The sequence below is a fragment of the Brotocaccenecus cirricatena genome (genome assembly GCF_020687045.1).
GTDB lineage: Bacteria > Bacillota > Clostridia > Oscillospirales > Oscillospiraceae > Vescimonas > Vescimonas cirricatena.
Genome location: NZ_JAJEPW010000009.1, coordinates 1 through 57,671, shown reverse-complemented (window position 1 = coordinate 57,671; position 57,671 = coordinate 1). Strand labels below are relative to the sequence as shown.

The 57,671-nt window shown below is 53.1% G+C and carries 52 protein-coding genes and 1 pseudogene (1 of these 53 running past the window's edge); 44 read left to right on the top strand and 9 right to left on the bottom strand.

The genetic code is table 11. The annotated features are described in order from the left end of the window. From LKD37_RS04790 to LKD37_RS04765, 6 genes are all read left to right on the top strand, one after another. Window positions 1-169, top strand: partial view of a hypothetical protein gene (locus LKD37_RS04790; protein ID WP_302928140.1) — the 3' end only. The gene continues 389 nt to the left of window position 1, outside the view; 169 of the gene's 558 nt are visible here — the last part of the coding sequence; the start codon falls outside the window, past its left edge; the stop codon is at window positions 167-169. Window positions 170-202: 33 nt separating this feature from the next. Next, window positions 203-619, top strand: coding sequence for a hypothetical protein (locus tag LKD37_RS04785; protein ID WP_302928139.1), 417 nt, complete (start codon window positions 203-205; stop codon window positions 617-619). 2 nt (window positions 620-621) lie between these two features. Continuing rightward, entirely contained in the window at window positions 622-1,122 is a 501-nt protein-coding gene (locus LKD37_RS04780; RefSeq protein ID WP_306414394.1) for a helix-turn-helix domain-containing protein, read from the top strand. Window positions 1,123-1,684: 562 nt separating this feature from the next. After that, window positions 1,685-2,092 carry a hypothetical protein gene (locus tag LKD37_RS04775; protein ID WP_302928138.1) on the top strand — a complete coding sequence of 136 codons (408 nt, stop codon included), beginning with the start codon at window positions 1,685-1,687 and terminating at the stop codon, window positions 2,090-2,092. A gap of 3 nt (window positions 2,093-2,095) precedes the next feature. Beyond that, window positions 2,096-3,502: a MobP3 family relaxase gene (gene mobP3, locus LKD37_RS04770; protein WP_302928137.1), complete on the top strand. Its 1,407-nt coding sequence runs from the start codon at window positions 2,096-2,098 to the stop codon at window positions 3,500-3,502. 17 nt (window positions 3,503-3,519) lie between these two features. Then, entirely contained in the window at window positions 3,520-4,431 is a 912-nt protein-coding gene (locus LKD37_RS04765) for a DUF3991 and toprim domain-containing protein (RefSeq protein WP_302928136.1), read from the top strand. A gap of 16 nt (window positions 4,432-4,447) precedes the next feature. On the opposite strand, the gene dinD is transcribed toward LKD37_RS04765, so the two are convergent. Continuing rightward, window positions 4,448-5,308 carry a DNA damage-inducible protein D gene (gene dinD, locus LKD37_RS04760; RefSeq protein ID WP_302928135.1) on the bottom strand — a complete coding sequence of 287 codons (861 nt, stop codon included), beginning with the start codon at window positions 5,306-5,308 and terminating at the stop codon, window positions 4,448-4,450. A gap of 112 nt (window positions 5,309-5,420) precedes the next feature. On the opposite strand from dinD, the gene LKD37_RS04755 reads away from it, so the two are divergent. The 11 genes from LKD37_RS04755 (at window position 5,421) to LKD37_RS04705 (ending at window position 13,972) form a co-directional block, all read left to right on the top strand. After that, entirely contained in the window at window positions 5,421-7,154 is a 1,734-nt protein-coding gene (locus LKD37_RS04755) for a type IV secretory system conjugative DNA transfer family protein (protein ID WP_302928164.1), read from the top strand. Next, window positions 7,151-7,408, top strand: a complete 258-nt coding sequence (locus tag LKD37_RS04750; protein ID WP_302928134.1) for a helix-turn-helix domain-containing protein — start codon at window positions 7,151-7,153, stop codon at window positions 7,406-7,408. Before LKD37_RS04755 ends, LKD37_RS04750 begins: the two co-directional genes overlap by 4 nt. Window positions 7,409-7,920: 512 nt before the next feature. After that, a complete protein-coding gene (locus LKD37_RS04745; RefSeq protein WP_177305684.1) occupies window positions 7,921-8,433 on the top strand; it encodes an RNA polymerase sigma factor in 513 nt (170 codons plus the stop codon). A gap of 1 nt (window position 8,434) precedes the next feature. Then, a complete protein-coding gene (locus tag LKD37_RS04740; protein ID WP_302928133.1) occupies window positions 8,435-9,136 on the top strand; it encodes a DUF4367 domain-containing protein in 702 nt (233 codons plus the stop codon). A gap of 83 nt (window positions 9,137-9,219) precedes the next feature. Beyond that, window positions 9,220-9,570 (top strand): hypothetical protein, encoded by a 351-nt coding sequence (locus LKD37_RS04735; protein WP_212822178.1) that lies wholly within the window; start codon window positions 9,220-9,222, stop codon window positions 9,568-9,570. A 146-nt stretch (window positions 9,571-9,716) separates the two neighbouring features. After that, the gene (locus LKD37_RS04730; RefSeq protein ID WP_177305681.1) at window positions 9,717-10,160 is read left to right on the top strand and encodes a DUF2712 domain-containing protein; all 444 of its coding nucleotides are present in this window, start codon (window positions 9,717-9,719) and stop codon (window positions 10,158-10,160) included. Window positions 10,161-10,255: 95 nt separating this feature from the next. Next, the gene (locus LKD37_RS04725) at window positions 10,256-11,074 is read left to right on the top strand and encodes a hypothetical protein (RefSeq protein ID WP_302928132.1); all 819 of its coding nucleotides are present in this window, start codon (window positions 10,256-10,258) and stop codon (window positions 11,072-11,074) included. Between the two features lie 4 nt (window positions 11,075-11,078). Continuing rightward, window positions 11,079-11,909: a hypothetical protein gene (locus tag LKD37_RS04720; protein ID WP_302928131.1), complete on the top strand. Its 831-nt coding sequence runs from the start codon at window positions 11,079-11,081 to the stop codon at window positions 11,907-11,909. A gap of 12 nt (window positions 11,910-11,921) precedes the next feature. Continuing rightward, window positions 11,922-12,563 carry an ATP-binding cassette domain-containing protein gene (locus LKD37_RS04715; RefSeq protein WP_177305678.1) on the top strand — a complete coding sequence of 214 codons (642 nt, stop codon included), beginning with the start codon at window positions 11,922-11,924 and terminating at the stop codon, window positions 12,561-12,563. After that, window positions 12,560-13,174: a DUF5028 domain-containing protein gene (locus LKD37_RS04710; RefSeq protein WP_302928130.1), complete on the top strand. Its 615-nt coding sequence runs from the start codon at window positions 12,560-12,562 to the stop codon at window positions 13,172-13,174. The genes LKD37_RS04715 and LKD37_RS04710 overlap by 4 nt, the downstream gene beginning before the upstream one ends. A gap of 390 nt (window positions 13,175-13,564) precedes the next feature. Beyond that, the gene (locus LKD37_RS04705) at window positions 13,565-13,972 is read left to right on the top strand and encodes a S26 family signal peptidase (RefSeq protein WP_302928129.1); all 408 of its coding nucleotides are present in this window, start codon (window positions 13,565-13,567) and stop codon (window positions 13,970-13,972) included. Window positions 13,973-13,991: 19 nt separating this feature from the next. Here the strand turns inward: LKD37_RS04705 and LKD37_RS04700 are convergent, their stop codons facing one another. Further along, window positions 13,992-14,183, bottom strand: coding sequence for a hypothetical protein (locus LKD37_RS04700; protein ID WP_302928128.1), 192 nt, complete (start codon window positions 14,181-14,183; stop codon window positions 13,992-13,994). Window positions 14,184-14,404: 221 nt separating this feature from the next. After that, window positions 14,405-15,601, bottom strand: coding sequence for a tyrosine-type recombinase/integrase (locus LKD37_RS04695; protein ID WP_302928127.1), 1,197 nt, complete (start codon window positions 15,599-15,601; stop codon window positions 14,405-14,407). Between the two features lie 645 nt (window positions 15,602-16,246). Between LKD37_RS04695 and LKD37_RS04690 the strand changes: the two genes are divergently transcribed. From LKD37_RS04690 to LKD37_RS17720, 15 genes are all read left to right on the top strand, one after another. After that, on the top strand, window positions 16,247-16,714 hold the full coding sequence (locus LKD37_RS04690) for a homing endonuclease associated repeat-containing protein (protein WP_212822193.1): 468 nt from the start codon (window positions 16,247-16,249) through the stop codon (window positions 16,712-16,714). A 286-nt stretch (window positions 16,715-17,000) separates the two neighbouring features. Next, window positions 17,001-21,986, top strand: coding sequence for a dockerin type I repeat-containing protein (locus LKD37_RS04685; RefSeq protein ID WP_302928126.1), 4,986 nt, complete (start codon window positions 17,001-17,003; stop codon window positions 21,984-21,986). A gap of 666 nt (window positions 21,987-22,652) precedes the next feature. Further along, the gene (locus LKD37_RS04680) at window positions 22,653-24,323 is read left to right on the top strand and encodes a hypothetical protein (protein WP_302928125.1); all 1,671 of its coding nucleotides are present in this window, start codon (window positions 22,653-22,655) and stop codon (window positions 24,321-24,323) included. 116 nt (window positions 24,324-24,439) lie between these two features. Then, the gene (locus LKD37_RS04675) at window positions 24,440-25,486 is read left to right on the top strand and encodes an InlB B-repeat-containing protein (RefSeq protein ID WP_302928124.1); all 1,047 of its coding nucleotides are present in this window, start codon (window positions 24,440-24,442) and stop codon (window positions 25,484-25,486) included. Between the two features lie 26 nt (window positions 25,487-25,512). Further along, complete coding sequence (locus tag LKD37_RS04670; protein ID WP_302928123.1) at window positions 25,513-27,513, top strand: dockerin type I domain-containing protein; 2,001 nt, start codon at window positions 25,513-25,515, stop codon at window positions 27,511-27,513. 25 nt (window positions 27,514-27,538) lie between these two features. Continuing rightward, window positions 27,539-29,605 (top strand): cohesin domain-containing protein, encoded by a 2,067-nt coding sequence (locus LKD37_RS04665; RefSeq protein WP_302928122.1) that lies wholly within the window; start codon window positions 27,539-27,541, stop codon window positions 29,603-29,605. A 133-nt stretch (window positions 29,606-29,738) separates the two neighbouring features. Then, complete coding sequence (locus LKD37_RS04660) at window positions 29,739-31,652, top strand: DUF4430 domain-containing protein (protein ID WP_302928121.1); 1,914 nt, start codon at window positions 29,739-29,741, stop codon at window positions 31,650-31,652. A 125-nt stretch (window positions 31,653-31,777) separates the two neighbouring features. Next, window positions 31,778-32,815, top strand: a complete 1,038-nt coding sequence (locus LKD37_RS04655; RefSeq protein ID WP_302928120.1) for a prenyltransferase/squalene oxidase repeat-containing protein — start codon at window positions 31,778-31,780, stop codon at window positions 32,813-32,815. Next, window positions 32,812-33,759, top strand: a complete 948-nt coding sequence (locus tag LKD37_RS04650) for an AAA family ATPase (protein ID WP_302928119.1) — start codon at window positions 32,812-32,814, stop codon at window positions 33,757-33,759. The genes LKD37_RS04655 and LKD37_RS04650 overlap by 4 nt, the downstream gene beginning before the upstream one ends. Next, on the top strand, window positions 33,756-34,853 hold the full coding sequence (locus LKD37_RS04645; RefSeq protein WP_302928118.1) for a DUF58 domain-containing protein: 1,098 nt from the start codon (window positions 33,756-33,758) through the stop codon (window positions 34,851-34,853). The genes LKD37_RS04650 and LKD37_RS04645 overlap by 4 nt, the downstream gene beginning before the upstream one ends. 6 nt (window positions 34,854-34,859) lie before the next feature. Continuing rightward, window positions 34,860-37,043 carry a transglutaminase-like domain-containing protein gene (locus LKD37_RS04640; protein ID WP_302928117.1) on the top strand — a complete coding sequence of 728 codons (2,184 nt, stop codon included), beginning with the start codon at window positions 34,860-34,862 and terminating at the stop codon, window positions 37,041-37,043. A gap of 18 nt (window positions 37,044-37,061) precedes the next feature. Continuing rightward, window positions 37,062-41,468 carry a dockerin type I domain-containing protein gene (locus LKD37_RS04635; protein ID WP_302928116.1) on the top strand — a complete coding sequence of 1,469 codons (4,407 nt, stop codon included), beginning with the start codon at window positions 37,062-37,064 and terminating at the stop codon, window positions 41,466-41,468. A gap of 125 nt (window positions 41,469-41,593) precedes the next feature. Further along, window positions 41,594-42,529 (top strand): hypothetical protein, encoded by a 936-nt coding sequence (locus tag LKD37_RS04630; RefSeq protein ID WP_302928115.1) that lies wholly within the window; start codon window positions 41,594-41,596, stop codon window positions 42,527-42,529. Between the two features lie 175 nt (window positions 42,530-42,704). Further along, window positions 42,705-42,944: a hypothetical protein gene (locus LKD37_RS17725; RefSeq protein ID WP_349048766.1), complete on the top strand. Its 240-nt coding sequence runs from the start codon at window positions 42,705-42,707 to the stop codon at window positions 42,942-42,944. Beyond that, window positions 42,945-43,073: a DUF4430 domain-containing protein gene (locus tag LKD37_RS17720; RefSeq protein ID WP_349048765.1), complete on the top strand. Its 129-nt coding sequence runs from the start codon at window positions 42,945-42,947 to the stop codon at window positions 43,071-43,073. Window positions 43,074-43,386: 313 nt separating this feature from the next. On the opposite strand, the gene LKD37_RS04620 is transcribed toward LKD37_RS17720, so the two are convergent. From LKD37_RS04620 to LKD37_RS04595, 6 genes are all read right to left on the bottom strand, one after another. After that, window positions 43,387-44,577 (bottom strand): IS256 family transposase, encoded by a 1,191-nt coding sequence (locus tag LKD37_RS04620; protein WP_431833246.1) that lies wholly within the window; start codon window positions 44,575-44,577, stop codon window positions 43,387-43,389. 597 nt (window positions 44,578-45,174) lie between these two features. After that, window positions 45,175-45,849, bottom strand: coding sequence for a DUF3592 domain-containing protein (locus LKD37_RS04615; RefSeq protein WP_302928114.1), 675 nt, complete (start codon window positions 45,847-45,849; stop codon window positions 45,175-45,177). After that, window positions 45,839-46,744 carry a hypothetical protein gene (locus LKD37_RS04610; RefSeq protein WP_302928113.1) on the bottom strand — a complete coding sequence of 302 codons (906 nt, stop codon included), beginning with the start codon at window positions 46,742-46,744 and terminating at the stop codon, window positions 45,839-45,841. Before LKD37_RS04610 ends, LKD37_RS04615 begins: the two co-directional genes overlap by 11 nt. A 76-nt stretch (window positions 46,745-46,820) precedes the next feature. Continuing rightward, the gene (locus tag LKD37_RS04605; protein ID WP_302928112.1) at window positions 46,821-47,084 is read right to left on the bottom strand and encodes a hypothetical protein; all 264 of its coding nucleotides are present in this window, start codon (window positions 47,082-47,084) and stop codon (window positions 46,821-46,823) included. 28 nt (window positions 47,085-47,112) lie between these two features. After that, window positions 47,113-48,144 carry a DUF3592 domain-containing protein gene (locus LKD37_RS04600; RefSeq protein WP_302928111.1) on the bottom strand — a complete coding sequence of 344 codons (1,032 nt, stop codon included), beginning with the start codon at window positions 48,142-48,144 and terminating at the stop codon, window positions 47,113-47,115. Then, a complete protein-coding gene (locus LKD37_RS04595; RefSeq protein WP_302928110.1) occupies window positions 48,141-49,283 on the bottom strand; it encodes a hypothetical protein in 1,143 nt (380 codons plus the stop codon). The genes LKD37_RS04600 and LKD37_RS04595 overlap by 4 nt, the downstream gene beginning before the upstream one ends. 750 nt (window positions 49,284-50,033) lie before the next feature. Here LKD37_RS04595 and LKD37_RS04590 point away from each other — a divergent pair. The 12 genes and pseudogenes from LKD37_RS04590 to LKD37_RS04535 all read left to right on the top strand — a co-directional run. Beyond that, window positions 50,034-50,750 (top strand): ImmA/IrrE family metallo-endopeptidase, encoded by a 717-nt coding sequence (locus LKD37_RS04590; RefSeq protein WP_302928109.1) that lies wholly within the window; start codon window positions 50,034-50,036, stop codon window positions 50,748-50,750. A gap of 17 nt (window positions 50,751-50,767) precedes the next feature. Continuing rightward, window positions 50,768-51,007 (top strand): hypothetical protein, encoded by a 240-nt coding sequence (locus tag LKD37_RS04585; RefSeq protein WP_302928108.1) that lies wholly within the window; start codon window positions 50,768-50,770, stop codon window positions 51,005-51,007. A gap of 314 nt (window positions 51,008-51,321) precedes the next feature. Then, window positions 51,322-51,783, top strand: a complete 462-nt coding sequence (locus LKD37_RS04580) for an RNA polymerase sigma factor (protein ID WP_302928107.1) — start codon at window positions 51,322-51,324, stop codon at window positions 51,781-51,783. Window positions 51,784-52,274: 491 nt separating this feature from the next. Then, window positions 52,275-52,559, top strand: a complete 285-nt coding sequence (locus LKD37_RS04575) for a hypothetical protein (protein ID WP_302928106.1) — start codon at window positions 52,275-52,277, stop codon at window positions 52,557-52,559. 75 nt (window positions 52,560-52,634) lie between these two features. Next, window positions 52,635-52,934, top strand: coding sequence for a recombinase family protein (locus LKD37_RS04570; RefSeq protein ID WP_302928105.1), 300 nt, complete (start codon window positions 52,635-52,637; stop codon window positions 52,932-52,934). 208 nt (window positions 52,935-53,142) lie between these two features. Beyond that, window positions 53,143-53,382 (top strand): hypothetical protein, encoded by a 240-nt coding sequence (locus tag LKD37_RS04565; RefSeq protein WP_302928104.1) that lies wholly within the window; start codon window positions 53,143-53,145, stop codon window positions 53,380-53,382. Further along, window positions 53,379-54,258, top strand: a pseudogene (locus tag LKD37_RS04560) (DUF6017 domain-containing protein). Before LKD37_RS04565 ends, LKD37_RS04560 begins: the two are co-directional and overlap by 4 nt. Before the next feature lie 53 nt (window positions 54,259-54,311). Continuing rightward, the gene (locus tag LKD37_RS04555) at window positions 54,312-55,199 is read left to right on the top strand and encodes a ParB/RepB/Spo0J family partition protein (protein WP_302928103.1); all 888 of its coding nucleotides are present in this window, start codon (window positions 54,312-54,314) and stop codon (window positions 55,197-55,199) included. A 52-nt stretch (window positions 55,200-55,251) separates the two neighbouring features. Then, on the top strand, window positions 55,252-55,560 hold the full coding sequence (locus LKD37_RS04550) for a helix-turn-helix domain-containing protein (RefSeq protein WP_302928102.1): 309 nt from the start codon (window positions 55,252-55,254) through the stop codon (window positions 55,558-55,560). Between the two features lie 60 nt (window positions 55,561-55,620). Then, a complete protein-coding gene (locus tag LKD37_RS04545) occupies window positions 55,621-56,091 on the top strand; it encodes a hypothetical protein (protein WP_302928101.1) in 471 nt (156 codons plus the stop codon). A gap of 50 nt (window positions 56,092-56,141) precedes the next feature. Beyond that, complete coding sequence (locus LKD37_RS04540; protein WP_302928100.1) at window positions 56,142-56,630, top strand: PcfB family protein; 489 nt, start codon at window positions 56,142-56,144, stop codon at window positions 56,628-56,630. Further along, window positions 56,627-57,671, top strand: a 1,045-nt coding sequence (locus tag LKD37_RS04535; protein WP_302928099.1) for a type IV secretory system conjugative DNA transfer family protein, incomplete at its 3' end; no start/stop codon positions are given. The genes LKD37_RS04540 and LKD37_RS04535, both read left to right, overlap by 4 nt.

Genomic DNA, 57,671 nt, shown 5'->3' with positions numbered 1-57,671 from the left:
GTTTGATGCCCTGACAGCCCCTCGCATGGAGAACACCGGAAAGGTGCGCGGCGTGTTCGATGTGAACTTCGACAAGCGGGAGTTCTCCGCTGTTCACATTATAGATGGTTGGCAGACCTGGGCAATGCGTGATGTATCGGTGGCGGTCTATCACGCCACCCGGTCGTAATTCGCATCTGGCGATGATAAGTGGCGCAAACTGTTGGATCATCTGAATGGCAAAGAGATCACCTCGGCGGGACATCTCTCTGCACGGAATTTTTCTTTCGGTGAGGAGATCATCGAATCGGATGGCAAGCTCAGCTTTTATCTGCAGGCGGACTTCGATGTGGATGCCGCCTTCGGTACATTCGTCTGCACCGATCAGAACGATGACTGGCTCAACATCTATGCCAACTACGACATCGAGAAAGACCGTCTCTGTGATACACTGGAGCTGAATCTCTGCAAAGGAGATGGCACAGAAGAGAACTGGAGCTATCACCTCAACGCCGCTGAGCAGGAGGTGTTGGCACGCAAGATGGAGGCGTTCTACCAGCAGCAGACCGGCACGAGCCTGCACGAGTACGCCCGGCAGCTTCGGGAGAGTGGATCACAGACTCCTGAAATGCAGATGTAAGCATGGCAGGCAGAGGTTTACAAGGTTTTCTCTTGACTGATTATCGGCGCACCGATATAATAAGAGCGGTGATGTATATGACGATCCAACAGATACTGCGGGAAAAGAACCTCTCCCGCTACCAGCTCTCCAAGAAAAGCGGTGTGCCTTGGGCAACGCTGGCGGACATCTGCTCCGGCAAGACAACGCTCTCCCGATGCAGTGCCGGTACACTCATGAAGCTATCCTCCACACTGGATATCCCGATGGAACAGCTCATTACGCTGACCGTGGAGAAACCACAAATGCATGGCGGCAAGCCGACTGACCGAACCTATTTGGAAAAGAATCTGCCTGCCAGTCTGGATAAAGCGCTTCGTGAGTACATTCAGGGCGAAAAGGACAAGGTGTCTTATATGGACTGTCTGTGGGGAGAATTGTATAGTGCGATTAACTCCAATCAGTGGAGCAATGCCATCACGCAGGAGCAGGCTGATTATCTTCGCGCAAAATATCTATTTTGAAAATGTCCCGGAACTACTGCCGATCCAGCGTGAATTCTACCTGACCATGCTGACCGAGCGCAAGGAGAAGATTTTGGATTACAGCTTGGAACTTCTGATGGAGCAGGAGCAGCACACTTCGCCAGTGCTGGAGATGTGAAACCGAATATTCTATTTGGAGAGTCGTGCCAATTGGTGCGGCTCTCTTTTTTCGCCTCCGATATATGTCGGCTGAGATGCCGAGCAGGAGATGCCCCGTGTCCACCCCTGTGGGCCGCTGTGTGGCCTCGTGGGAGCGCGGGAGGGTAAGGATAGCGCCCTGGCAGGTTGAGCGAGGTTTTGGGCCGATTTTCGGTGCGCCGAAATCGGGGCAGGAGAAAGCCTTTGGCGCTTTATTGCGCCATTGGCCCTTACGGCAGCCCGCAGTGCGGACTGCCACGGAGGTTTGTGCCACTTTGAAATTGACGCTGATCATGCGGAGACGAATATGCTTTGGCGCTATTTCTTGTAAAAATGCCTGTTTGCCCCGTGTTTGCAGGGCCTTTGGGAGGCTCTGACTCTCAATGGAAGGAGGTGCAGTTCAATGGATAAAAACGGAAAAAGCCGACACTCTGTCTGGCTGTCAGACGAGGTGTGGCAAGAGGTGGACGCATTCTATAAGCTGGATAACTGCCCTACTCGCAACGAGTTTGTGGAGAAGGCGCTGCGGCAGTATTGCGGTCGTCTGCACGCCGAGCGGACAAGTGCGTATCTGCCCCGTGCGCTACAGGAGATGCTGGAGGGCACACTGGGTGTGTTCGGCGACAGGCTGGGCAAGCTGCTGTTCAAGCTGGTGGTGGAGCACAACATGACCAACCATCTGCTGGGCGGCGACATAGACATGACCCGGGACGAGTACAACAAAATGCGCGGTAACAGTGTCCGGGAGGTGGCGGGTACGCATGGAAACATCTCTTTTAGGGATGTGCTTCTGTTCCACCGGGAGGAGTAACCGATGGCACGGCTGATACAGAAAAGCGGGTACATCCAAGGAGGTCGTGCGGCAAGATACATGGAGTATGTTGCCAAGCGAGACGGCGTGGAGGTCCTTCAAAGCACCGAACCGGTGACTAAAAAACAGATGCAGTTCCTCACAAAACTGCTGAAGGACTTCCCGGACGCAAAGGAGCTCTTCGAGTACGCCGACTACCTGCAGACACCCAACCGGGGTACGGCGTCTGCGTTTATTGTTGCAGCGCTGGACACGCATCTGCATGAATTGGAATCCGAGAGCGGCTATATGGCCTACATCGCCAACCGACCCCGGGCGGAAAAGCGCGGCGGTCACGGGCTATTCAGTGCAGAAGATGTCACGGATCTTAAGGCGGCAAAAAGCGAACTGGAGACTCACGCCGGAAAAGTGTGGACCTTCATTTTCTCCCTGCGGCGGGAGGATGCGGAGCGCCTGGGATACAGCAAAGCAGCCGCATGGCAGAACCTATTGAAGCAGGAGAGCCACTCCATTGCGGAGGCCATGCGTATTCCACCGGAGAAGTTTCGTTGGTATGCGGCATATCACGACGAGGGACACCATCCGCACATACACATGATGGCGTGGTCGGACGATCCCAAGGTGGGGTTTCTAACGCAGAAGGGGATCGCATCGATTCGGTCCAAGATGACGAACGAAATTTTTCGGGACGAGATGACGGAGCTTTACATTCGGAAGGATGCCGCCTACAAGGAGAGTATACAAACCGCCAAGGCATTGTTACTAGAGCGCATTCGGGCGTTGGAAACCGGTGCCGCCGATGACCCCGGGCTTGCGAAAGAGCTGCAAGAACTCTCCCAGGCACTGGCGCAGGTCGGCGGCAAACATGTCTATTCCTATCTGCCAAAATCGGTCAAGGCACAGGTGGATGCCATTGTGGAGCGGCTGGCGCAGCTCCCGGAGGTGGCGGCTTGCTACGACCAATGGTGGCAGCTGAAAGACGAGATTGCGGGCTACTATGGGCAGAACACGCCACCCCGCCAGCCGCTAACGCAGCGGAAGGAGTTTCGCTCTCTTAAAAACTGGATCATCCGAGAGGCAGAGGATATCTCGTTTTCCCCGTCTGCTGACAGTGTGGAGCCGGGGGAAAAGCAATCGACAGAGAAAACGCCGCCCATCCGTGGCTCTGCTGATGTGCAGCCAGTGGGAGAAGCTGTGTCTGCAAGGCATATTCCGGCAAATGCGGTCATGCGGCTGCTGCATCATATGGGGCAGATATTTAGGACGAGTATGCCGGTCATCCCACCTGCGCTGCGTATTGACTCCAAGCGCCGCAGGCGGTTACAGGAGAAGCGCATGGCCATGGGCCACAAGCGGAACGATCATGAGGACGAGCAGCTCCACCATGTCAACGACAACACCATGCGATAATGCAAGGAGGGAAATGCATGGGCAAATTTGTATATTTCACATCCGCAGAGAAACGGCAGGCCAACGAGGTTGACCTGCCGTCTTTTCTGTTGGATCGAGGCGAGAAACTCATTATGGCCGGACGGGAGTACCGGCTGGTCAGCGACCACAGCATCACCGTGCGCGGACCGATGTGGTATGACCATGCCGCACGGAAAGGCGGACGCGCCATCAGCTTCGTGCAGCAATTCTACGACAAGACCTATCCCGAAGCGGTGTCCATACTGCTGGGCCGGGACGGACAGGGCATTATTCCCATCGCAAAGCAGGAACCGGAGCCGCAGGAGCCAAAGCCCTTTGCCCTGCCGAAGCCTTACTTGACTATGCGCAGGATGTATGCCTATCTCACCAAGCACAGGTGCATTGACCGGGATGTGGTCACGGCGTTTGTGCAGGAGAAGATGCTCTATGAGGACGACCCACACCACAACTGCGTGTTTGTCGGTCTGGATGAAAACGGAGAAGCCCGGCATGCACATCTGCGCAGCACCGGCTCCCAAGGCAAAGTATTCCGCATCAATGTGGAGAGCAGCGACATAAAACACAGCTTCCACAAAAACGGGACGGACCGTTCCCTCTATGTCTTTGAAGCACCCATTGATCTACTGTCTCACATTACCCTCTACCCGGCAGGTTGGCTGGAGCACAGCTATGTGGCCTGCTGCGGCACCTCCATCCAGCCCGTACTGGAGCGCCTGCGGCAGAACCCGAAGCTGGACACGGTGTACCTCTGTTTGGATAATGACGAGGCGGGTGAGGATGCTTGCGACGGTATGCTGGATACCCTGGAGGATATGGGCTACGATGTGGAGCGTCTGCGCCCGGAGGGGAAGGACTGGAACGATGACCTGCGGGCAAAGCGGGGCAAAGCGAAAACCCCGACAGCATAAGGCTGTCGGGGTAAATTCATTCATCCAACATCAATTGCCCATCCAGCGCCTGCTGTTTTAGTCGCTGGAGCTGTTCTTTTTCTAGCTGGGCAATGCTCTTTTCGGGTGTAGGCAGATCTTCCGGCATTGTGCCGCCGATTTTTTCGATAGCCTCGCGGACCTCACTGCCGACTTTGTAATGCACGGCAGTGGCGGTATCAGCGCTATCCACGCCATCCTTCCGAAGCTTTTCCTCTGTTTGGGAAATACGGAACAGATTTGCGATCAGTTCCGTGCTGCCCATATAGTCAAGGATCTTCTGCCCTACTTCCAAATTTTTCTTCCGATGTATGTCGTCCACGGTCATGCCGCCGTACAATCCCATGTACCCGGCGTTTTGGAATACGGCAAACTCATCCGCTGTGATCACGCCGGCATTCCGTGCGGCCTCGGCCAACAGCTGATTCCACTGTTTTATATCGCCGCGAACGACCAACCGACGGCTGTCTTCGTCCAACTGATTAAATCGGTCCGCAACCTCCTGCCGATAAGTTTGGATAGCAAAGTAGGTTTGCCCCAAAGCAATGACCTCTTTGCGCGGATCGCCGTTCTGCACGATCAGATAACAGGCATAGCGGGACAATTCATAGTCGACAATGCTTTTTGTCGTTGCGCCGGCTTTAACGATTTTCCTAACCTCAGGAAAATCGGCAGCTGTGTCGTGGCCGCTGTTTTCACAGGCGATCATAGCGCGTTTGATGACCTTGGCAAAATTTTCCCATTTTGCATAATCCAAAACCGGGGCCAATTCTCTGGCACACCAGTATTCAGACCCGTCGGGACGGGTCCTGCGTATATCCTCAAAACATTTATATTCAGAGGCAACGAGATGACTCATGTACTGTCCCTCCCTTAGTTTTACACGATAATAGTAACATAGATCCATAAAAAAGGAAAGGAGAAAACTCGTGACAGATGCTCTATGGATCCTCCTTGCAGCGGGCGGCGTCATGGCGGCGGTCATAGGCTGCCTGACGCTGCTGAACAATCGCTACACCCTCAACAACATTAAATCCAAAACCGTAGGCGACGGCCAGCATGGCACGGCCCGCTGGGCCACTGACGCAGAGATCCGCAAGACCTATGCCCTCGTGCCGTTCCAAGCGGCAAGTTGGCGCAAAGGGCTGCACCGCCCGGAAGTGCAGGGGCTGGTGCTGGGCAGCATCAGCCATAAGCACGGCATCACCGCACTGGTGGATAAGGACGATGTGCATTGCCTTATGATCGGCGCATCCGGCGTGGGCAAAACGGCCTACTTTCTATATCCCAATTTGGAATACGCCTGTGCCAGCGGCATGAGCTTTCTGGCATTGGATACCAAGGGTGACTTAGCTCGCAACTACGGCGCCATTGCGGAAAAATACTACGGCTACCATGTATCCGTGGTGGATCTGCGAAATCCTACCCGCTCAGATGGCTACAACCTCATGACGCTCATCAACCACTACATGGATGCGGCGCAGGCCACCGGCAGTCTTGCCGCCCGTGCCAAGGCGGAGAAGTACGCCAAGATCCTGGCCAAGACCATCGTGTCACCGAATGGGGATGCAGACTACGGCCAGAACGCCTATTTCTACGATGCCGCAGAGGGACTATTGACTTCCGTGGTGCTCTTGCTGGCAGAATTTCTGCCGCCGGAAAGAAAACAGGAGCGGCGGCACATCGTGTCCGTGTTCAAGCTGGTGCAGGAACTGCTGGCTCCCTCGGGGGTACGGGGCAAAAACTGGTTTACCATCCTCATGGAAAAGCTGCCCCCGGAGCACAAGGCACGGTGGTTTGCCGGGGCGGCGCTGAACACATCCGACCAGGCTATGGCCTCGGTCATGAGCACGGTATTGTCTCGCCTCAACGCCTTTCTGGACTCCGAGCTGGAGCAGGTGCTGTGTTTTGACAGCACCATGAACGCCGAGCGGTTTGCGTCGGAGAAGTCCGCTATCTTCCTGATCTTGCCGGAGGAGGATCAGACCAAAAATTTCATGGCAGGCTTGATGATCCAGACGCTGGCACGGGAGCTGTTTGCCGTGGCGGATGAAAACGGCGGGCGGCTGCCTGGTCGTGTTGTGTTCTTCTGCGACGAGCTGGGGACCATGCCCGCCTTTGACATCCTGCCGCTGTTCAGCGCAGGACGCTCCCGTGGGCTGACCATGGTGCCTATCATCCAGGCGCTGGCGCAGCTGGAGAAAAACTATGGGCGAGAGGGGGCAGAGATATTGACCGATAACTGCCAGGATACCATCTTCGGCGGCTTCGCCCCCAACAGCCAGACGGCGGAGCAGCTCTCCAAGGCACTGGGCAGCCGCACGGTATTGTCCGGCTCGGTCAGCAGAAGCAAGAATGATCCAAGCCAGAGCTTGCAGATGATGGAGCGGCCCCTCATGACGCCGGACGAACTGAAATCCATCCCCAAGGGCAGCTTTGTGGTCATGAAAACGGGGACGCATCCTATGCAGACAAAGCTGCGCCTGTTTCTGGACTGGGGCATTACCTTCGGTGCGCCATATATTACCCCGGAGCATGCCTCTCGACCTGTAACCTACGCCAGTCGACAGGAGCTATTCCTCCGCATCGACCGGGCCTACGGAAAGAAGGGCACCCAACCTACGCAGGTGCAGCAAGCACCTGTTGCCGAGAGGAGAAGCCCCTATTCGGCAATGGGACTTTACAATGAGGACACAAAGACATGAGTTACTTTGGAAGCATCTATGCGGATCAGGAACTATCCCATCGGGCCAAGACGGTCTATATGTACCTCAAGGACCGCTCCAACGCCGACGGCACCTGCTGGCCCAGCGTCCGCAGGATCGCGGAGGACTTGAAGCTGTCCCGCCGCACTGTGCAGCGGGCATTAAGTGACTTGGAACATCATGGTTTTCTGGAACGCACCCACCGCCGTCGTCCCAATGGCAGCCTGACCAGCAGCCTGTATCGCATCAAATGAACGCAGACAGAGCGCACCTCCCACCAAGGGAAAGGTGCGCTCTCGAGTTGTCACGAGGGTAGCGTCACCATGGCGCATCCAGAAGGACTCACTCTATCGGAGGGTATTAAGACAGAGAAAGAACAAACAATAGCTCCTATGATCAGAATCTTCCGCCCTGGAGAAGCATGATGAGCACCCCGAAAAGCACAAATGCAAGTATCGGGAAAAGAGCTCGGAGGGTATTGCCTATCCTCACTTTTCTCTCGTATGCCGCATCCTCGGCGGACATGCCGTCTTTCGCTTCCTTCTCGTCGGAACGATACTTTAGCCTTTATTAGCTACTGTAATTTGTAACTGTCATCCAGTACCAGTTACTGACTCCTGAGCAATGTGTCAATCTCAGCAATGCGATTCTTCGCCTTGCTCAGCTCCCGGTGCCTGTCAGCAAGCTGCTTAACCTTGTATTCTACATCGTGTGATGATATAATTAACGACATATAATGACATCATTATTGTAGGAGGGAATTTCGTTGATTATCTACTTACAGATGATAGAAAGCGACGAAGATAAATCCAAGTTTGAACAGCTTTACATAATGTACAAGGGCTTGATGTTCCATGTTGCCATGAAAATTCTGAAGAATGAATTTGATGCCGAGGATGCAGTACATCAGGCGTTTCTATCCCTTATTGAGAATCTGAAAAAAATATCGGATGTCAAATGTCCAAAAACTAGAGCTTATATCGTTATTATTACAGAACGGAAAGCAATAGATATCATTCGCAGCCGATCAAAACTGGTAGATATGGAATTTTGGGAGAGTACCTATGGCATCGAAATCCCATTGCCTGGTGATCATGGTTTGGCCGATGCTATGGCACGATTACCGGCTGCCTATCGTGATATCCTATTGCTGCGCTATTATAATGGATACTCTGTACGAGAAATATCATCTATGCTGCATATAAAAAAGGATACCGCACAAAAGCAGCTTTGGAGAGCCAAGGCCGCTTTGCAAAAACATTTGAAAGGAGATGCGTAAAATGTCAAACATTGCATGGTCAGAACAGGAACTGGCCAACGCGGCAAAGCGTGTAGCAGAGTCCATGCTTACTTCATTCCCGTCTCCCAGTGAATGCGAACATGTATTTTCCGATGATTTTGAACATAGCATGGAGATATTACGAAAAAAAAGCAAGCGTAGGGTTGTTGCGCATAAAATATGGCAGCGGGCTGCGGTAATATTAATTGTGACGATTCTGTCTGTCAGCACATGGCTGACAGTTGATATACAGGCAAGAGAGCGCGCCTTCCAATGGATAAAAGAAATCTACGAGAGCATAACGATCTATCTTTTCAATAGCGAAGATAATGAAATAGATCACATCTGTTATGAGCCGTCGTGGATACCGGACGGATTTTCGCTGGTAGATAACTATCAAGATAGCGATTATTGTCTTCGCGTATATGCCAACGATACCGGAGAAAAAATGTTTTCTGTTGAATATACCTTGATGCAGCATACCAGCATGAGCACAACAGCACAGGAGTATAGCGAAGTAGTCAAAGTCGATATCAACGGAATTCCAGCGGATTTATACATTGGCAATGAAACTTCACCAGAAAAAGCTTTAATATGGGTGGACGAAGCGAATCAGGTTGTGTTTAATATACAGGGAAATATCAGCAACGAGGACATAGTGCACATAGCGCAATCCCTTATTTTGTCGATTCCTACAAAATAATAAAATCATGTAATTATGGTGTCCAAAAAGCACCCCCTTTCTCCGTTCCAATGCTTAGAAGAATAGAGAAAGGGGGTGTATTTATGAAAAAAAAGACGATTTCTCTCATCCTTGCATTGATCCTGTTGTTATCCTGCTCCGCGACAGCGCAAGCTACATCCGTACAAGCAGCTACGCCGTCGGCTTCAATCACCATCAATGGAACAACAGCTACATGCAGAGTGTCTATCGCCAAGCCTGGAAAAACCATCCATGCAACACTTCAATTATGGCAAGGCCGTACGATGATCGACTCCTGGAGCGGTAACGGGACATCGTATCTGCTTATCACAGGCTCTCATGAGGTAACAAAAGGGAAAACATATACAGTAAAAGTAGTATGCACAGTTGATGGGCAAAGCTTTTATGTGAATCCCGCTACTGCAACAGCATAATAGGTAACTTGTAATATAGATGAATATTCTATATTACAGTCCATGTATACAGCGGTTGACAGAATGAGGGTGATTCCAATGATTGAATCATATTAATTACATAAGTACATAAGAAACCCAAACATGTACAAAGAAAGGAAATAAAAATGAAGAAGATTATTACCTTGATTATGGCGTTTCTCGTATGCGCAGCAATGGCTGTTCCTGCGTTTGCATCTACAGCCGACACAACAATCACTGGTTTTAGTGTAAATGTGTATTCCTACCATCGTCTTACACCCAGAACAAAAGATGATTCATCAGCTGTGTATTTTTATTATCGTGACGGAAAGCGCGATCACATCAGAGCAAGAGCCCTTGGTGGATCCGCACAAAACGGATCGATGAATAACTGTACTGTATCTGGCGGAACTCGCGTGAATTATGTGACATGTCACAACGGGAATAAGTACAGTATCCATTCCTTCATTAATGAGGACGGCTATCGCTGGGCAACGCTCTCCTTCTCGTGCCCCAATCTTTTTGGTGAAACCATGTCCGGTGAATGGAGCCCTGATAGCGCAAACTCGTATAAGGATGCAACGCCCTGACAGTAAATCAAATACAAAGCGTTCAAAACAAGCCGAGATGGAGCAGTAAACATTAGCGGAGGAATAACATAATGGGGAACTGTATTAGAACCGAAATGTGGAAAGCATTTCACAACAAAATGATGCGCAGTGCATTGCTGATCGGTTTTATTCTTGTCATAGCTGATTTGGTTCAAACTGCAATTACCGTCAGTGACTTAGGCGCATCCTATGCACATTCCCCGGGCGGATATGATGGGTGCAGCTTATTTGTCAATTGGATCGGCGTCAACGGAGTCACCGTCGGGGCTGTAGTCTTCTATGCCGTTTGGCCATTTTTGGCTGCTATGCCTTATGGGTGGTCATTGTATGAGGACAACAGGTCTCATATGACAAATAATATTCTTACCAGAGTTCCGTATTCTCAATACCTAACAGCCAAAATGGCGGCTGTATTTGTTAGTGGCGGCATTGCTATTGCATTGCCGGTAACTACGGATCTGTTTGCATCCGCGATGGTATGTCCCGCCTGTATTCCTCGGGTTGCACTGCCTATTACAGGATTCTGTTCAGGCACAGCCTTTTTGGCGAAGCTATACTATACCCACCCTTGGCTGCATGCAATCATCTGGTGCGTTATTGAGTTTTTCTGGGGCGGCGTTGCGGCCAGTCTGTGCATTATCGTCGGGCATAAGGTAAAACACCGATTCTTTGTGACAGCAACTCCACTTCTGCTGTTCCTATTACTTGATTTCATTACCCCCATGCTTGCCGACGCAATGAACTGGTATATAGAGCTCTCGCCTTTAAGGCTGTGCAATTTGGCAAGTACAAATCCCAGTCCCACATGGATCATACTTGCGGAACTTATTCTTTTGACATTCGTATCTGTTCTTACGGGGATATATAGGAAATACAGACATGAGGTTTTATAGGCTGTTGCGCTATGATCTGCGGCAGGGATTGCAAAGGAGAAACTATCTGATTGCCACTCTCCTCTTTTCCATGCGCTTATTCGCAGTATATCGCTCTGTGCAATTCTATTGCAATGTGGAATCCATTTCAAGCCGGGGTTCAATTGGCGACTATATGCTGTGTCTATTTCGCGGCATGGCAATCATACAACACGGCTCTATGGAAGAAAAGGTGTCGGTCCCCATCGAATGGCTGATTGTGTGCGGCTTTTGCCTGTATATAACAGCAGCATATCCTGCGCAAGGTATCAGTGTACAAGGTCAGCAAGTTTTCCTACGCACATCGCGTGGGAAATGGTGGCTGTCTAAGTGTATATGGTGCATAGCAAGCTGTACTTTATACTTTGCCTGTGAAATGATTGCCATAATAGGCACAGCGATTCTGACACCCGTTACCTTCGGCCTAAACAACACGCCCGAAATCACCGCATTCTTGTTTTCGGAGGTCTTGTGTGGAGAGACAATTTCACTCACGCCGGCAAGTGTTATCCTATACGCTTTGCTCCTTCCGTTTGTGACGCTTACGGCCGTATGTATGCTGCAAACACTCTTAAACCTTGTGGCCCGTCCGGCCATCAGCTTTCTAATATGCTTTGTCACATATATTGCTGCCGCATATTTCCCCATTGAATGGTTGGTCGGCAACGGAGCGATGGTGATGCGATACCAGCTTTTTGATGCAAATGGATTGAGTTATCGTAAAGAACTGGTGTTTACACTGCTACTGTTGCTCTTATCAATAGGCGCAGGATATTTACTGATACAAAGAAAAGACCTCATATCTCTTGAAAAATAGGACGGTGATACGATGAATATTGTGGTGGATCATGTCACAAAAACCATTCACAGAGCGGTCGTGCTGCAAGACATCAGTTTGAATTTTGAAAGCGGAAAAGTCTACGGATTGCAAGGGGAAAATGGATCGGGTAAAACGATGCTTTTACGTCTGATGTGTGGGTTGATCTATGCGACAGAGGGCAGTGTTTCAGTAAATGATCGTCGCCTGGGGAAGGATCTGGATTTCCCTGAATCTGTGGGCGTGATGATCGAGAGTCCCGCATTTATTGACGAGTATACCGGGCAAAAAAACCTGGAGTTGCTTGCCGGTCTAAAACAGCTGATCTCGGTCTCCGACATCCATAACACCCTGCAGGCGGTTGGCCTGGACCCGAATGATAAACGGACTTTCAAAAAATATTCATTAGGCATGAAACAACGTCTGGGTATTGCTGCGGCCTTGATGGAAAAGCCCGATCTGCTGATTTTGGATGAACCCACAAATGCACTGGATGAGCAGGGCGTTGCTATGATCGCACAGTTGATCCGTAAAGAATGTCAGCGCAGTGCATTAGTAGTCGTTGCGTGCCATGATGCTGACTTTGTGCAGAGCGTATCGGATGTTGTTATTCAAATGCAAGCGGGAAGGGTAACATCGGTGATAGGCAAATGAAAGACAAAAAGAAATTCTGGCTGATTTTCTCCGTTGCGGCAGTAGTGCTCTTTGTTTGGATGATCCGCTATAAAGCAATTAATCAGGATTATCGTCAACGATGGTCTGCCAATACAGAGAAGACATACTCCGTTGGAGAAATCGTTCCTATTGCGCCGGATTTTGTCGGGTATAATTTGGCGGCTGAAGGCTATATGCTTCGGGTCAACCGTTTTGAAATTGTAGATTATCGTGCCTATACTTCAGCTTTGCAGTATGACGGGGCCGATCGAAGTCGGATCCCCGATAAGGTCGCATTGGTCAGCGTTACTGTTTCGCAGCAGAATAGTCCCGCAGAAGGATTCCCTTTAACGGAACTATCATTATACACCACGGATATGCTCATGAATATGGATTGGGATCTCTTGGGTGTGGTCAATCCTATATTGGACGGTGCCACCGGGATTCGGTTACAGGATGGCGCCTCATGTGATATTTTGCTGCCATTTGATCTGTATAGATATCGCTTCACATCCGCTGAATGGAATCGTTTAGAGCAAAGCAATATCTGGCTGCAAGTGACAAATTATCCTACCAGAAAAATCGTTCGAGTGAATATAGGTGAGGAGTAACTGTAGTTCCGGATTTTCGTATTACTAAATAGATGTTGCCATCCCTTATCTGTGCATTAGTAGAACATACACCATCCCGCAAGGGTAGTGTATGTTCTACTTTTAGAATATTGACAACTTGGGCTGCTGTTTTACAGGCTGAGTCATAAAGCATTCTTCCAGGGCTCTCGTGAAAAGCCGCTTTTCAGCCCTTGCTTCATCAGTTCCACTCAGAACCAGTACTTCTTGTAGAACTCGCAGCAAATACCGCGGTATTGGTTCACAATAATTATTCTTTGATTTGTCCTATCAATTCAATCATTCCGACGGATTCTAAAAGTCGAAAGACTTGCTACTTTCTCATGCGGTCTCCCTTCCGTTGTCCTGTTTTCTTATTTAGAGGTATCCAAAATGAGGAAAAAGAAGTTATGTCTAAGCCGTTTGCTGCCTGTTATAGCGGCGCTGCTTGTACTCGTTATGTTTCGCACGGTTTTTATCCTGGGCTATGTGCCTACTAACTCTATGAAACCGACGCTCGAAGCTGGTAGCTTGATCCTCGGTGTACGAATCAAAGGCAGCTTTGAAGTCGGAGACGTTGTTATCTTTTGCCATGGCGGGAATCTTTTTGTCAAGCGTATTGCAGCGGTTGGTGGGAATGTGGTCATGCATAACGGAATCAACATGTCTGTACCCGAAGGCTCCTACTACATGCTGGGAGACAATGCGGATGACTCCTATGATTCCCGTTACTGGGACGAACCATTTGTACCAGTAACAACAGTCGTTGCTAAAGTATGGCTCCCGATAGGAAGTCGATAATAGAGGGGCAATCGCACGATTAGGTTGGCCGTGTGATGATGGATGCCAGTTTTTCCAAACCGTGCCGTTCAACAAAACGATAGGCATCAAAAAGATCGGAGAATTCCAGTGCTTCACTATAATATTCAGTGTAGCCCTGCGCTGACCTCATCAATGGATGTTGGCCGTTTACATTGATGGAAATATAGTATCTCAGCTCTGCCTGTTTCATTTTGTTTCGATTATCCTTTCTCACAGCATAGCTCTCATTATACGCCAGGGAATAGCCTTAATAAAGTTTTTTTGATAATTCCGCATCTTTTTCGACAAAAAAAGCCCGTCACTCAGAGGTAAACTCTCAGTGATGGGTCTTTATGAGTTTGTATGAGGAATAACAAGCCGAACTCGGCACAGCTGCCCTTGGCAAAAAAACAAGGCGGAGCTTTCGTAAATCTATACAATTTGCGAAAGGTTCGGAAAAACCCGTTGTCGCAGCGCCGTTTCCGGCCCGTGTGACGGAAATGTTGACGGCGCAAAGTCCGCCGCCGGGGCAAGAGAAAGGAAGCATATGCTTTGAACCACCCGCATCTTGTGCTCCAGGGAGGAATGGACATAGACCTGGAGCGTAGTCCGGACATCGGCATGGCCCAGCATCTCGCTCAAGCTCTTGATGTCCACACCCTGCTCCACGCAGCGCGACGCATAGGTGTGCCGCAGCACATGGAAATTTCGATAAGGGATCCCCGCCGCCTTCAGCAATGCGCGGTACTGGTATTGCAGTGTCCGCGGTTCCAGCGGAGCAGACTTACCGGACAGAAAATAGTTCTCCTCATTCCTGGCCGGGCAAACCGTTTGCCTTAAAAGGGCCAGCATATCCTCTGGCAGCGGGATCGTGCGCCGGGCGTTGTCGGTTTTCGGCGGTTGCACCACCAGGTGGGTGTGCATGCCCTTTTTCATTCGCTGGGCCGTCTTGGTGACATGGATCACCCCATTACATAAATCAATATCCTTATACTGGAGCGCACATAGCTCCCCCAAGCGCAGACCGGCATTCAGCGCAAGCAGGACCCCAACGCCCGCCATGCTGGGCGCTTCCAGGACCTTTTTTGCCAACCGCCCAATCTCGTCTGCGAAAAATACCTCGATCTTTTTTCGGTGATAGACGGGCAGTTCGGCATTCACACCGGGACAGCTGCAGTCCAGCTTTTTGGCTGTATACTTCAGAATTGACTTTAGTAATACGCCGATATCCCTGGCGCTTTTGCCGGATAGTCCGCTTCGCTGCAAGCGGCGCAGGAAATCAGAAATCTGATCCGCCGTCAGCTGACAGATAGGGGCCGTTCCCAAAGCAGGCAAGATATAATGCTGCGTCAGATAGGAATACCGATTCCAGGATGATGCTTTCAGAACATGGCTTTTCTCGCTTAAAAACAGTTCTGCGGCCTGGGCCAAGGTCGCAGCAGATGCTTGCACGGCAGGCTTCTCTGGCAGCGTCTCAATGCATTGCTGCCGCTTGGCCCGGCACGCCTTATAGCTGTCGGCGTAAACATACCCATACTCAGCCTGCCCGGAAGCTGTGCGGCCGTGAATATATCGCCCCTCCCAGCGCCCGTCTTTCCGCTTGTAAATATTTTCTCCTCTTTTAGGCATGACCAACGCTCCTCCTTGACGATGTTTTTGACGGCGTAAACGATTTTGTGATTGGGAATATTTGTAAAATAGGCCCTTGAGTAGCAAGTGATTCTATGCGGCATTTATAATTTGTACCTACTTTTCGCTAAATTTCCGCAATTTAGGTATTGACTTCCCTCAAAAAAGACGATACAATGTGGATACATATGTGGATTCTACTTTCGCAAATTGTATAGATTTACGAAAGAAAACTTCACCTCTACACCAACCAAAATCATTATCCCCCTAAAAGGATAAATGATACCGTAAAATTTCATAAGAAGTCCGAGGATGCTGCACGGCTGTTGCCCGAGCTGTAAAAGGCCAGGCGACCGCCTAAAAGGAAAGGGGTGCAATTCCCCATGCGGTCGGCACTGTAAGCGCAAGGATATGATCGAGGCGGGAAACCACTGGGACGAAAGTCCGTCATTGCGAGAAAATCGTGAGAAGACAGATCATAAACGCAGAGAGTATCTCATGGCGCAAGTCAGTAGAATTGTGTAGTTAGGACTCAAAGGCAGCGGGCGCTCTCTCCGTGGTGCTGATATGGCAGAAGTGTACGCTGATGACCCGGTATGGGTTTATCAGCGCTTTTTTGTCATGAATCATTAAGGAGGTGTGCCCATGGGTAAAGTAGCAGGTGCGCAAAATTTTGACGGAGCGAATTGGTACGAGCAGCACATTGCCAAAAGAACACGGGATGCATTGGCTGAGCAGGACCGCGCTTTTGCGGAAAAACACGCAGGCGACAGCCTGGATCAGCTGGCGGCCTATCTCCGGCGCTGCGCCGGACATTGGGGAAAGTCCCCTGCCCCCATCGAGATCGTCGGTGGCAGTTACATCGCAGAGCGCTTTGGCGATTGGAAAGATGCGCTGAGAGCCGCCCACTTGAATCCTATATACAAAAAACCCCGCAATAGAGATTGCGGGCGCTATCAAAACGAAAAGAAAATCCAAATTCAGATGCATCGGAGCGAGCGTGACGCTAAACGGGCAGCACGGGTTGAGCGAGTCAAGCAACGCCAAAGCAAATGCGCTGTTCACGAAGCCACAGAGGAAACCTTCGTTGCAACAGATGTAATGCTTGAGTAAGGTTTGCCAAGTCGAGGGCGGAGATCCGCCAGCTTTTCCATATGGGCAGAAGGGGCTTAGCCAGCCCCTTCCGCCCAACCTCTTAACGAAAGCACCTTTCGCCTTGGACAGATCGGAACGCGACACCAATTATAATAGGGTGTCGCGCCCCTATATAACCTTGTTATTTTCTTATTGGATGCGAAAATGTGCTCGCAGCTAAGGTAATAATGCCGGCAGGCCTTATTATAAAAAAAATTCTGAGAGGAGATTGGAAATGCAAAAGACAGCGAAAAAGTTCCTTTCAATGCTGCTTGCGCTCATGATGGTTCTATCCATCCTTCCCACGGCAGTCTTTGCAACGGAACAAGGCACAGTAGCTGCGCCGCTGGATAGTATTGTTCCCTATGGTGCGAATGACCAGACCACAGGAACGGCAACTATCAGTGTGCAGAACTCTGTGACCTTTACCGGCTACTCTGCTTTCGAGAATGTGCCCTACTACTTGGTCACCGTTCCCGCAGGCACGACCTATGTAAAGGCCACATACAAAGACGCTGCCATACTGACCAATGCCACAAGCGGTGTTGCATCCGGCTACTACGCCGATGTGCCGCAGTGGACTGGCGGCGGTGTAGAAATGGCCTATACGGAGAGCGGTGGGGATATCACAATTACAATTCCCTTGAACTACTCCCGTACCGCCGAGGATGGGACTACGGTCCAAAAGAGCTTTGTGCTGGGTGCAGATGGTAGCGGAACTGCCTATGCGCCGGAGTATGACGGCAGCGCCAGCTATGCGCCCGTCCATTTCCTCGCCTTCACCTATGAAGGCAAGTCGGCACCTACGGTCGCTCCCGGTGCAATTGCCACAGCTAATGTAACACTCGGTAATGCCTGGACGCTGGATGTGGCTGAAATGTTTACGGATGCCGATGGCGATGCGCTGACCTATACGGCAACCGTCAACGGCGCTACGCAAACGCTGAACGGCTCTACCTTGAGCTATACCCCTACTGCGGCTGGTGAGTATACGATCGTGCTTACCGCTACCGACGACAGCGGCACGGCCACCCACACCATTGTTCTGACCGCTGCGGAGGGCACACAGGTCCCGCGGCTGAAGAGCGGCGTCCCGGTCACCGCAAGTGCAACCGTTTCGGTAGGATACGCCTATAACCTGTCCGATCTGCAGGCTGGCAACATCTTCGAGAATCCGGACGGTTCTTCCTTGAGCTACACCGACTACTATTATTATAGAACAGCCGGGACTGGCGAAAGGAAGGGGCCTTACTACTTCTCCACGGCTCTGTTCGGTGCTACCACGATCCAAATCACGGAGAACACCGCCGATACATATGTCTATGAGTTCCATGCCATGAACTCTGCCGGTCTGTCCACGGACACCTGGACGCTGACACTGACCGTAAGTGACTCGATCGAGCAGCACTATACTTTCCATGTTGGTCAGGATATGAACTATTCCACCAATGGCAGCCAGTATCCGCTGATCAAGCTCTACAAGACGGCTGGTCTTGACGATAAGGGCGCTGACTACCTGGCTTCCTATGAAGTTGATGGCAAGACCCAGTACATCTATGAGGACCATGACCAGTCCATCGCCGTGGTTAACGGCAAATACATGATCACTGTCAAGGGGCAGGATTATGAGCTGAAAGGTTACAGCCCTCTGACCTTTAAGGCCAGTGATTTTACCACGGCTGACCCCAATTCCACCGGCACGCTGGCAGATAACTACAACAATTTCTATGCCAGCCTGGCCGCCGGCAGATATTCCTTCCGCGCCTATGGCTACAAAGCTTCGGAAACCAGCGCAAATGTTTACCTGGGCGGCCACAGCTTGACCCTGCCCACAGAGACCAATGTGGACGGCGGCACCGGCGGCGGCGCGGATATTTATCTGCGCCTGCACTCCATCTATACCACGAGCAAAAAGAACAGCAGCGACTATTTTACTGCTGATGACTATACGGCTCGTGTGGTCATGCCCAGCATGGGCGGCGATGTGCAGCATGGTACGCCCTATCCTTCCGGCAATTATACTTACTACCCCTTCATGCTGTACTCTGCCGGAAACGCAGCCCTTTGGAATGCCTATGTGGAACCCATCGGCACCTGTGCCGAGGACTACATCTTCACTCAGGCGATCAACAACACGACTGCCGCCGGATACACGGTTGTTACAAAGAGCCTGGCGCTTTCCCAGGCCATCAACCTGACGGTGACGGTTCCTGCCTATGCGGACTTCAACCTGTTTTTCCAGCATAATAATTTCAACACACAGATTATTGAGCCGAAGACGGGCAGCACCAGTGGCGATGCAAGCGCATCCGCTGACGCTACCAGAACGCTGACCTACAAAATCAGCAAGAGCAATTCCAACTACACCTGGCGCTTGAAGGACATCCGCAGCGGCACCACTTATGTGACCAAGGCCGGATGGCTCCAGAGCAGCACCACCAGTTTTGCGAAGGAATTCACCTTCAATGCTGGAGACTCCACGGATCAGTATTCCCACAGCTTCTCTAATCTTGGCACGATGGCCAAGACCCGTGACGAAGCGGAGATTCAGACCTTCTTGTCCCCCAGCGGCTACAAGTACACGAGCGGGACAGAGCGTATCCGTTCTTACCGCCTGTGGCAGATCATCAACTCTGACGCGGCAAATATCATGATTGAGCCTGAATTTGAGGTTCATACGCTGGCTGGTTCGCCCACCCTGCGGAAGTCCAACGGAGGCAACGCCGAGAACAACTGGCTCGATGTGAAACCGAACGGAACGACCATCCTTGCCGTGAATTACAAAGCACTGGATGTATATGCGGCAAACGACACACATGGCACCCACGGCGGCTTCTATCCGGCCACGAATCCGGAGCGTACCAGTGTTTTTGTGCTCAGCAGCGAGGAAAACGGTACCGCAACGGCCAATATCGCCTATAATTCCAACGGCTTGAGTTCTTCTCGCCCGTCGGCGTGGGATTATAACTACGACAACTGGTTCTATCTGAGCAACGACACCGCCCCCACCCTGGACTTCACGGTGGCAAGCAATAGCGAAGACTATGGTGTGTCCAATGTTCAGTACGCCATTGTCACCACCAACAAGACCACCATGGAGAGCGCTCTCTCCGGCTGGACCACCTTGACGGCGGATTCCAACGGCAAGTACCATGCAAGTCTCCTGGGCTTCCGCAATGCGGGGCTGGCCGGTGGTACTGTTGTCATCAAGATGACAGCTAACAACAAGGTGTCCTACAGTCTGGCTCGTGTGGCCGAAGTGACCGCCACGGTCACCAACGCCTCCAATCCCCAGGAGACGGAGATCATGCCCGGCGATAAGGTGTCTCTCACCTTCGAGGGCAGCTACCGTGGCATCTACAAGTACAGTGGTATCTTCAACCCCACTACCTACAACCTGTTCTATTCCATCGGCGATACGGCCTATAAGACCAATGTCGCCCAGTATCAGCAGATGGATCAGGCCAAGCTGGAGCTGACAATCCCGACGAATGTGGACTTTGGCTCCGGCAGCACCGCCAATGTTCAGCTCACCAACGGTTATACCTACGGCTCCATGTACTCGGCGGCGAACCCGTTTGCCACCCTGTATAACATGTCGAATACCGGCGTGGGCACGAACTTCAATGCGGTCACGGTGAACTTCTGCTTGAACCGTTTCCCCAATGTGAATGTGGAGGTCACTCCGCGCTATAACTTCAAGCTGAAGCTGAATATTACCAATCCCACCACCGCCACGCCCACTGTGACGCTGACGGATGCCGCAGGCAATGTTCATACCGCCAACAGCAATGGCGAGTATGAGAACCTGCCTTACGGCACTTACACCTATGCGGTGCTCTGCGCCGGCTGCGACTATGTCTACGGCAGCTTCTACCTGGGCAGTGCAGACAAGGCCAATGTGTCCGGCGGTGTGCTGACCAAGACCATTCCGCTGACGGCCTCTGCTGCCGGCGCATGGGACGGCACCACCAAGACGCAGCCCACTCTGGCCGATGGCGTGTATCAGATTGGTAACGCAGCGGAGCTGGCTTGGTTTGCGGCGCAAGTCAACGGCGGGAGCTATGCCATCAACGGTGCGCTGACGGGTGATATTGACCTGGCCGGCTACAACTGGACGCCCATCGGCGGCACTACCGCCAGCACGGCCTTCAAGGGCAGCTTTAACGGTAATAATCACACCGTGAAGAACATGGGCATCTACTATAGTGCCACCACTACCTCGGCTCCGTATAAGGGACTGTTCGGCTATGTGAACGGCACCAGCAGCAGCTACGCCACCATTCAGAATCTGAAGGTGACCGGCAAGATGTACCTGACCTCCACGGGCAGCGTTGCCAACGCCTATTCCGGCGGCGTGGTGGCCTACGCCAACTATACCAACATCTCCGGCGTTGTCTCCGATGTTGACATCACCGTTACCCGTGTGAATGGCAACTGGAGCAGCGTGGGCGGCGTTGCAGGCCGTCTGGTGAATTCCAACGCCACCAACTGCGGCAACGAAGGCACCATCCATGCCTATCAGTATGTGGGCGGCATCACCGGCTACGCTACCGGTACCATTACCGGCTGCTACAACGGCGGTGCGATCACCGGCAACGGCTATGTGGCAGGCATCGTGGGTCAGACCACCAAGGGCGTCACCGCTTGCTACAACACCGGCAGCATCACCGGTGCCGGCAACTATGTGGCGGGTATCGTGGCCTTTGCCTCCGGCGCGTCCGCTTCTGTCAAGAACTGCTACAACCGGGCCTATGTGGAGAGCACCGGCAGCAATGTGGGCGCTGTGGTCGGCATGACCAACAACGCCTCCGCAGCGATGTCCAACCTGTATTATCTGGACTTCACCTGCAGTCAGGGCATTGGCAGTGCCAAGAGCACCTCTCAGACGGCCACTGCTAAGACCAGAGCAGAAATGGATTCCGCAGACTTCGTGACCAGCATGAACACGGGTCTGACCACCGCAGCCTTCGGCTCCAGCCGGTACAGCCCCGCTCTGACCTGGCAGACCGACTTGATTGGCCTGACGACCCCGACTGTGGGCAATGTGAACCTGGATCCCTTCGGATATGTGGATGAGGAGGATCTGGCATTGCTTACGGAGTGGAAAGATGCAGGCAAGACAAAAAAAGACTTGACTGCGGAGCAGTGGGCACAAGCTGACCTCAATGATGATGGTAAGTTGAACGACGAGGATGTGGAGATTCTCGCTGCATATTTGGAAGATCCTCGCCTCAATGACTTGTCTTAAATTGAAGGACCAGTAAGGATTATAGCACGTCTGCGATGCGATCTAACGGATATACTGTATCAAGTAGTATGGTGAGCCTGATGGCATTGCACTTGTAAAACGCAGGTCTGGGGAATCCGCTTGCGGATTCCCCGGACCTCATACTTTTATTTGGAGAATAGTATGAAAAAACGAATTCTTTCCCTGATACTGACCTGCGTTATGCTTTTAAGCATTACCCCTGTTGTGTATGCAGCGTCGCAAATTGATGATGTTTTTAGTGTCACTTTTGATAATACGGCCCCTAATCCCGGCGAGACAATAACCGCTGTCATGTCATTGGATAGAAGTACAGCGGATGTATATAGACTTTGGAGTTCAATATATTATAACAAAGATGTCCTCTCCTGTGAAAAAGTTGAATTTTACGGGACTGAGATTGCATACGAAATTACAGAAGACACCGCTGGCGAATATGATAGCGAAGTCCGGTTTGACGAGAACGGTCGATCTGATGACTCTGTTGCTCAAAAAATTCAGGCATTGCCGCAGGGGCCTTTTGCAAAGATTACCTTCAAAGTGTCCTCAACTTGCGATATAGGGCAAGCAATTAACTACCGTGTGAAAGGCGGTGTATATGCCAAGACCGGAAGACTTCCAACTAAAAAATGGGAAAATGATTTTACAATGACAGTCGGTACGGACTCTGATCCGAGAACCGAGACCGGCTACACTGTTTCTATGGGCGCTGACCAGCAGGTTGCTGCGGGCCAGCAAGTGCGTATCCCTGTGACCGTCGCCTCCGGGGAAAAGGGCATCACCGGCTTCAACGCCTATGACATGACCTTTACCTATGACCCGGCAGCCTTGACCCTGAACACCAAGACCGGTGACGCCGCCAATCTGACGGTGGAGGACAACAACGGTACCGTTCGGGTCCGCCGCTACGGCGCTACTCAAGCTTTGGGCGAGGCCCTGGCTCTGGACTTCACCGCCAAGGCGACTGCCACCTCGACCGTGAAACTGACCAACGCCAAATTTGATCTGGATGCCAACTCCATCAACTTTGACGCCCCGGATGCCACCATTTCCGACGCCGACACCGTGGTCAACGCCAATAACTTCACCGTGACCCTGCCGGATGCGTTCACCTCTGACGAGACCCGCCTGGTCCCCAACGGCGGCAGCTTCACCTTCAAGCCCGTGGACAGCCACTATACCTACACCTTCACCGTGAAGATGGGCGACACCGTCACCGAGGGCTTGACCTTCGGCGCAAATGACACCTACACCATCGAGAATATCTCCGGCAATGTGGAGGTCACCTACACCGGCAAGACCCCCAAGCAGTACGATGTGAAATACAAGATTGACGAAGATGTGGAGCAGGATGTGACCAAGGGCCCGGAGACAGTCACCTATCTGAATGACTACTCCTTCGTCGTCACCCCGAGGGCCGGCTACTCCTACCGTGTAATTTACAGTGTAGACAACGGGGATCCCTTTGTCCATACAGTCATAGCGGTCCCCACTGCCAATGACGATGGCACCCTCACCTACACGATCCCTGGAAAAGAAATCGTTGGAGGTGTGGAAATATGGATCGACCCCAACACAGAATCTGGTATTCCGGTCGTGTTCACCGGCAACGGCGTTGAGGACGCAGCCTCCGGGAATGCAAGCTCTATGGGCAAGAATATGCCCTACTACTTCACGCTGAACCAGCGCGAGAGCTGCGACTACACCGTCACGGCTTACTATCAGCCCCTCAGCACTCCCACAGCTTCTAAGAGGCCCGCCACCGTGCGCAGCCTTGGCAATGGGAAATATGTGGTCGAGGCCGTGAATTATAACGACTATCTGTATGGATACGCCAGAAGCTGGAACCTGGTCGTGAAGGTGGAAAAGGTCTCCCACAGCGCGGAGGAAGTGACCGTGTCCAAATATCTGGAGCTGAACGACAAGACCATGATGCTGGTCACGGTCAAGGGCACCCCCGAGGGCGGCAGTGCCTTCACCTATGACGGCAACACCATGTATAAGGTCGAGGGCTACGGCACGGACCGGTATGCATGGCTGGTGATCGTGGACAAGGGTCAGACCCTGACCCAGGAGGAGGCCGCCGCCAAGGTCGCCATCTCTGCCGCAGACAATGTGGTCACCATCACCCTGGGCTTCGATGTGAACATGACCGGGAAGGTGGATGTTAACGATGCGCAGCTGGTCTACGATATGTATAACGGCACATACAGTGACTTCACCAAGGTTTCCGTGGAGAAGTTCCTGCGGGCCGATGTAAACGCCACTAAGGTGGTGGATCACACCGACGCTGTGGCCATCGTGAATCAGTTTAAGTAAGGTCCTGCCAGCCTCCCTTCCCCGGCGGGAGGGGAAGCTATCCCCCGTTGGGGGCTTCGCACCGGCCAGGCCGGGCAAAAAACGGCCCAACCGGTCGGAGAGAGAAGGAGATCAGCATGAGAAAACGCATTTTTACACTATTGGCAGCCCTGTGTCTGCTGCTGTGTCTGCTGCCCACCGCAGCCTTTGCCTCGCAGACGGGCGGCAAAACGGACGAGAGCCGCAGCTACAATTTTGACCTGTCCGTAGGCGGTGCATACGAGGTGCGGGCCACCACCGGCGAGACCATCACCGTGACCCTGGTGCTCAAGCGCACCGATGCCCAGGAAAGCGCCGATATGTACGGTATGCAGACGGAAATCGAGTACGACGACACCTTCCTCCAGCTGGTGGACGGCAGCGTCATGACCGCCCCCGGCATCCGCTGGAGCGACTTAGGCCGCCGCACCGGCGGGCGGGCCTTCTATCTGAACTTCGTGTCCTTTAAGGGCGGCGAGGCGTGGGAGCCGGAGGTGGTAGTGGGCAGCTTTCAGATGAAGGTCATCGGCACGAAGGGTGTGTCGCAGCTTATCCCCACCAACACCCTGGTTTCCACTCAGGACGGCATGGCCGGATACACCGTGAAGGATAATAGCGTGTCCGTCATCGTCACCACGGACTGCACCGTTACCTTTGAGAGCAACGGCGGCACGGAGGTCCCCTCCCAGACCGTCCAGTACGGTGAAAAGGTGAAAAAGCCCGAGGACCCCATCCGGGAGGGCTACCACCTGGAGGGGTGGTACAGAGACCTGGACCGCACCCAAAAGTGGGACTTCCACAAGGACACCGTTAAGGGCAACATGACCCTCTACGCCAACTGGGCCGAGGGTGCCGCCGCAGGAAGCGTCACCTGGTGGATCATCGGTGGCGTGGGCCTGCTGGCCCTGCTGCTGATTCTGCTGGCTCTGCTGGGCAAGAAGAAGGTTCGCTTTGAGACCAGCGGCGGCACAGAGCTGGAGGCCGTTTCCGTGAAGCGGGGCAGCGTCATTGGCGAAGTCATGACGCCCACGAAGCCCGGCGCAGTGTTCGGCGGCTGGTATGCAGATCAGGCGCTCACCAAGCCCTGGGATACACAGAAAGACCCGGTGCGCAGCAACATGACGCTCTACGCACGCTGGATGTAATCTACGCATAGATGAGGTAAACAAATATGAGAAAACGCATACTATCTCTGCTGCTGGCACTGACTTTGGCTCTGTCGGCAGGCGTATTCGGCGTCATACCGGCGCTGGCTGCGGATTCCTGCGTTTCCGTGAAGGCGGATGCCGTCACCACCGGCGAGGTTGTGGCCGGCAGCTTGCTGGAGATCAAGCTTTCAGATGTCTTTGAAGATACGGACGGCCATACGCTGACCTACACGCTGACCAACGCAGCGCAGTTCAGCGTCCAAACCAAGGTCAAGGACGGCTCACTCTATGTATCAGAGAAAGACCCCGGCACCTATGAGCCAAAGGTCAAGGCGACCTGCTCGGACGGCAAAGAGCTTACAGCGACCTTTACCATCACGGTCAAGGAAGCTCCCCACGGATTGGACGCACAGTATAACTACGATGAGACCCCCGCCAAGAAAGTCACGGTGTATGTGACCATCTCCAACGACGGCGTGCCCATCCGAGGCCGCGACGGCACGGTGCTGTGCCACAAGGCCATCACCGTCCCCTACTTTGACTTGGGCCGGTACAACTTGAGCGAATACTACCGCTATCACACGGAAAACGGAGAAGGCAAATACATCGACGAGAACATCGTGGAGCGGCCCACCGGCCTGCACCTGTATCTCTATCTGCTGGAGCGCTACTTCATCGGCCTGCCGGAGGAGCAATGCTGCAAGGGTGCCTATCCTCGTGACGCGCTGGCGAGCTTTAAGCTGGGTGAAGATGTTTGTTACATGGATGAAACACCGGCCTATACGGCAGACAGCTTTGCCGCTCTGACTATCACCGGCTCGCCCACCAGCCTGTATATGGCCAACTTCTGGGGTCATGATGAGAACCTGATGTACTACCGCAACCACTGCTTTCCCTACATGAGTCCCGGCTGGGGCTCCACCTCCGACTACATCGTGCTGTCGGACGGCGATACGTGGGATGTGGCCATGTTCACCAACTGGAGCTTCTGGTCCAGCGGCGGTGCATTTACCTGCTTTGACAAGGACGCGTACAATGCCCGCCCCGGCATGGAGATGACGATCTCCTCTCAGGCTTACGGCACGACCTTTGAGGGCAGCGACTTCTATCCCTTCTCGAACCTGGATGTGTTCCTGTATAACGACAAGTGGGAGCAAATCGAGCAGTACAAGGAAGCGGCTGACGGAAAGAGCACTTTCTCCTTCACCGCCCCCACAGAGGAGGGCACCTACTACCTCGTGGGCATGGACCCCAACCGGACGATCCCCAAGGACGACAGCGGCGGCACGAACTATGCCAAGATCGCACCGGCCACAGCCATCTTGAATGTGGCGGCGGACGCCGAGCTGGAGCGCCCCTTCCAGTCCATCTCTGTCAACGGCACGAAGCTGAATGCAAAGAACATTTCCTATGAGGGCATCGTTACCCTGGGCAGCGAGGACAACGAGGAGTTCAAAAATGTCTACGAGGAGATTCCCAAGTACCATGTGATCGTTCCGGAAGGAACAGAGAGCGTTGACATTACCTACAACGAGGGCGTGGATATTTACCACGCAGACGCTACTGCATACGGCTACGAGACGGACCTTGCTGTAGATGTGGTGTCCTCGGCAACTATCCGCTCTGTTACCTTGAAAAACAGCTACAAGGCCAACAGTGACGGCACCCAGACTGTCACCACCCCCGTCACCCGTTATATCCGCAATGCGGACGGAACAGCGATGGCGGTCACACTGGAATCCAGCAGCACTAATAATTTTAGGCCCGTCGCCCTGTTCACCTTTGAGTATGCAAAGGCAGACACGAAGCCGGATGTGATATATGGGGATGTGAACGGAGATGGCATCATAAATTCCACGGATGCAGCAATCGTCTATCGCTCGGTTAATGGAAGATACACACTGACAGATTCTCAGAAGTTGTCGGCAGATGTTAACGGCGATGGTGCTGTAAACTCCACAGATGCTGCGTTGATCTATCGTTATACAAACGGGAAAATGAGTAAATTCCCCGCAGAATCCTAAATACCATAAGGAGGTTAAACACAAAATGAAAAGAACTCTTTCCATTCTGTTGACAATCGCCATGATTATCAGCCTTATCCCTGCTGTATTTGCTGCTGATGTTCCGACGATGTCAACAACAGTTGATAAGACAGAGGTTCAGCCGGGTGATACGATTACGCTTACACTGTCGATCGACAAGACCATTACGAACCTGAATAACTGGGAGTGGGCAATTTATTTTGACAAGACTGCTTATGTCAAAACCAGCGGCGAGCTTGAACCTGGATGTATGTCGGGCACGGGCACTACTGGCGCAGTGGGAGATAATGTTGATATCCTTGGTAAAAATGCCATCCGGGTATCCGGCCTGAGCACTACAGGCGACCCTGTCACTCTTAACACCGGCAAGATTGCCACTGTTACCTTTACGGCAACGGAGAACATCACGGCAGAAAACGCTCGTATTGAGGTCAAAACCGAAGCGCTACCTGACTATGATACGCTTAAAGACAACGATGTCAAATTAACCGGCAACATCATTGATGTCACAGTGAAGTCCAGTGAAGCCAAGGGCTACTCCGTGTCCATGGGTGCGGACAAGCAGGTAGCCTCCGGTCAAATCGTGGAGATCCCTGTGACCATCGGCAACAACGACGGCAAGAACGCCTACAACGCCTACGACATGACCTTCTCTTTTGACCCCACCATTCTGACGCTGAACATGGAAGCCACCAGCATCGAGGGTTATCGCGTGATTCCCGGCAGCGGCACCGTGCGAATCGTGCGTTACGGTAAAGCCGCCGAGCTGGGCGACGCGCTCACTCTGAATTTCACCGCAGCCGGTCAGGGCCAGTCTGCGGTCAAGGTCACGGCGGCGTATGTGGATACCAATACCAATGCCATCGAACTTGATGCCCCCGCCGCCATCGTGCTGAACGGTACGACCACCATCACCGTCAACGGCTACACCGTGACTCTGCCGGACGACTTCACTCGTACCGATGCAACAGGCTCCGTGATCGAAGCGGGCGGCAATCTGACCTTCGTTCCCAAGGACCCCAACTATGACTACACCGTGACCGTCACCGTCGGCGGCGGCGAGACAACGACAGTTAGCCCGGACGAGAATGGCATCTACACTGTGGCGAATGTCAACGGCAATGTGGAGGTCACCAGCACTAAGACCCCCAAGACCTTCACTGTCACCCAGGGCAATGATACCACCGGTGCTGCGACTGCTACTTACCAGACTGACTACACCTTCAAGCTGACCCCTGTGGATGGCTATGTCTACAAGATGGCTGTGACCATCGGCGGCAAGGCATACACCGGCTTTACGGCCCAGGTAAATGACGACGGCACCACCACCTACACCATCCCCGGTGCGGATATCACCGGCGAAATCGTCATCAACAGCAATAAGCAGGTCAAGCTGCCGGAAACCTACAAGGTCACCTTTGCAGGCACCGGCGCAGGTGATGCTACCGGCGAGAGCACCGTTCAGGAAAAGGCTAACTACACCTTCACCGTGGCCAAGCAGAAGAACTTTGAGTACACCATCACTGCCACTATGGGCGGCAAGGATGTGACTATCACCGAGGGAGCCGACAACACCTACACTATCGCCAATGTCACCGGCGATCTGGTCATCACCATCGAGAAGAAATCCACTCTGACCATGGAGGTAGCTGTTTCCGAGTATGTGCAGATGGATAACAAGACCGTGTTTCTGGTAACCGTGACCGGCACCCCCGAAGAGGGCAAGGCTTTTGCCTACGGCGATAATGTCATGTATAAGACTACCGCTTACGGTGAGAATGTGTACAGCTGGCTGGTGATTGTGGACAAGAATGAGGTATTCACTGTGGCTACGGCTGAGGCCAATATCAACCAGGCCAGCGCCACAGCCGAAGAAGTGAAGCAGAGCTATGATGTCAACGAGACAGGTGTTGTGGACATCAACGATGCGCAACTCACCTATGACATCTACAGCGGCAAGTACACCGACTTCGAGAAAGTCTCTGTGCGGAAGTTCCTGCGCGCGGATGTGAACCTTGACAAGGCCGTCAACTCCACCGACGCCGTTGCGGTCGTCAAAAATTCCAAGTAAACCAAGGCGAATCCATAGCTTCCCCTCCCTTTTGGGAGGGGAGGCAATTCGCCATATTTTGGGGCTTTACCATTGCCTCCTGTTTTAGGAGACGATGGTAAAAATCCAAAATAAGCATTTGGAGGATACCCGTATGAAAAAACATAGCGGCCTATATAGCGCCGTGAGTATTTTGCTGGTCATTGTGCTGGTGGCAGGGATCAGCCTCTCACTTCTTTCCTCCGGTCGGACAAGGCCGGAGAATCCCATCAGCACTCAGCCGGATCGGCTCCAGGCAGAGTCGCTGCAAGGCTCCGGCAGCACTGGCGGACAAAGCTCCGGCAAGGATAATACAGAGAATACGGATACTGCCCAGGACCCATCAGAGCCGCAGAAGCCCGACGAGCCACAGAAACCTGATGAGCCACAGAACCCGGATGACACGCAGAAACCCGATGACACCAAGCCGGATCCATCGGGCCCCACAGACCCCACGGATAACCCCGGCAAGGGCGACCAGGGCGGCTCCAAGTCAGACGATAACAAAGGCGGCTCCGAGGATTCCGGTGACCATGGTGATGGCACCGGCGGAGACGACGGGGACCACGGCGGCAGCGGAGGTGACCACGGCAGCGGCGGTGAGGAGGATGATACCCCCCGCATTTATACGACACTGAAAACCCAGCAGCTTACCAAGGCAGAGCTGCCCGACAGCAAGCTGACCTTTGTGGCCTATCCCCTGGGTAAGGGCGATCTGCATATCCGTGTCCGGCTGAAAAATGAGACCAATTCCGGAAACGGATTGCTGCTTACTTCTCAGAATAACCAGGACTACGAGGCACAGCTGGATTTCAACGCAGATAACCTCTTTGTGCTGTCTCTTTATGATGGGGAGACCTTTCTGGGACTTGTTCAGTACCGGGTGGGCTATTACGCGAATCTTGCGGACGATACCCACCCGACGGTGGGGGACTATCCACCCTCCATCGTTACCAATCTGGACGGGGCCAGCCTGGACATGAGCTCCCAAACCTTCCCCTTGACGGTGATTGCCCGTGCCAACGCAGAGCTGGGAGCCGGTGTGATCTATTCCAATCAAATTCGGGTCACGCTGGACGGCAAAACCGTGGAAAAGAGCTACGGCGATTCTCAACCCACCTACGAGTTGTATTTCGATCCCCCTCAGTTGGGCGATGAAGAGACCCACATCGTCCGGGTGCTGGCCTGGGATGGTAACGGAAACTCCACCATGAAGGTCTACACCGTCACCTATCACCAGATCAGTGAGGGCGACCCGGCAGGCTCGGTGGATGTGGTGCTGGATGCGACCACCATCGGCCTGGGCATTCTGGATACCGGTACGCTGGACATCGTGGAGGGCGAAACGGCGGCGTCCGTGCTGCTGCGCTTCCTGCAGGAGCGCGGTTATGAGCCGGATTACCAGGGGTCTGCTACCATGAACTTCTATCTGCGCCGGATTAGCCGGGGCGACATTGCCTACCGAGCCAATGTCCCGGAGCATCTTTGGGAGCTGATCCTGCGGGACGGCATCACCACCAATGACAACTATGACCGGGACAGCATCGGGGAGTTTGACTATACCCAAGGCTCGGGCTGGATGTACTCCATCAACGGCACCCTGTATGAGGGTACCGGCATGAGTGGCTACAAGGTCCGCAACGGCATTACCATTTATGTGCGCTTCACCCTGTCCTACGGCAAGGACATCGGCGGCTATGATTCCACCGGAGGCGGCTACGGTTCACTGAGCAGCTACTGCGGCCTGTGGATCAACGGCAGCTACCAAGCCCTTGGCCACGACTTCGTGGAGACGGACCGTTTGGAACCCACCGAAACAGAGGATGGTTACATCCACTATCGCTGCTCCAAGTGCCATGAGGAGAAAACAGATATTCTCCCGGCCACCGGCGGCGGAACGGAGCCAATAGAGCCTGCCCCTACGGAGCCCGGTCCCCACGGAACCGACGCCCACAGAGCCAACTTCCGAATAGGACCGGCTGATGCGGCGGAGGATGGGAAACGCTCTAACGGGACACGGGAACGGTAAAGTAGAAGGGCGTTGAAACGAACGATGGAGGATACTGCATGAAAAGTGCAACACGAATATTAGCGGCACTTCTTTGTGTGCTGCTTCTGCTCCCAACGGTGGTCTTTGCGGAGGCGCAGCCTTCTTTGGAAAAACAGATCGCACAGAGTGCGGAGGGAATGTCCGCTCTGGGCGGCAAGAAGGGTGAATTGCTGAAAGACCGGGAACTGTTTCCTGCAGGCGATTCCGTCTGCGATTGGCTGGCCATAGCTATGGCACTGTCCGGCACAAGGGAGAGCTATTCCGACTATTTGGCGGAACTGAAGGCCCATGTGGAGGACGCATACGCCAAAAACGGATGCCTGGACCGCAACAAGGCCACGGAATACCACCGGATTTCTTTAACGGTGCTGGCACTGGGGGGCAACCCCACCAACTTCGGCACGAAGCCCGACGGCTCGGCCATTGACCTGATCGCAGAGGGTACTTACAACTATGCCCGTGATCCGGGCGCTCAGGGCTTAAATGGCTGGATATGGGCGCTGCTGACCTTGGATGCCGGGGACACAGAGGTCCCGGCAGACGCCCTGTATTCCCGGGAGGACATGGTAAATGCCATTTCCGTTGCTCAGGAGCCGGACGGCGGCTTCGGCCTGATCCCCGGAAAATCGGATGTGGACATCACCGCTATGGCGGTGCAGGCCCTAGCTCCTTATCGGGACCAGATGGAGACCGAGATCGACGCAGCACTTTCCTATCTTTCCGGCCAGCTGACGGACACTTGCGGGTATATCGCCTACGGCGATGAAAACGCGGAAAGCACCGCCCAGGTCATCCTGGCCCTGTGTGCGCTGGGCATTGACCCGGAGACGGATAGCTGTTTTGTTAAGGGCGAGCACACCCTGCTGACGGAGCTTTCCCAGTTCCGAGAAGCGGACGGCACCTACCGCCATGTGCTGGAGGGGGCCGGCGACGGCCTGGCAACGGCCCAATCCGTCCTGGCCTTAGTGGCTGTGCAGCGTGTGCGGTCCGGGCAGCCGTGGGTGCTGCATTTTGACGGCACTCAAGCGCCCCGTGAGGCATTCGGCACAAACGGAATCATCATCTGCGCCGTGATCGGTGCGGTAGTCGTAATCGCCGCCGGTGCGATCTACATCATCGGCAGAAAGAGGAAAAAAGCATGAACAAGCTGACAGATCAAATTCAGGCAGAGGTCAACAAGGTCGTTTTGGGCAAGGGGGACATCGTCCGCAAGGTGCTGCTGGCCATCCTGGCACAGGGCCATGTGCTGCTGGAGGATGTCCCCGGCGTAGGCAAGACGACGCTGGCCAAGGCATTTTCCAAAACGCTAGGTCTGGACTCCAAGCGTGTCCAGTTCACCTCCGACACCCTGCCATCGGATATTATCGGGTTTTCCGTATTCGATAAGGCAGACGGCAAGCTGAAATATCAGTCTGGAGCCATTATGACCAATCTGTTGCTGGCGGACGAGATCAACCGTACCTCCAGCAAGACCCAATCCGCTCTGCTGGAGGCTATGGAGGAGTTGCAGGTCACCGTGGACGGCGTGACCCGGCCCCTGCCGAAGCCCTTTATCGTGCTGGCAACGGAAAACCCGGTGGGTTCTGCGGGTACGCAGATGCTGCCCGCATCCCAGCTGGATCGTTTCATGCTCCAACTGAGCATGGGCTATCCCAATCGGGCCAGCACGGCGGCACTGCTGAAGGATCGCCATCATGTGGACCCGCTCTCTGCCTGCCAGACAGTGACTTCCCCTGCCGAGCTGGAAAAGCTCATTGCAGAGGTCAGCAATATCCATGTGGCAGACCGAATTTATGACTATATTGCAGAGCTGGTGGATCTGACCCGCTCCAACGCCTATGTGACCCTGGGTGTCAGTCCCCGTGGCGCTTTGGCTGTGACCCGTGCGGCCAAGGCCAACGCCTACTTAGAGGGCCGGGACTATGTGATCCCTGACGATGTGTGCGCCGTGTTCCCGGATGTGTGCGTCCACCGTCTGATCCTCAACTCCAAGGCGCGGCTCCAGGACTATACAGCGGCACTGATCCTGCAAAATGTACTTACCTCCGTCCAGAAGCCGGATGTCCGGGAATTTTCCAGCAAATGAGAAAAACGATCTTAGGCAGCGCCCTGTGTTATCTGATCCTGCTGCTGGCGTTGGCGGCGCTGCTTCTTACAAGCGGCTCCTTCTGGGCGCTGGCCGGACTCTGCTTGCTGCTCCTGCTGCCCCTGGCCTCCTGGGCGGTCAATTTCTATGTCCGCAGGCACCTGCAGGCGGACATTCTGACCCCGGCCACAGCGGCAAAACGCACGGCAGTCAGCTGTCGGGTGCGTATCCGCAACGGAGCGTTTCTGCCCGTAATGCGCTATGGCTGTCAGGTCTCTATCCGCAATGATCTCACTGAGGAAGATCAGACAGTGACGCTGACCGGCAGCATCGGAGCCAAGGGTGAAAGCAGCCAAACCATCCTGCTGCAAAGCAGCTTCTGCGGCAGAGTGTATGTGCAGATCAGCCGGTTTACCCTGCTGGACTATCTGGGCCTGCTTCCCATGAAGGCCCTCGTGAAAGCGGATGCCCGTCTGACCATCCTCCCGGACCTGTATCCAATGGAGGCGGACATGACCGCCCGACCGGCCTATGCCGACGACGGCGCTTCCAATCGACGGGGTGAGGACCGCAGCGAGGTGTACCAGCTCCGGGAGTATCGCCCCGGCGATGACATCCGGCAAATTCACTGGAAGCTGTCCTCCAAGTTCGATGAGCTGATTCTGAAAGAGGCCAGCCAGCCGGAGAGCCGTTCCCTTTTGGTATTCTGGGATAAGCGCACCGGCGGTAACCCCCAGCAGATGGACGCACTGGCGGAGGTCGTGTCCTCCGCAGGCATGGCACTGCTGCAAAGTGGTGTACCCTATACCCTGTGCTGGACGGACCGGGACGATCTGCAGGTCCAGGACATTTCAGAGGAAAACCAGCTTTTGCAGGCTATCCCGGCTCTGGTAAAGACCAGGGGCAGCGCTGAGTGCCGCCTGCCCAAAACTGACGGTTACAGCCGAATTCTCTGTTTCGGCACAGCGCCGGAAGAACAGCTGCTCACGGACGGACGGGTGCATTTCATCCTCTGTACCGAAGAACAGTACCCCGGTGCGACCACCTTTGCCCCGCAGAATTATTCCGAGGCCATGCAGCGACTGGAGGTTTAACCCATCATGCGAAAAAATGAAAATGGACTCCAGTGGATTGTCACCGAAACGGCACAGAAAAAGCTGCACTTTCCCTGGGGCGCTTGGGTGGTCTGTGCCGTTCTGACGGTGGGCTTCTGCTTGCTTTTAACCGCTGCATTTCCCTCTGTTCCCTACCCATGGTGGGCTATGACAGCAGCTGCGATTTTGGTGCAGGCGGCGTTGCTGATAGTATACCAAACCAGAATCGGGAACTGGCTCGTTCCAGCGGGCATCGGCGTGTTGCTTCTTCTGAGCTTGGCACTGAACAAGTTTGCCCTACCCGGTTTTGGAACACTGACAAATGATTTCCTGACCCTGCTGACGAAAAAGACCGGGAAGATCTACCTGGACCTTGCGGCAGCGGATGCCCAATTTCTGCCTCTGGCGGTAACGGTTCTGCTACTGGCGGTGTCGCTGCTTCTCAGCCGCAGCGCATGGAGCGGACGGATGCTGCTGGCCTTGCCGATTCTGCTGCCCTGCTATGCAGCCCTGTTGCTGGGCTTGTTTCCCATAGGCATCGGCGGTGGGCTGCTGATTATTGGCACGGTGCTGCTGATGGTGCAGCACACGGCAGAGGGAGAAGCCCTTGCAGGCGTTCCGGCGCAGCTGATCTTGCCGGTCCTGTGTGCAGCGCTGTGTCTGCTGATTGGCCTGTCCTGCCAAGACAAGCTGAATACAGACATGGTCGAGACGATGCAAACCCAGCTTCACCAGCGGCACTACGACAGCGATACCAATTCCATGCCGGAAGGAAACCTCAAGAACTTACCCGCCTGGAATAAAAGCGACACCCCGGCGCTGGAAGTCACAATGGAGCAGCCGGAAAAGGTGTATCTGCGTGGGCAGGTCTACGACACCTACACCGGCACCGGCTGGAAAGCAGCCGATACCGAAGAAACCGCCCAATATGAGGACCTTTTCTATTGGCTCCATGAGGCGGGTTTCTACGGCCAGAGTCAAATTGCACTGGCGGATGGCTATACGGAGACGGCCACACCGCTGTCCATGACTATACGAAATCTCTCCGCCTGTTCCGCCCACGGCTACTACCCCTACGCCGTCTACGGCAGCGAAACGCTGGCAGCGGACCGCATCGGGGACACGAATCTGCCCCCGGCAGAGAGCCTGTATTATCTGAAAGGCAGCGTCCCGGACTGGTATCAGATCCAGCGGAACCTCTCCACAGCCCAGGGCCGGGAAAACATCGAGACCTATCTATCCAAGGAGCAGGCCTATGCCGACTATCTCCGGGCCGTGGACCTGCAAATGACCCAGGACAGCTGGGCCGTCCTCCAGCGGCAATTGAAGCTGGACACCCAGACCCGGACCATCAGCGACATCCGCACCATCATCTTTGACTATCTACGGGAAGCCATGACCTACGATGAGACTGCCCGGACCATGAACGGCAGCGGCGACTTCCTGCAATATACGCTGGAGCGCAGCGGACACGGCTACAGCGTCCATTACGCCACGGCAGCGGTGCTGATGCTGCGCTACATGGGCGTTCCGGCCCGCTATGTGGAGGGATATTACCTCTCGGCAGAGGATGCCGCCCGCTACAAGGCCGGTGAGACCATTACCCTGACGGAAGAAAACGCCCACGCCTGGGCGGAATACTATGTCAGCGGTGTCGGCTTTGTGCCGTTCGAGGTGACTCCCGGCTACATAGACGACGAGGAACTGTCCCTGGGCGGCGACAGCCCGGATGAGAATACCTATGAGAACAACACCCAGCAATTTGTAGAGGTGGAGCAGCCAGAGGAGGTCAACGAGCACAAGCAGGACCGATTTACCTTCTCACTGAATGCCCACTACCTACTGCTTCTTCCCTTGCTGCTGATCCTGCTGCTGGCCGGGTGCATTTTCCATCGCCGCAGGGTGTTTCGGAAGAAGATGGCCGCTATCGACGCCGCAAACGACCGGGAGGCCATTGCCATGCGCTATGGCTATGCCGTTTGCCTGCTGCGCCACAGTACGGTGCAGTTCTCGGAGGATGCTGCGGAGGCCGCAGAACTGAATCAAAAGGCGCTGTTCAGCACCCAGGAGATGACCCCGGAGCAGCGCAAGCAGGTTGACTCATTTGCCGTGCGTGTACTGGATGCCTGCAAGGGCAGCTGGACAACCTGGGAGAAAATACGGTACCGGCTATGGAACTGCCTGTATTGAAAAAAAGGAGGAAGGAAAATGCACAAAAGAGTAATGGCTCTGCTGCTGAGTCTGGTGCTTCTGCTCTCTGCCGCCATGCCGGTCACGGCGATGGCCGCAGAGGGGTACGCCGGTAGCTTTGTGCTTGTGGCTATGAACGCCAACAGCACCATCGTGGAGCCGACCCGTATCCAGTATAAATCTGGGCAAACCATTCAACAGGCGCTGGCGGATTCAGATATTGACTTTGTCGGCCTGGAAAACGGATTCGTCTATGAGATCAACGGCGTTTCCGCCAATTACCTGCTCTATTATGACAAGGGTGGCTATAAGCTGGACGCTCCGGCTTCTTCCGTCAAGGCCCTTTGCTTCCATGTATCTTCGACTTATTCGGACGCAGCTATCCAGCTGATTATCCAAATGGCGGATTACCTGGACATGACCAACCATGTGCAGAATTATCCGGCAGCGGCCAGTGCCTACGCAGCGGCGCTGAAGGGCCTGCGGACGGCAACTGCCGACTCGGCAGGACCATTGCTGAAAAACCTGAAAGACGCCATTGCCGAATATGCGGCCCTTCTGGACGGGACCAAATACACCGTCTCCGCCACAGCAACCCAAAACGGCAATGCGGTGGAGGCACCGATCCTCTCCCTTACGGATGTCTATGGCAATGTTACCACCGGCACCGGCAGCGTCCAAGTCATCGCCGGCGACTATAAGTTCTGTGTGTCCGACGGCGGATATAACCGCACAGAGGGAACGCTGACGGTCTCCGCCGACGCCCAGGTCGCTGCGACCCTGCCCTACGGCGAGTGGTTCGGCAATATCCGGCTGCTGGATGTCGATCAAGAACCTTACCGCGCTGCACAAAACCGTGCAAACCACACGGCGCAGTATTGGATCGAGGATACAGCCAATGCTCTGAGCAGCGTGTATCTGAATGCGGCGATGGGCAATGTCCCGAATACCAAGACCACCAAGCTCCGCACCATCTATACCGGCACCAACGGCAAGGATATGTCGGGCATATCCCGCAGCTGGAACAGCACAGCCACATCCCTTACTTATCTGCTGACCTCTGGCATGGAGGGCAAGACCTTCGCGCTGGAAGCACAGTATACAGGCTCGGACGGCTACACGCAGATTCAGTCCTACGATGTCACCGTGACCCGTGTGCCCACGCTGAAGGCTCTGGCAGCCACGGCGGAGGGGACCAAGCTGCCCCTGGAGTTTGCGCCCAACACCCGGGAGTACAGCCTAAAAACCGTGTCCTCCACTGTGGATATTGACGCCGCACCATTTGGTGAGGATTATACCGTCACCGGAACCGGGGCGGTGCAGCTGACCGGAGACACGCAGGATCACATGATTCAGGTAGCAGCGCCCAACGGGGAGCAGAGCACCTATACCCTCCACATTCAGAAGGTAGCTTCCGTACCGGTGACGCTGGCTGTGCCTTCCGGAACAACGGTGCAGGTGATCAATGGAGCAGGCTCCGAGATTGCCCCGGTGGACGGGATCTATCACCTGGTCCCCGGCGAGAGCTATACCTGCATCGCCACGAAGAACACCTGGTATCATACGCAGATCACCTTCACGGCCTCCAGCGGACTGAATGTGTCCGTCCCGGAGCCTGTCACCACCGACTGGCTGACCGATCTGGCATTCTACAACGGCACCTATGCTTCCAGCCGGATCGCCTACGCCGCCGACAAGACCTTCACGGCGGCAGACCACACCTACAACTATACGGTGTCCGACTGCAACAGCTCCGTTGCCATGCAGGCCACGGCAACCGGAACCGTGACGGCGCTGTATCGGACCCAAAGCACCGTGCCGGGGATTCATAATCTCGCACGGATGGAGACGATCACAACGCCTGTCAGCAAAACGGGTCTTGCTCAGAGCCTGACCTACGCCGTGGCCAAGGCCGGTTACGGCCAGACGGTGACGATCCGCATTTCCAAGACAGAAAACGGCACTACCTACTATCAGGACTACGATATTCAGCTGCTGCGGCAGCTGCACCTGTCCAGCCTGACTATTGCCACAAAGGATGAGACACTGCCCTTTGTAACTCCAAAGGGCGCAACGGCCCGCTTTGATCGAGATACCACGGATTATTATGTTAAGGTAGACCGGGAGACCGCCGCTCTCTACCTCTCCGGCACCTATCCCAACAGCAGAACAGACACCGCCTGCTGCGGCGGGTACTATGCCAAGGTCAACGGCGTACGCTATGACACGCTGGCCGGCGCGGAAGCGGTCCTGAACACAGACCTTTATAATGAGGATATTTCGGTACAGGTCTGCCACGCAGATACCGGCAGCATTGAGCTGACCTATACCGTCCATGTTCAGAAAAGTGACCCCATCCAACTGACCATCCAAACGACCCCGGCGGATGCCACGGTGTTCCTGACCAACGATCTGAACGGCAAGCGCATCGTGGAGAAAAACGGCACCTACAGCCTGACCCCCGGTGCCAGCTATTCCTACACTACCACCTGCGCCGGGTACATCGGTCAAACGGTGGAGCACTATACCGCCCCCGACAAGGACGGTACACTGACCATTACGCTAAAGAAGGCTCCAGCCAACGACAAGCTCATCAATTTCGATTCTGCGTGGCCCCACTTACGCCAAAACAATGAGAATAACGGTGTGGTGGACTACAAGACGCCGGTCTACGCCAAGGATGCCGAGCTGTACTGGGCTACCTCCATTGGATCCGGCTACGATGTGAACGCCTGCGGCTGCCCCATTTTGGTGGACGGTGCCATCTACACCTACTCCGGCTCCCGCATTTACAAGGTGGATGCTATCTCCGGCGAAATTCTCATTGATAAGCCCATGGATCACAACTCCAGCTTCGCCATCAACCCGCCCACCTACGCCAACGGCATGATTTTCGTGGGCCTGTCTGACGGCACGATCCAGGCGTTCGACGCCAATACCCTGGACTCCCTATGGATCTATCGGGACTCCATCGGCGGTCAGCCCAACAGCTCTATTGTCTATCACGATGGCTACATCTACACCGGTTTTTGGGTAGGCGAGATCAACGAGGCCCACTATGTGTGCCTGAGCGCCACCGACGAGGACCCCACGCAGACGATGGAAGAAAAGCTCCCCACTTGGTACTACACCAGCAAGGGCGGCTTCTATTGGGCCGGTGCCTATGTGTGCGACGACTTCCTGCTGATCGGCACGGATGACGGCGCTTCCGGCTACACCACCGGCAAGCCCAGTCTGCTGTCCTTTAACCCCAAGACCGGCGAACTGCTGTCCTCCTACAAGATGAATGTGACCGGCGACATCCGCAGCTCTATCACCCATTACAACGGCAAGTATTACTTCACCAGCAAGGGCGGCTACTTCTACGAGGCCACTGTGGACGAAAAGGGTACCATTGAGGATGTCCGCACCTTGAAGCTCTACAACTATGCGGACGATCCCGCCAATCCCGCCATGTCCACCTGCACACCCACCATTTACAATGGGCGGGCCTATATCGGCATCTCCGGCACGGCACAGTTCGGCGCATACAGTGGCCATAACCTTACGGTCATCGACATCCCCAACTGGGAGATCGCCTACACTGTGCGCACCCATGGCTATCCCCAAACCAGCGGTGTTTTGACCACTGCCTATATGGAGGAGACAGGCTGCGTCTATGTGTATTTCTTCGATAACTTCACCCCCGGCAAGCTCCGGGTGCTGGAGGACAAGCCCGGTCAGACCGAGGTTTCTCTGAAAACCATGGAGACCTATACCGCCAGCGGAAAAACGGAGACCTATACGACGCCCTACAACATCTTCACCCCCAGCGGCGCACAGGCGCAGTACGCCATCTGTAGCCCCATCATGGATGAGTACGGCACCATCTACTTTAAAAACGACTCCGCCTACCTGATGGCCGTGGGCAGCACCATTGAACGCATCGAGGTCACGAAGCTGCCGGACAAGACGACCTACAATGTAAAAGACACCTTCGACCCCACCGGTATGCAGGTAACGGCCTACTACGCCAACGGCATGACCCGCGATGTGACAAAGTATGTCACCTGGTCCGATAAGCCGCTGAAGGCCAGTGATACCGACTTCCAGATCACCTTCCCCTACGCCATGTACCAAAACCGAGAAAACAGCGACACCCTGGAGATGGAATACGGCGTCCACTGCGATAAGCCCATGACTACCCTGACCCTGACCATTGGGGACCAGACCGAGGTCAAATACGGTGATGTAAATGGGAATGGTAAAGTCGATTCCACGGATGCCGCCATTGTCTACCGTTATGCAAATGGAAAATATCAGTTGTCTGCGGATCAACTTTTGGCAGCTGATGTAAATGGTGATGGTGTCGTGAATACGACGGATGCTGCATTGATCTACCGTGTAGCAAACGGAAAGCTGTCAAAGTTCCCGGTGGAACAATAAATCATAGTGGTACACGGAAATAACCCGGATATGAAATGACCTCCCCAGCTTGCCCACCGTGCGCATTGTACGGTGGGTAAGCCGCACTGACGGCAAAAAAACAGTTCTGCAAGGAGAAGACGCCTATGAAAAAACATTCCATTGCGCTGCTGCTCCTGCTGGTGCTGCTGACCGGCTGCGGCGCAAAGACAGAGGAGGCACCATGGCAGACCGCCTACCGTGAAACGGGTAAATATCTACAAGAGCAAGATGCGCTTTCCGCAGGCTCTGTTGGCGGCGAGTGGGCGGTGATCGGCCTGAGCCGTGCCGGACTTCTCAGTGATGAGACTGCGCAGAGCTATGAGCAGACGGTAGAGGACTATGTCAAGCAAGCAGGTTCCGTGCGGCTGCACCACGCGAAATCCACTGAGAACTCCCGCGCCATCTTGGGCCTGACGGCTGCCGGATATAATGCCGCCAACATGGCGGGCGTTGATCTGACGGCGGGCCTAACCGACATGGCCTATCTGCGGGCACAGGGTACCAACGGCCCCATCTGGGCGCTGATCGCGCTGGACTGCCATGGCTACGATATTCCCCAGTGCGCCGATGGCGAGGAGCAGACCACCTGCGAGGGACTGGTGGCGGAGATTCTCTCCTATCAGTGCAGCGACGGCGGCTGGGCGTTGATGGGCGACGAATCCGATGTGGACATGACCGCCATGGCCCTGACATCTCTGGCCCCTTATCAGGAGGAGACAGACATCAAGGCGGCAGTTGACGCGCCGCTGACCTATCTGTCCGATGCCCAGCAGGCCGATGGCGGCTTCATGAGCTGGGGCGCGGCCAACAGCGAGTCCTGCGCACAGGTCATCGTGGCTCTGACGGCGCTGGGCATTGATTCCGCAGCGGACAGCCGCTTCGTAAAAAACGGCGCGTCCCCGCTGGACGGCCTGTGCGCCTTTGCCTGCGAGGGCGGCGGCTTCCGTCACAGCGATGAGGTATGGCTACCGAGCAGGGCTTCTACGCACTGGCCGCCTGCGACCGCTTCCGGCAGGGCCAGACACGCCTGTTCGACATGACGGATATTGAGGTGAAGTGATATGCGGCGATCCAAACCTCTGTGCACATTGCTTCTGGCACTGCTCCTGCTGACCTGTGCCGGAGGGAAAACCGGCTCCTGTAGAGCCACAGGACAGCGATGTGGATGCGGACACAAAGTATACCTGCATCATATCCATCTCTTGCGAGACGATCTTGGACAATATTGATAAGTGCGTTGAGAGCAAGAAAGCCCTTGTGCCGGAGGACGGTATCATCCTTCCAGCCACAGAGGTAACGTTCAGCGACGGCGAAAGTGTCTACGATGTACTGCAGCGTGTCTGCAAGGCAAATAAGATACACATGGAGTCCAGCTTTACGCCGGTGTATAACAGTGCCTATATCGAGGGTATTCACAATCTGTACGAGTTCGATGTAGGGAAGCTCTCCGGCTGAATGTATGCCGTCAACGGATGGTTTCCTAACTACGGCTGCTCCCGCTACCAACTGAATAACGGCGATGTGGTGGAGTGGTGCTATGCCTGCGATCTGGGAGAAGATCTCGGCAGTGGTATGGGAGGATAATGGAGGCACCAGAATATAGAGAACGCTGATATAGGAAGCGGAGTTCCCGGAACACATTGGCCTCTGGAGATATTCGAGAGGCCGCCTAACCATGCGACCAGACAACACAACAAAACGGACAAAAAGCCAAGGATGGCCCTTTGCGGCCATCCTTGGCTTTTTGTCCGCTTTTCATTATGCGGATACCAATTTCATTGCCGTGCCCCACCGTTTCTGCCGTTTGCGAGTTCTTCACAAATGACGAAACGGAGGGAATAAAAGGTCCCGTCAAGATTTATGCGCAAAATTGTTTGCAGGCTCCGGCGGAGTGAAGTCAGCCGGCAACGGAGGCGTCGTCCATAACCGCCTCCAAGTGCTTCATGTTCATGTATTTCTTGTTGCCCCACTGGGTGCCCGCCACATGGCGCAGCCGTGCGCAGACCAGCATCAGGGCGGAGTTGCCGTCCGGGAACGTCCCCACCACGCGGGTTCTGCGGCGGATCTCCCGGTTCAGCCGCTCGATCACGTTGTTGGTGCGGATGCGCGTCCAGTGCTCGCTGGGAAAATCGCAGTAGGTCAGCGTTTCCTCAATGCCGTCCTCGACCTTCTTGGCAGCTTCCTTCAGTTTCATGGTGCGCAGCTCGGCGACCACGGCTTTCGCCTTCTCACGGGACCCTTTTTTGCTCTCCTGGGCGTGGATCGCCTTGAGCATTTTTGCCACAATTTTGACCTTGGATTTGGGCACAACAGAGAAAACGTTGCGGTAGAAATGCACCGTGCAGCGCTGGTATTTGGCGTCCGGGAACACCTCGCCCACAGCCTCCAGCATCCCCATGTACTTGTCACCGACGATGAGCTTCACGCCGTCCAAGCCGCGCCCACGGAGCCACTGGAAGAAGCTGACCCAGCTGGCCTTGTCCTCTTTCATGCCCTCAGCGGCACCCAAAACCTCGCGAAAACCGTCCTCATTCACGGCGATCGCCACCAAAACAGCAACATTTTCGTACTCTCCGCCCCAGTTGCGGCGCAGGTAGATGCCGTCCACGTAGACGTATGGATAGTGGCCGCCCTGCAAGGGGCGGTTGCGCCAGTCCTCAATGTGAACGTAGGCTTTCTTGTTCAGCTCACTGATGGTGGCAGGCGAAACCTTGCTGCCCCACAGCGCCTCCGTGATGTCCTCCACCTGGCGCACGGAAACGCCTGCCAGGTACATCTCGATGAGGGCCTCCTCCACGCTGCTCTCCCGGCGGCGATACCGCTCGATGATGGCGGTCTCGAAGGACATGCCCTTGAGCCGCGGCATGTGGAGCGTAACGTTGCCGGAGGTCGTGGTGAGATTCCGGTCATAGTGACCGCTGCGGTAGCCATGACGGGCCTCGCTGCGCTCATAGCGGGCCGCCTGCGTCAGGGACTCCGCCTCCTTTTCCAGTAGCTCGTTCAGGGTTTCCTCTACACTTCCTCGAACTAATTCTTTGAGCTGCCCCTTGATAATTTCCTCATTGAATTGTACAATCTTCTCGGACATAGTTTGCTGTCTCCTTTCGAATGTTTGTGTGGTAACTTCATTCTACCAGAGCCTGCAAGCTATGTCTTTTTTTATGCTCTTTTCAATTTGCGCAAGTTATTGTACATTATCCATCGCCGCAGGCCTAATGGCAGTTTGACCAGCAGCCTGTATCGCATCAAATGAACGCAGACAGAGCGCACCTCCCACCAAGGGGAAGGTGCGCTCTCGAGTTGTCACGAGGGTAGCGTCATCATGGCGCATCCAGAAGGACTCACTCTATCGGAGGTATTAAGACAGAGAAAAGAACAAGCAACATGTCTTATAAAAAATCGGTGATGCCAACAAGGAAGGATATGGTCTATGCAATATCTGGAGGAAAACTCGGTAAATTTCTTTCAGCCTGAACATAAAATCCTTTTTGCGTATAAATCTTGACAACGCCACCAGTTTGGGCCGAAAAAACTGCTATGCGTGAGTGTCCCGAAAGTCGTGAGAAACGGCCTCTTAAGATGGCGGCCCTTTATAAGCGCCTGACTTTTGAGCTTATATTTAACCTTGCAATTACACGATCTTTTCTGCGGGCAACATTCAATGTAATTCACATGGTTCCTGTGATTAGGATATTGCGTTTTGGATGAGCATGAGGATAAATCCGAAAAGCAGGAATATGAGTATCGGCGCAAGGGTTCGGAGGATATTGCGTACCCCCATAACTATATCGCAGGCGGAGGGCGCGGGGGCTTTGGGGGGCGCAGTGCGTTTCTCTTCCGGCGGTGCGTAGTCTGGAATCTCGCTTCGATGCAGTCCCCGCAGAAGCCTCCGCAGAAGGCCGAGGATGCCCGACATGAAAAATCCAGGCACGGCAAGAATCGTTCCTATGATCACCAGGGCAAGATCATTGCCACTCGGCGCCAGAAAGCCGGTGGAGTTTTCCGGGGCGCTCGGATCGTATTTGATGCGGATGGACCTGCCCACCTCGATAGAGTTTGCCAGGGGGCCATATTTACCTGTATAATGCGTTCCATCCACTTCATATTCGTAGGTCATCGAATAGTTGATGCCACCCCTGCCAACTTTGCTTCTGTTCAACTCGGAAATATCCGTAATGTATGCGCTGCCGAATACCCAATCCGTCTGCTTGTATGATTGAATATAAGTATTGGCCCCCATATAAAACATAAAGAGGCCGATAAGCAGCGTCGCAACGCCCCAGCCCTGTATTACAGACCGAAAAACTGAGTCCTTCCGCATCAGTTCTTTCACGGCCTGAACAGCCGATTCATGCTTCATCTTCTTTTGCCCTCTTGATCCTGGCGACCAGTTCGTCGATTTCCCCTTCGTACAACGATTTGTTATAAGGAACCCTGTGTGTTTGGTTTTCGCAGTCGGTGAATTTCATGTAGTAACCGTAACGCGTTGCGCTTCTGCGCATGTTCCGCTGTGACTCGACCAGACAGCAGTCCAGAATGTCGCTGTAGCGGTAGTACCGCCCATTTAAGGGATTGGTGCGGCAATAAAAGCCGTCCTTTTGAATCTTTAGTATATAAAACAGTCCGTGAGAAAAAGCCCGCACAATTGAAAACAGCAAAATGGCGACCGGAATCATGCGGAAAATCAGCGGCATGGTGGTCCATCCAAAAAGCATCAAGTAAAGTATGGGAAAACCAAAAATCACAAGGATTATGATAACCACACTCTCCGTCTTCCCGGTAATGACGATCTCGCGGTCGAAGTCGTCATCCCCACGTCTGCTTCCCACGGCCTCAACCCGTTCAATCATATAATCCACCGCATCAAGGTGGGGGTCAAGTACGAGAAATCTCGACCGCTTTCCCTCTATCGTTTCAAAGTTGCAGTAGGTTGCTTCCTGTGTGTCCGTCTCTCTGCCGGAGCTGAGCCACATGCTGCAAATCTCGCTGTAGCGGTAGTACCGCCCGTTGCCGGGTTTGGTCCGAAAATAAAAGCCGTCTTTATCCACAAGCAACTTGAAAGACATTGCACCGTATGCGGACAAAACGCAGATGATAGCAAAAAAGGCTGTTAGGCCGCCGAGTCCAACAAAGGCACCATCGTGTGCAGTGTAAAGCCAGAATGTGAATCCTCCGGAGACCGCCGTCGTGATTGCAATCACCATAGGTCCAAACCAGTTACCGGTGATTTTATACTTCCAGTTTCTTTCTTTCATCTTATTCTCCATATTGAATCCATAGCGATTTGTTATATCACAGGGAAGTGGCTAATGCCACTTCCCTGTGATTGATTCAAATAATAGAAAACTGTTTCGAGTATGTTGCCTTAAACCCAGTTTTATCTATAACGCAGACAACAATGGTATAGTTTCCTGTCTCTGTTGGCGACCACTCAAGATAGTCGAATGTTGAACCACTTAGAGTATAGTATAGAGTATCACCTTTGTAAATAGCATACTCCCATACATACGGCTGGTAACCACCCTCCGCCTTAGCTGAGAAAACCAATGCCGTCTCTGGCTCCATGTCTCCAATTACTTCAACATTAGAATTCATAGTTCTGCAGTAGTAAATTTTCCGTTTCTTATTCGCTCCACCAGCCCGCAGCTTCCAGAAACGCAAGCACATCGGCCTTGCCCTCCTGCGTGGTATACACATAGAGCATTATCTGTCCACTGCGGATTTTTGCTGCGAAATTCGTGGGGCTGTCCACGGCATAGACCTGACCAGTAAAGGTATTGCTCTCCGTCACCTCACCGGTGATGGGGAGGGTCGCAGCGGCATAGAAACGGTAGCAGGCATCTGCGGAATCCAGCCTGCAGTAGTCCAACCGCAGAGAGTCCTCATGCACGGAAACAGAGCGGATCAGCATGGAACCGATGCCCCAGCTCTGGCGGATATCCTCCGTAGAGTCCACGGCAGTATAGCCGGCTGCCGCTGCGGCCTTGCGGAACTTATCCAAGTCCGAAGTTCCCGACGTGAGGAAGAATTTCACGAAAAGGACGAGGGCGACGAACGCAAGAAGCCAAGCCGCAAGTCGGGGGACCCACTGCTTCGCCGGGATTTTTGCAATGGCCGTTGAATCAAATCCCGTGCCTGTCTCCGGAACCGATTTCTTCAGCTCCTCTGTGTGCGTCCTTCGCAGAAGGCTGCGAAGTAGCTCCAGCACCCCAGAGAGGAAAAAGCCCACCACTGCGATGGCCGTTCCCAAAATCAAAAGGACCAGCAGATTGTGGGTATTGGGAGAGAGAATCGCCGTATTCTCTTCCGGCACTTCTGGGTTATATTTCACAGTAATGACAGTACCAATCAGACGGGGCGATGACATACGCCCTGTGCGGCCCGTATAGGTTTCTCCGTCCACGGCATACTCATACGCCATAATGTAGTAGGTACTGCTGTTGCTACCATGCCTTCCGGGCGAAGAGCTGACTACCTCGCTGGAGACATCCGTGACCGTGGCCTGCGTGGTGAGCCAGTCCTTCTGACGGGATTGGCCTGCATAGTCTCCAATCCCGTTTACGATCAGGTAGATGCCCACAATCATCATCACATAGCCCATGAATCGGAAGTAGGCGAATAATGTTGTATTTCTCCACATCTTCATAATCTTCATATTCCCTTGCTTCGCTCCATCAGCACCTCCATTTCCCGTTGAAACAAAGCCTTATCATACAGAATCTTATGCGGCTTACCAATGGAGTCAGTGAATGTAAAATAGTAAGAATATCCCGTCCGTCTGGTGCCGTTGCGGACGGAACCTTGCCTTTGCACCACCTCTGTCAGGTGGCAATTTGAAATTTCGCTGTATTTATAGTATTTTCCGTCAAAGGGGTTGGTTCGGCAGTAAAATCCGTCCTTTTGAATCAGAATTTTGTAGAACAGATTATGACTCACCAACACAAAAAAGGCTGCTACTGCCAGCACTACAGGCGGTATATAGATAATGGGTGGCAAGCCTTGAGTTCGGAGATAAATGCTCACAAACAAAACCGCCGCCAAAATACAGACAGCTGCAACGAGCCTGACACCGCCCTGTACTCTGCCGCTGATCATAAGGTCACCGTCGCTCCTTTGCGCCTGTCCCTCGGTGTTTTCTACTTGGGCGATTAAATAGTCTACGGCATCCCAATCTAGATTTCTAAAGAAAAATCTCATGATTCTTCCGTCCTGCATTTCAAAGTTGCAATATTGCATTTGCTGTGCATTTGCATCGTTTCCACTGCTGACCCATATTTGGCGGATTGTGTAGTAGTGATAGTATCTTCCGTTACCTGGAGCGGTCTGATAGAAGAATCCGTCTTTATCAATCAGTACCCTGAAAAATAATGTGCGGTACAAGGCCAGGAAAAAGGCAAGCGATGCAAAGATCACCAATATTATGCCAATGATGATCGCCCCGTTCCGGCTGAGGCGAAACCAAAGTGCCAGACCACCAAATATGGTGAGCATAATAAAAGATATTATAACTCCGGTTATTCCGTTCGTAATTGTATATTCCCATTTTTGTTTTTTCAATGATTCTCCTCCCAGCTGCACTCTTATTGGCCAAAATGCTCCAGATTCTCTCATAACCACATATGTTTTTGTGCTTTCTTCGCTGCAATAAGAAGTAGCACAATCGCTTTCTAGTTCTTCGGTTTCTATCAAAAAATAGTACGAGCTTAAATCCACTTTCAAGTGAGCCTTCAATTGCGAATTTTGCATATACGCAGGGAACGATTGAGTAGGATATACTCTGTCCAGTTGTTCCAACTACAGCTAGGGCACCTTCCTTCAAACCATCTTTGAGGCTTACTGTCATATATCCAAACACAAAGACATCACAGTCGAAACCTACTTTTGTGCCCTTTTGATACAGACTACCTTTAAAATCCTTGAAATGTCTCGAAAATTCTTGATTATTTTTTCCTATTAAAGAAAGTGTAGTTTTGGCTTCTCTATAGTACTCCTTAAATTTACCACTTCTTGTGCTTCCACCAGTAATTTCTGTTGATAAGCTTTCCTTAGTTACGCCAATTAGGACTTTGTATGCGTTTTCTTGCTGATCAAACTCCACCTCCATCTTTAAATCATACACGATCCCCATGCTGCGATCAGAAGATGTTGATTAAAGCAGAAGCGTACTACTTTATCTGATCACATCAAACAACCATTCTCTCTTCAAAATTTTTGATTATAGTGATATCCCGCGATTCGGCTATATTTTTCCATTTCTGCCAATTATTTTATACGCTATATTCTCCTTTGGCAATATCAAGTCGAAATTTTTGTTGATTTTGTGAAAACTCTTGAACTATCATTATTAAAAATGCCAAATCAATACCTCCACTCACCAACAGCTGGTGTAATGATAATGCAAAGGAAATGGCGATTATTTTTTGTACAAAATACGAGCGATTTATTTCACTTGACATAGATTAGCGGGCGTGCTATACTCCTTAACAAGAAGCGAACAGATGTTCTAATTTGTGGACGCGTTGGAATAGAAAGGGGCGCATGTAGATGCTCTGGCTTTCACGGAAAGACATCGAACACATTTCCCGCAGGTTGCTTCGTGATTACCTTAAAAAAGTCCCTCAAAAGGTCGATCATATTGATCCGACAGATTTTGCGGAGAAAATGTGTGGCCTGCAATTTACATTTGCAGATATCAGTGAAGCACATGACGCCATCGGCCTTACGGCAACATCGGGGGTGATCATAACGATCCCCCAAAGGGATGGCACAAGGCTCGATTACGAATTAGACGGAAAAACGGCCTTCATTGATCAGAGCCTTGTGGCTGAAAATCAGATTGGCCGTTTGAACTTTACTATGATGCACGAAGCAGCGCATCAACTGTTTTGGATGCTGTATCCAGAAGAATATGAGGTGCAAACTCCTCGCTGCGTATTTCGCATGGCAGATGAACATACGCAGTACCCTGTTCTGGATTGGGAGGAGTGGCAGACCAATGTGTTGACTTCATTTCTCCTTTTGCCAAAGGAACTGGTGTATCGCCACATGGCAGATGTTGGCCTGAAAGATGGCATCGGCGTGCTGAATCGCATATATGCACGCAAAGACTATGAGTGTTTTTCAGAGGCCGCAAAGCGGCTCGGCGTGTCCAAAACAGCACTGGCCATAAGATCATCTCAGCTCGGCTTGGTTGGAAGAAATGATTTGTATGACCCGTATGCACTGGTAGATATATTTCCGGAGAAAAATGAGATCGCCTGATATGGCAGGGAGAAAGTATGGCAATAATCAATGCAAGGGAACTGGATCCTCAACGCTATTCCTGTATTCAGACAGAACAGCAGGAACTGAAAAAACAGTATTCCAGCCATATTACAATGGCGAGGATTTGCCCGTATTGCCAGAACAAGTTAGAGATCCTGTGCAAAGGAAATCACGGCGCAGTTTATGTGAAATGCCCCCATTGCGGAGAACAGGTGTTTTTCCCGCCGGTGGCATTTCGACTTAACCGGTTTTAAGATGTAACGGCGTGTAATAAACGCCTTGCTCTTGACAACTAAAAATTGAATATCCAAGTTTGTACCCCGGAGCCGCTTGATGCGTGACCTTCCCATGTGTCGCTTGATTTGCAGTCCTTGCTCTCAAAGAGAGTGAGACGGATCAATGCGGCCATGGTGGTGAAGGCAGATCAAGCGGCTTTTTTCGCTCATTTGGTTCCAGAAAGGAACTGAATGAGCGTTTTGTTTTGCCGGTCTTCTGCCTGCGAGAGATGCCGAGGCCCTCCGCTTCATCGTTTTTGAAATTTTTAAAATGATGAAACGGAGGACAGAAAATGTCGTATCACAACGACCCATATCGGGTCGATTATTTGAAGATATATCCCTGCTTAAAAGAGCGTCCGGATGTGTTGGCAGTCTTGAAGAAAAGCGACCGCAAGATGAAATACATGGAGGTGGATCTGAAAAGCGAACAGCGCAGGAAAAATGCCGAGAATGGTGCGGAGAGTTATGTTCCCAGTAAAGAGGATTCGCTGGAGCGACTCGTATATTCTGCAAAGTGCCAGTTTGCGGACGATGCTGAAGGCGTCGAGGATGCCGTGATCAAGAAAGACGATTTATGCCGTTTGCGGGCCGCACTGGATCAGTTGAGCGAAGAAGAACGGGCTCTGATCCATGCGCTGTTTTTCGACGAGTGCTCAGAGCGTGAGCTGGAAGAAATGATGGGTATCCATCGAATGACGATCCATAATCGGAAGATCCGTATCTTACAGAAATTGAAAAAGATGCTGAGATGACAAAAAAGTTTGGTGCAAACGGTGTTTTCAACGGCTAATAGAGTGAGAGGGCTTTGAACCTCCCCCCGCTGCTGATAAATCAGCGGCTTTGCTCCTTGAAAAATACCGCCCAGGTCATATCCGGCAACTTGAATACATTAGCTGACGGAGCCAGCGTCAGGCCGAGTGCGCGAAGACCACCTGTGCGGAGAAACTCCGCATCAAAGGACGGCCAAGTAAGGTGCAGAGCGATACCCACTCAGGCCAAGACAGCTTTGGCAAGCTGTCCCCGCCATGATCCCGTCAGCCCATAATGATACTCCTGTACGCAGCTTCGAGAGATCCTCGGAGGGGTGAGAGTCCCGTGATGTGCGCCCGCACAGTTCAAGTTGCCGCCCTGCCTGGGGAAGTAGTGTCGAATACAGGCAAACAAAACCGTAAAGTTCTGGCCGCTCCGGTGACGGGAGCGTTTGCTTCCGCTGCCGGAGCGACCACACTCTTGCGGCAGAAGCATGGAAACTGTCTATCATTTTTATATTCGCTTTTTCTTCCCTCTGCCCGATGGCACCGCTATTCTCTCCTACCTTTTCCTTCCCCGGACGGTTCCCATGCTTGTGCCGCAGAGATTGTCAAATGTAGAAAGGAGAACAATTATGGACCCCAACATCAATTACTATGGGATTGTCATCCTGCTCAGAAAACTCCGGGAATGCGGTATTTTCACCGAAAAAGAACTGAGAAAAATTGCCGCACGGATTGCTGCGGACAACGGTGTTGAAGTCATGTTTTTTCTCTGATTTTCTTCATCTTTCAGTAGCTATTTGGATGCAGTTGTGGTAGTGTTTGTGTTACAAAAAAGGAGGTGAGCGGGTGTGGATGAAAAGCGGCTGGTAGACGGTGCAACGGCACTGGCAGAAAAGCAGCCCCGTGTTATAAAAATCGAGCCTACAGAGCGGCCTCAAAATGTGCGGCTGCGGGTCGCAGCCTACACTCGTGTCAGCTCAGACTCCGAGGATCAGCTCAATTCCTTCGCGGCTCAGAACCGCTACTACACGGAGCTAATCTCTGGCAAGGCCGAATGGCGCATGGTCGATATCTATGCGGACGCGGCTGTAATAATAGGACTAAAAACAATAAGGCTCAAAAAGTTCCAGAAACACGGTGCTTTTTGAGCCTTTTCACATAAAATCTGCGAATAGAACATAGTGCGTCTGTTTACCCAAAGTGGCGCTTGGGTCGGCAGACGCGCTTTTTTCATGTCCTGACGCAGTAACATGGCATGGACAATCGGTATTACATAGCACATCCACTTGCTCCATGATGGAGCCGGAGGGTGTGCTTTTTTGTTGCCCGGTATGGGCGGGAATGGAGGCGAAAGCAATGAACGGACATACAGAGGACAAACCGAAAGACTGCCGGTACTGCTATTTCTGGAAGCAGACCGAGGGCTGCACCTACCGAGGCAAAACCGACTGCTATTATGTTTCGGCGCAGAAGCCGCCTGCCGCCGTCAGCGAGTGCGACGGCTGTCCGTATGGGCGGGCGTCTCCCTGCATCGGCTGGTGTACGAAAGAGCTGCTGCGCTCTATGGGCCTTTGGAAAGGGCGTGAAGATACATGACACTGGACTATTACTACGGGGATCAGGCGGAACAGTTCTCTTTCTACCGCATCCCCAAAGTGCTGTTCACGGACAGCCGGTTCAAGGACATTTCGGCAGAGGCCAAAATCCTCTACGGCCTGCTCCTTGACCGCATGAGCTTGTCTGCCAAGAACGGCTGGCTGGATCAGGTGGGGCGCGTGTACATCGTCTATACCGTCGAAGACATCATGGACGCACTTTCCTGCGCTTCGCAGAAGGCCATGAAGCTGCTGAACGAATTGGATGAGAAATGCGGGCTTATCGAGCGCAAACGGCAGGGTCTCGGCAAGCCCAATCTCATTTACGTCAAGAACTTTGTTGCTGCGCCGGAATCAAAATTCAGGAGTTTTGAAAATCGAAACTCAAGAATTTCCAAAATCAAAAGGTAGTAATACTGAGAAGAACAATACTGATTTGAACGATACTGAGTCTCTTCCCTTCACTTCGTTCAGGGGCAGTCAAAAGCGGGAATCGAAAAGAAACGATGCAGAGCGAAGATCTCAGTACAGAGAACTTATCATGGAGAATATCAGCTATGACGTTCTGCTGCTGGACTTGCCGTATGACAAGGAGATCGTCGAGGAAATTCTGGAGCTTATCGTGGATACGGTCTGCACCACAAAAGAGACCGTGCGCATTTCTGGCGATGATAAGCCTGCGGAGGTGGTCAGAAGCCGGTTCCTGAAGCTGGACAGCGAGCATATCCGTTTTGTCGTGAGCTGCATGAAAGAGAACACCACAAAGATTAAAAACATCCGTCAATATCTACTGGCAACGCTGTACAACGCTTCGCTTACCATGACCAGCTACTATGCAGCCCTGGTTCAGCACGATATGGCGGAAGGACGTATTTAGACGCCGCTGGCTGTATGGCCTGCGGCGTTTCGCATGTTACGGAGGTGAACGCTATGCCAAAGAAGACAGAACCAAAGGACACACAGAGCACCCAGCCGGAGCAGGTGCAGCAGGTACGCATTTCGGATATTCACCCCTTCAAGAATCACCCGTTCAAGGTGGTGGACGATGCACTCATGCAGGAGACCGTAGACAGCATTATGCAGTTCGGTGTGCTCAATCCCACCATCATCCGGCCAGACCCCGGAGGCGGCTATGAAATGGTCGCCGGACACCGGCGCTTGCACGCAAGCGGACTTGCCGGGAAGGATACGATCCCGGCCATTGTCCGCAATCTGACTGACGACGAGGCGGTGATCTTGTTGGTGGATACCAATTTGCAGCGCGAGAACATTTCTCCCATGGAACGCGCACAGGCGTACAAGATGAAAATGGAGGCGCTGAAGCACCAGGGGCAGCGGACAGATTTAACTTCCACCCAAGTTGGGCGGAAGTTGGAAACAGCCGAAATTATTGCCCAGCAGACCGGTGAGAGCAAAAATCAGGTGCGCCGCTTTGTGCGGCTGACAGAGCTTGTGCCGGAGCTGCAAACGATGGTGGACAAAAACGAACTTGCATTTAATCCCGCTGTTGAGATTTCTTATCTCAGCAAGGACGAGCAGAAGGGCGTTTTGGATGCGATGGCGTATTCCCAGAACACTCCATCCCTTTCGCAGGCACAGCGGCTGAAAAAACTCAGCCGCGAGGGAAAATGCACGCAGGACGCCATGTACAAGGTCATGTCCGAGGAAAAGAAGGATGAGTTGGATCGCGTCACATTGAAAAGCGATACGCTCCGCAAATACTTCCCCAAGAATTACACGCCGCAGCAAATGGAGCAGGTCATTATCAAGCTGCTGGATCAGTGGCAGAAAAAACGGCAGCGTCAGAACGAGCGATGAAAGACATTCAGAAAAAAGTCGGACATCCTGTGCGGAGGAAGGAGTGAAGACAATGCGCAGCTTTATGAGTCCGGGGAAACGCATCCGCCGCTTTCGCCTGAAACGAGGGATGACGCAAAGAGCATTGGGGACGGCTGTGGGCTTTCCGGCAAAAACCGCCGACATCCGCATTGCGCAGTATGAATCCAGCACAAGAACGCCTAAACACAGTCTGCTCTGTGCATTAGCCCAGGCGTTGGACATTCCGGTAGCGGTACTGGAAGTCCCGTATATCAAGAGCCGTGATGAATTTGAGCAGTTGCTGCAAGCGCTGGAGGACGAATACGGACTGACGGTAACGATCACGGAAACCCGCGACTGATTCAAATATCAGAATAAGCAAACGGCAGCGCCAGAATGAGCGCTGAGAAAGGAATGTATCATGGAAAAATTCACGGTAAACATCACAGGAGACGTCAACATCATCCTCCCGCACGGGAAAATCCATCGCAGAGTCAGGCTTAAAAGAGACGGCTATGCGCCGGTCTCTGGCTTCCAGCTCACCCCGAACGATGAGGAATACGATGAAAGCAATGTTTCGGTTCTGCTGGCTGTGCCCGGTCAGAAAGCCAAATCTATGTGCCTGCTGAACGCGCTCATCGAGACCGGATTCCGCTGCACGCATGTACGGCAGGTGCCGACCTTCGACCTGTACATGGCCTATGAGAAAAAAGCAATCGTGACCGTCAGCGGTGAAACCTACCTGACCGGCCCCGCCATCGTGTTCTACTGTTTTGATGATGAATTGTGGGATATCTCTTCGGGGGATGCCGGTCTGGTGCGGCGGCTTTTTGAAGAACGCACCGTGCAGCTCCGTCACGGAGATGAAATGATCCCGGCCATCGCGCTGTAAACCGTGCGCCGGTGCCATACTGCAATCATCAAGGAAGGAGGCGTTCATAATTGCAGGAAGAGGTTGAAAACAGGACAGTGACCCTCGTCATCAGCGCAACGAAGCTCACTGGGCGTGTGCTCAAAGCGGCGGTTGCGAAGTTCCTGGCACATCAAAAAGCAAAAATCGCTGAGAAGAAACGAGCTGGCCCCGTAAAGCCCACCGGCAAGCAGACGGTCAAGCAGCTTGTCGGTCAGAATCAGGGCGTTGCCAACATCGAGATCAGCGATAAAAACATCAAGGATTTTGACCGTGTGGCAAGGAAATACGGCGTGGACTATGCCGTAAAAAAGGACAAGACCCTCTCGCCGCCCAAGTACATGGTGTTCTTCAAGGCGCGGGACGCGGATGCCCTCACAGCGGCCTTTGAGGAATATACCCGCAATACGGCAAGGAAGCGGCAGAAGCCCTCCCTCATCCAGCATCTGCATGATATTCAGGCTGCAAAGGACATCATCAAGCCTGCGGTCAAACACAAGGATAAGGGGCTGGAGCTATGAAAAAGCCTGTAAACATCAAGAAAATCGTTATCCCCAATCTCCCGTATCTTCTGTTCGCCCTGCTGGGAACCAAATGCGGGCAGGCGGCGAGGTTGGCACCGGGAATGGATTTCTCGCAAAAGGCACTGCATATTCTGGATGGCTTCCGGCTGGCCTTTGAGAGCCTGCTTCCGAGCTTCCACCCCGCCGATCTGCTGGTCGGCCTCCTGATCGCCGCCGCGCTCCGGCTGGCGGTCTACGTCAAAGGCAAGAATGCCAAGAAGTTTCGCAAGAATATGGAGTACGGCAGCGCCCGCTGGGGCACGCATGAGGACATCGCGCCGTATATCGACCCGGTATTCGAGAATAACATCATCCTCACACAGACCGAGAGCCTGACCATGAACAATCGCCCCAAAGATCCGCGGACGGCAAGGAATAAAAACGTGCTGGTCATCGGCGGCTCCGGCAGCGGCAAAACACGCTTTTTCATCAAGCCCAATCTCATGCAATGCCAGTCGAAGGACTATCCGGTTTCATTCGTTGTAACCGACCCAAAAGGTAGCATCGTGGTCGAGTGTGGCAGACTGCTGGAGAAGAACAATTACCGCATCAAGATATTCAATACCATCAACTTTTCCAAGAGTATGCATTATAACCCCTTCGCCTACATCCACTCGGAAAAGGACATTTTGAAGCTGGTCAACACCCTGATATGTAATACCAAAGGGGACGGCAAATCCGGTGACGACTTCTGGGTAAAGGCAGAGACCCTTTTGTATTGTGCCCTGATCGGCTACATCCATTACGAAGCCCCCGAAGAAGAGCAGAACTTCGCCACGCTTATCGAGCTGGTCAATGCGATGGAAGTGCGCGAGGATGACGAGACCTTTGAAAATCCCGTGGATATCGCGTTCAAGGAGCTGGAAAAGGACAAGCCCAACCACTTCGCGGTGCGGCAATATAAAAAGTACAAATTAGCCGCCGGTGTTGTATGCTCTAAAAGACTTCTTAATCAAGCAGTTGGGAAGTCTCTTAGAACACACAACCTAAAACCGAAGA

What these genes read in the sequence shown, in the direction of transcription:
- LKD37_RS04695 (WP_302928127.1), bottom strand. Translation starts at nt 15,601, where the DNA reads ATGCCTAAAAGAGGAGAAAATATTTACAAGCGGAAAGACGGGCGCTGG.
- LKD37_RS04615 (WP_302928114.1), bottom strand. Translation starts at nt 45,849, where the DNA reads ATGAAGCATGAATCGGCTGTTCAGGCCGTGAAAGAACTGATGCGGAAG.
- mobP3 (WP_302928137.1), top strand. Translation starts at nt 2,096, where the DNA reads ATGGCACGGCTGATACAGAAAAGCGGGTACATCCAAGGAGGTCGTGCG.
- LKD37_RS04700 (WP_302928128.1), bottom strand. Translation starts at nt 14,183, where the DNA reads ATGAAACAGGCAGAGCTGAGATACTATATTTCCATCAATGTAAACGGC.
- LKD37_RS04635 (WP_302928116.1), top strand. Translation starts at nt 37,062, where the DNA reads ATGCACAAAAGAGTAATGGCTCTGCTGCTGAGTCTGGTGCTTCTGCTC.
- LKD37_RS04550 (WP_302928102.1), top strand. Translation starts at nt 55,252, where the DNA reads ATGCGCAGCTTTATGAGTCCGGGGAAACGCATCCGCCGCTTTCGCCTG.
- LKD37_RS04600 (WP_302928111.1), bottom strand. Translation starts at nt 48,144, where the DNA reads ATGAAGATTATGAAGATGTGGAGAAATACAACATTATTCGCCTACTTC.
- LKD37_RS04690 (WP_212822193.1), top strand. Translation starts at nt 16,247, where the DNA reads ATGGGTAAAGTAGCAGGTGCGCAAAATTTTGACGGAGCGAATTGGTAC.
- LKD37_RS04650 (WP_302928119.1), top strand. Translation starts at nt 32,812, where the DNA reads ATGAACAAGCTGACAGATCAAATTCAGGCAGAGGTCAACAAGGTCGTT.
- LKD37_RS04610 (WP_302928113.1), bottom strand. Translation starts at nt 46,744, where the DNA reads ATGAAAGAAAGAAACTGGAAGTATAAAATCACCGGTAACTGGTTTGGA.
- LKD37_RS04575 (WP_302928106.1), top strand. Translation starts at nt 52,275, where the DNA reads ATGGAAACTGTCTATCATTTTTATATTCGCTTTTTCTTCCCTCTGCCC.
- LKD37_RS04630 (WP_302928115.1), top strand. Translation starts at nt 41,594, where the DNA reads ATGAAAAAACATTCCATTGCGCTGCTGCTCCTGCTGGTGCTGCTGACC.
- LKD37_RS04665 (WP_302928122.1), top strand. Translation starts at nt 27,539, where the DNA reads ATGAAAAGAACTCTTTCCATTCTGTTGACAATCGCCATGATTATCAGC.
- LKD37_RS04645 (WP_302928118.1), top strand. Translation starts at nt 33,756, where the DNA reads ATGAGAAAAACGATCTTAGGCAGCGCCCTGTGTTATCTGATCCTGCTG.
- LKD37_RS04725 (WP_302928132.1), top strand. Translation starts at nt 10,256, where the DNA reads ATGTGGAAAGCATTTCACAACAAAATGATGCGCAGTGCATTGCTGATC.
- LKD37_RS04555 (WP_302928103.1), top strand. Translation starts at nt 54,312, where the DNA reads ATGCCAAAGAAGACAGAACCAAAGGACACACAGAGCACCCAGCCGGAG.
- LKD37_RS04740 (WP_302928133.1), top strand. Translation starts at nt 8,435, where the DNA reads ATGTCAAACATTGCATGGTCAGAACAGGAACTGGCCAACGCGGCAAAG.
- LKD37_RS04670 (WP_302928123.1), top strand. Translation starts at nt 25,513, where the DNA reads ATGAGAAAACGCATACTATCTCTGCTGCTGGCACTGACTTTGGCTCTG.
- LKD37_RS04735 (WP_212822178.1), top strand. Translation starts at nt 9,220, where the DNA reads ATGAAAAAAAAGACGATTTCTCTCATCCTTGCATTGATCCTGTTGTTA.
- LKD37_RS04640 (WP_302928117.1), top strand. Translation starts at nt 34,860, where the DNA reads ATGCGAAAAAATGAAAATGGACTCCAGTGGATTGTCACCGAAACGGCA.
- LKD37_RS04605 (WP_302928112.1), bottom strand. Translation starts at nt 47,084, where the DNA reads ATGAATTCTAATGTTGAAGTAATTGGAGACATGGAGCCAGAGACGGCA.
- LKD37_RS04705 (WP_302928129.1), top strand. Translation starts at nt 13,565, where the DNA reads ATGAGGAAAAAGAAGTTATGTCTAAGCCGTTTGCTGCCTGTTATAGCG.
- LKD37_RS04585 (WP_302928108.1), top strand. Translation starts at nt 50,768, where the DNA reads ATGGCAATAATCAATGCAAGGGAACTGGATCCTCAACGCTATTCCTGT.
- LKD37_RS17720 (WP_349048765.1), top strand. Translation starts at nt 42,945, where the DNA reads ATGTATGCCGTCAACGGATGGTTTCCTAACTACGGCTGCTCCCGCTAC.
- LKD37_RS04675 (WP_302928124.1), top strand. Translation starts at nt 24,440, where the DNA reads ATGAGAAAACGCATTTTTACACTATTGGCAGCCCTGTGTCTGCTGCTG.
- LKD37_RS04750 (WP_302928134.1), top strand. Translation starts at nt 7,151, where the DNA reads ATGAGTTACTTTGGAAGCATCTATGCGGATCAGGAACTATCCCATCGG.
- dinD (WP_302928135.1), bottom strand. Translation starts at nt 5,308, where the DNA reads ATGAGTCATCTCGTTGCCTCTGAATATAAATGTTTTGAGGATATACGC.
- LKD37_RS04580 (WP_302928107.1), top strand. Translation starts at nt 51,322, where the DNA reads ATGTCGTATCACAACGACCCATATCGGGTCGATTATTTGAAGATATAT.
- LKD37_RS04715 (WP_177305678.1), top strand. Translation starts at nt 11,922, where the DNA reads ATGAATATTGTGGTGGATCATGTCACAAAAACCATTCACAGAGCGGTC.
- LKD37_RS04710 (WP_302928130.1), top strand. Translation starts at nt 12,560, where the DNA reads ATGAAAGACAAAAAGAAATTCTGGCTGATTTTCTCCGTTGCGGCAGTA.
- LKD37_RS04765 (WP_302928136.1), top strand. Translation starts at nt 3,520, where the DNA reads ATGGGCAAATTTGTATATTTCACATCCGCAGAGAAACGGCAGGCCAAC.
- LKD37_RS04685 (WP_302928126.1), top strand. Translation starts at nt 17,001, where the DNA reads ATGCTGCTTGCGCTCATGATGGTTCTATCCATCCTTCCCACGGCAGTC.
- LKD37_RS04590 (WP_302928109.1), top strand. Translation starts at nt 50,034, where the DNA reads ATGCTCTGGCTTTCACGGAAAGACATCGAACACATTTCCCGCAGGTTG.
- LKD37_RS04620 (WP_431833246.1), bottom strand. Translation starts at nt 44,577, where the DNA reads ATGTCCGAGAAGATTGTACAATTCAATGAGGAAATTATCAAGGGGCAG.
- LKD37_RS04730 (WP_177305681.1), top strand. Translation starts at nt 9,717, where the DNA reads ATGAAGAAGATTATTACCTTGATTATGGCGTTTCTCGTATGCGCAGCA.
- LKD37_RS04780 (WP_306414394.1), top strand. Translation starts at nt 622, where the DNA reads ATGGCAGGCAGAGGTTTACAAGGTTTTCTCTTGACTGATTATCGGCGC.
- LKD37_RS04775 (WP_302928138.1), top strand. Translation starts at nt 1,685, where the DNA reads ATGGATAAAAACGGAAAAAGCCGACACTCTGTCTGGCTGTCAGACGAG.
- LKD37_RS04755 (WP_302928164.1), top strand. Translation starts at nt 5,421, where the DNA reads ATGGCGGCGGTCATAGGCTGCCTGACGCTGCTGAACAATCGCTACACC.
- LKD37_RS04545 (WP_302928101.1), top strand. Translation starts at nt 55,621, where the DNA reads ATGGAAAAATTCACGGTAAACATCACAGGAGACGTCAACATCATCCTC.
- LKD37_RS04565 (WP_302928104.1), top strand. Translation starts at nt 53,143, where the DNA reads ATGAACGGACATACAGAGGACAAACCGAAAGACTGCCGGTACTGCTAT.
- LKD37_RS04680 (WP_302928125.1), top strand. Translation starts at nt 22,653, where the DNA reads ATGACAGTCGGTACGGACTCTGATCCGAGAACCGAGACCGGCTACACT.
- LKD37_RS04660 (WP_302928121.1), top strand. Translation starts at nt 29,739, where the DNA reads ATGAAAAAACATAGCGGCCTATATAGCGCCGTGAGTATTTTGCTGGTC.